Annotated in this window: 50 protein-coding genes (1 of these 50 running past the window's edge); 27 read left to right on the top strand and 23 right to left on the bottom strand. The window is 59.9% G+C overall.

The window, feature by feature from the left end:
- Together ACW9HW_RS06180 and ACW9HW_RS06175 are read right to left on the bottom strand one after the other, a co-directional pair.
- On the bottom strand, nt 1–958 hold the 5' portion of the coding sequence (locus ACW9HW_RS06180) for a hypothetical protein (protein ID WP_457398947.1). 356 nt of this gene lie to the left of the window's left edge; only the first 958 of its 1,314 coding nucleotides appear in the window; the start codon lies at nt 956–958; the stop codon falls past the left edge of the window.
- A 497-nt stretch (nt 959–1,455) separates the two neighbouring features.
- Nucleotides 1,456–2,379 carry a hypothetical protein gene (locus tag ACW9HW_RS06175; RefSeq protein WP_457398945.1) on the bottom strand — a complete coding sequence of 308 codons (924 nt, stop codon included), beginning with the start codon at nt 2,377–2,379 and terminating at the stop codon, nt 1,456–1,458.
- 1,231 nt (nt 2,380–3,610) lie between these two features.
- On the opposite strand from ACW9HW_RS06175, the gene ACW9HW_RS06170 reads away from it, so the two are divergent.
- Genes ACW9HW_RS06170 through ACW9HW_RS06130 form a run of 9 tightly spaced genes read left to right on the top strand, consistent with a single transcriptional unit; the run spans nt 3,611 to nt 12,541 of the window.
- The gene (locus ACW9HW_RS06170; RefSeq protein WP_457398944.1) at nt 3,611–4,369 is read left to right on the top strand and encodes an ABC transporter ATP-binding protein; all 759 of its coding nucleotides are present in this window, start codon (nt 3,611–3,613) and stop codon (nt 4,367–4,369) included.
- The gene (locus tag ACW9HW_RS06165) at nt 4,362–5,084 is read left to right on the top strand and encodes an ABC transporter ATP-binding protein (protein ID WP_095195335.1); all 723 of its coding nucleotides are present in this window, start codon (nt 4,362–4,364) and stop codon (nt 5,082–5,084) included. Before ACW9HW_RS06170 ends, ACW9HW_RS06165 begins: the two co-directional genes overlap by 8 nt.
- Before the next feature lie 57 nt (nt 5,085–5,141).
- The gene (locus ACW9HW_RS06160; protein WP_095195334.1) at nt 5,142–6,407 is read left to right on the top strand and encodes an ABC transporter substrate-binding protein; all 1,266 of its coding nucleotides are present in this window, start codon (nt 5,142–5,144) and stop codon (nt 6,405–6,407) included.
- Between the two features lie 21 nt (nt 6,408–6,428).
- Nucleotides 6,429–7,316 carry a branched-chain amino acid ABC transporter permease gene (locus tag ACW9HW_RS06155; RefSeq protein WP_457398942.1) on the top strand — a complete coding sequence of 296 codons (888 nt, stop codon included), beginning with the start codon at nt 6,429–6,431 and terminating at the stop codon, nt 7,314–7,316.
- Nucleotides 7,317–7,320: 4 nt separating this feature from the next.
- The gene (locus tag ACW9HW_RS06150; protein WP_095195332.1) at nt 7,321–8,304 is read left to right on the top strand and encodes a branched-chain amino acid ABC transporter permease; all 984 of its coding nucleotides are present in this window, start codon (nt 7,321–7,323) and stop codon (nt 8,302–8,304) included.
- A 29-nt stretch (nt 8,305–8,333) separates the two neighbouring features.
- A complete protein-coding gene (locus ACW9HW_RS06145; RefSeq protein ID WP_457398940.1) occupies nt 8,334–10,295 on the top strand; it encodes an AMP-binding protein in 1,962 nt (653 codons plus the stop codon).
- A gap of 2 nt (nt 10,296–10,297) precedes the next feature.
- Entirely contained in the window at nt 10,298–11,056 is a 759-nt protein-coding gene (locus tag ACW9HW_RS06140; protein WP_457398939.1) for a 3-hydroxybutyrate dehydrogenase, read from the top strand.
- Nucleotides 11,057–11,061: 5 nt separating this feature from the next.
- Nucleotides 11,062–11,826: an FAS1-like dehydratase domain-containing protein gene (locus tag ACW9HW_RS06135; protein ID WP_457398938.1), complete on the top strand. Its 765-nt coding sequence runs from the start codon at nt 11,062–11,064 to the stop codon at nt 11,824–11,826.
- A 25-nt stretch (nt 11,827–11,851) separates the two neighbouring features.
- Nucleotides 11,852–12,541, top strand: a complete 690-nt coding sequence (locus tag ACW9HW_RS06130) for a nitroreductase (RefSeq protein WP_095195329.1) — start codon at nt 11,852–11,854, stop codon at nt 12,539–12,541.
- Nucleotides 12,542–12,646: 105 nt separating this feature from the next.
- Here ACW9HW_RS06130 and ACW9HW_RS06125 read toward each other — a convergent pair whose 3' ends face one another.
- From ACW9HW_RS06125 to ACW9HW_RS06085, 9 genes are read right to left on the bottom strand one after another with little or no spacing between them, the layout of a single operon-like run.
- Entirely contained in the window at nt 12,647–13,828 is a 1,182-nt protein-coding gene (locus ACW9HW_RS06125; RefSeq protein ID WP_457398935.1) for an acyl-CoA dehydrogenase, read from the bottom strand.
- Between the two features lie 35 nt (nt 13,829–13,863).
- Nucleotides 13,864–15,066, bottom strand: a complete 1,203-nt coding sequence (locus ACW9HW_RS06120) for a 3-oxoadipyl-CoA thiolase (RefSeq protein ID WP_457398933.1) — start codon at nt 15,064–15,066, stop codon at nt 13,864–13,866.
- Complete coding sequence (locus tag ACW9HW_RS06115; RefSeq protein WP_457398932.1) at nt 15,063–16,583, bottom strand: 3-hydroxyacyl-CoA dehydrogenase; 1,521 nt, start codon at nt 16,581–16,583, stop codon at nt 15,063–15,065. Before ACW9HW_RS06115 ends, ACW9HW_RS06120 begins: the two co-directional genes overlap by 4 nt.
- Before the next feature lie 10 nt (nt 16,584–16,593).
- Entirely contained in the window at nt 16,594–17,538 is a 945-nt protein-coding gene (locus ACW9HW_RS06110; RefSeq protein WP_095195325.1) for an electron transfer flavoprotein subunit alpha/FixB family protein, read from the bottom strand.
- Nucleotides 17,538–18,287, bottom strand: a complete 750-nt coding sequence (locus ACW9HW_RS06105) for an electron transfer flavoprotein subunit beta/FixA family protein (RefSeq protein ID WP_457398931.1) — start codon at nt 18,285–18,287, stop codon at nt 17,538–17,540. Before ACW9HW_RS06105 ends, ACW9HW_RS06110 begins: the two co-directional genes overlap by 1 nt.
- Before the next feature lie 30 nt (nt 18,288–18,317).
- Complete coding sequence (locus ACW9HW_RS06100; RefSeq protein ID WP_457398929.1) at nt 18,318–19,460, bottom strand: acyl-CoA dehydrogenase family protein; 1,143 nt, start codon at nt 19,458–19,460, stop codon at nt 18,318–18,320.
- A gap of 11 nt (nt 19,461–19,471) precedes the next feature.
- Nucleotides 19,472–20,668 carry an acyl-CoA dehydrogenase family protein gene (locus tag ACW9HW_RS06095; protein ID WP_457398927.1) on the bottom strand — a complete coding sequence of 399 codons (1,197 nt, stop codon included), beginning with the start codon at nt 20,666–20,668 and terminating at the stop codon, nt 19,472–19,474.
- Nucleotides 20,669–20,716: 48 nt separating this feature from the next.
- Nucleotides 20,717–21,577 carry an enoyl-CoA hydratase-related protein gene (locus tag ACW9HW_RS06090; RefSeq protein WP_457398926.1) on the bottom strand — a complete coding sequence of 287 codons (861 nt, stop codon included), beginning with the start codon at nt 21,575–21,577 and terminating at the stop codon, nt 20,717–20,719.
- 51 nt (nt 21,578–21,628) lie between these two features.
- Nucleotides 21,629–22,405, bottom strand: a complete 777-nt coding sequence (locus ACW9HW_RS06085) for an enoyl-CoA hydratase (protein WP_095195320.1) — start codon at nt 22,403–22,405, stop codon at nt 21,629–21,631.
- A gap of 217 nt (nt 22,406–22,622) precedes the next feature.
- Here ACW9HW_RS06085 and ACW9HW_RS06080 point away from each other — a divergent pair, with 217 nt between their 5' ends.
- The 6 genes from ACW9HW_RS06080 (at nt 22,623) to ACW9HW_RS06055 (ending at nt 29,042) form a co-directional block, all read left to right on the top strand.
- A complete protein-coding gene (locus ACW9HW_RS06080; protein ID WP_457398924.1) occupies nt 22,623–24,239 on the top strand; it encodes an AMP-binding protein in 1,617 nt (538 codons plus the stop codon).
- Between the two features lie 48 nt (nt 24,240–24,287).
- Nucleotides 24,288–25,055, top strand: a complete 768-nt coding sequence (locus tag ACW9HW_RS06075; RefSeq protein WP_457398922.1) for an SDR family NAD(P)-dependent oxidoreductase — start codon at nt 24,288–24,290, stop codon at nt 25,053–25,055.
- 31 nt (nt 25,056–25,086) lie between these two features.
- Nucleotides 25,087–25,869, top strand: coding sequence for an enoyl-CoA hydratase-related protein (locus ACW9HW_RS06070; protein ID WP_457398921.1), 783 nt, complete (start codon nt 25,087–25,089; stop codon nt 25,867–25,869).
- 59 nt (nt 25,870–25,928) lie between these two features.
- On the top strand, nt 25,929–27,068 hold the full coding sequence (aliB, locus tag ACW9HW_RS06065) for a cyclohexanecarboxyl-CoA dehydrogenase (RefSeq protein WP_457398919.1): 1,140 nt from the start codon (nt 25,929–25,931) through the stop codon (nt 27,066–27,068).
- A gap of 73 nt (nt 27,069–27,141) precedes the next feature.
- Nucleotides 27,142–27,621 (top strand): MarR family winged helix-turn-helix transcriptional regulator, encoded by a 480-nt coding sequence (locus ACW9HW_RS06060; RefSeq protein WP_095195317.1) that lies wholly within the window; start codon nt 27,142–27,144, stop codon nt 27,619–27,621.
- Nucleotides 27,622–27,740: 119 nt separating this feature from the next.
- Nucleotides 27,741–29,042 carry an OprD family porin gene (locus ACW9HW_RS06055; RefSeq protein WP_095195316.1) on the top strand — a complete coding sequence of 434 codons (1,302 nt, stop codon included), beginning with the start codon at nt 27,741–27,743 and terminating at the stop codon, nt 29,040–29,042.
- A 103-nt stretch (nt 29,043–29,145) separates the two neighbouring features.
- Here ACW9HW_RS06055 and ACW9HW_RS06050 read toward each other — a convergent pair whose 3' ends face one another.
- Nucleotides 29,146–29,376 (bottom strand): hypothetical protein, encoded by a 231-nt coding sequence (locus tag ACW9HW_RS06050; RefSeq protein WP_095195315.1) that lies wholly within the window; start codon nt 29,374–29,376, stop codon nt 29,146–29,148.
- Between the two features lie 379 nt (nt 29,377–29,755).
- Between ACW9HW_RS06050 and ACW9HW_RS06045 the strand changes: the two genes are divergently transcribed.
- The 6 genes from ACW9HW_RS06045 (at nt 29,756) to ACW9HW_RS06020 (ending at nt 36,592) form a co-directional block, all read left to right on the top strand.
- Nucleotides 29,756–30,721 (top strand): amino acid ABC transporter permease, encoded by a 966-nt coding sequence (locus ACW9HW_RS06045; RefSeq protein ID WP_095195314.1) that lies wholly within the window; start codon nt 29,756–29,758, stop codon nt 30,719–30,721.
- Between the two features lie 15 nt (nt 30,722–30,736).
- The gene (locus ACW9HW_RS06040) at nt 30,737–31,507 is read left to right on the top strand and encodes an amino acid ABC transporter ATP-binding protein (RefSeq protein ID WP_095195313.1); all 771 of its coding nucleotides are present in this window, start codon (nt 30,737–30,739) and stop codon (nt 31,505–31,507) included.
- Between the two features lie 76 nt (nt 31,508–31,583).
- Complete coding sequence (locus ACW9HW_RS06035; RefSeq protein WP_457398916.1) at nt 31,584–32,423, top strand: transporter substrate-binding domain-containing protein; 840 nt, start codon at nt 31,584–31,586, stop codon at nt 32,421–32,423.
- An 89-nt stretch (nt 32,424–32,512) separates the two neighbouring features.
- Nucleotides 32,513–33,820, top strand: coding sequence for an NAD(P)/FAD-dependent oxidoreductase (locus ACW9HW_RS06030; protein WP_457398915.1), 1,308 nt, complete (start codon nt 32,513–32,515; stop codon nt 33,818–33,820).
- A gap of 27 nt (nt 33,821–33,847) precedes the next feature.
- Nucleotides 33,848–34,318 carry an Lrp/AsnC family transcriptional regulator gene (locus ACW9HW_RS06025; protein ID WP_095195310.1) on the top strand — a complete coding sequence of 157 codons (471 nt, stop codon included), beginning with the start codon at nt 33,848–33,850 and terminating at the stop codon, nt 34,316–34,318.
- Nucleotides 34,319–34,465: 147 nt separating this feature from the next.
- Nucleotides 34,466–36,592, top strand: a complete 2,127-nt coding sequence (locus tag ACW9HW_RS06020) for a TonB-dependent receptor family protein (RefSeq protein WP_457398913.1) — start codon at nt 34,466–34,468, stop codon at nt 36,590–36,592.
- Between the two features lie 22 nt (nt 36,593–36,614).
- Here the strand turns inward: ACW9HW_RS06020 and ACW9HW_RS06015 are convergent, their stop codons facing one another.
- Complete coding sequence (locus ACW9HW_RS06015) at nt 36,615–37,571, bottom strand: threonine dehydratase (RefSeq protein ID WP_457398911.1); 957 nt, start codon at nt 37,569–37,571, stop codon at nt 36,615–36,617.
- Between the two features lie 96 nt (nt 37,572–37,667).
- Between ACW9HW_RS06015 and ACW9HW_RS06010 the strand changes: the two genes are divergently transcribed.
- A complete protein-coding gene (locus ACW9HW_RS06010; RefSeq protein ID WP_457398960.1) occupies nt 37,668–38,489 on the top strand; it encodes a helix-turn-helix transcriptional regulator in 822 nt (273 codons plus the stop codon).
- Between the two features lie 210 nt (nt 38,490–38,699).
- On the opposite strand, the gene ACW9HW_RS06005 is transcribed toward ACW9HW_RS06010, so the two are convergent.
- Nucleotides 38,700–39,281, bottom strand: a complete 582-nt coding sequence (locus tag ACW9HW_RS06005) for a hypothetical protein (RefSeq protein ID WP_457398958.1) — start codon at nt 39,279–39,281, stop codon at nt 38,700–38,702.
- Between the two features lie 339 nt (nt 39,282–39,620).
- Here ACW9HW_RS06005 and ACW9HW_RS06000 point away from each other — a divergent pair, with 339 nt between their 5' ends.
- Complete coding sequence (locus ACW9HW_RS06000) at nt 39,621–40,898, top strand: tyrosine/phenylalanine carboxypeptidase domain-containing protein (RefSeq protein WP_457398909.1); 1,278 nt, start codon at nt 39,621–39,623, stop codon at nt 40,896–40,898.
- A 508-nt stretch (nt 40,899–41,406) separates the two neighbouring features.
- Here the strand turns inward: ACW9HW_RS06000 and ACW9HW_RS05995 are convergent.
- From ACW9HW_RS05995 to ACW9HW_RS05975, 5 genes are all read right to left on the bottom strand, one after another.
- Nucleotides 41,407–42,405: a 3-hydroxybutyryl-CoA dehydrogenase gene (locus ACW9HW_RS05995; protein WP_457398908.1), complete on the bottom strand. Its 999-nt coding sequence runs from the start codon at nt 42,403–42,405 to the stop codon at nt 41,407–41,409.
- Nucleotides 42,405–43,511: an NAD/NADP-dependent octopine/nopaline dehydrogenase family protein gene (locus ACW9HW_RS05990; RefSeq protein WP_095195304.1), complete on the bottom strand. Its 1,107-nt coding sequence runs from the start codon at nt 43,509–43,511 to the stop codon at nt 42,405–42,407. The genes ACW9HW_RS05995 and ACW9HW_RS05990 overlap by 1 nt, the downstream gene beginning before the upstream one ends.
- 95 nt (nt 43,512–43,606) lie before the next feature.
- The gene (locus tag ACW9HW_RS05985) at nt 43,607–44,581 is read right to left on the bottom strand and encodes an AraC family transcriptional regulator (RefSeq protein WP_095195303.1); all 975 of its coding nucleotides are present in this window, start codon (nt 44,579–44,581) and stop codon (nt 43,607–43,609) included.
- A gap of 85 nt (nt 44,582–44,666) precedes the next feature.
- A complete protein-coding gene (locus ACW9HW_RS05980) occupies nt 44,667–46,025 on the bottom strand; it encodes a spinster family MFS transporter (protein ID WP_095195302.1) in 1,359 nt (452 codons plus the stop codon).
- 143 nt (nt 46,026–46,168) lie between these two features.
- Complete coding sequence (locus ACW9HW_RS05975; RefSeq protein WP_457398905.1) at nt 46,169–47,419, bottom strand: OprD family outer membrane porin; 1,251 nt, start codon at nt 47,417–47,419, stop codon at nt 46,169–46,171.
- Nucleotides 47,420–48,030: 611 nt separating this feature from the next.
- On the opposite strand from ACW9HW_RS05975, the gene ACW9HW_RS05970 reads away from it, so the two are divergent.
- Entirely contained in the window at nt 48,031–49,824 is a 1,794-nt protein-coding gene (locus tag ACW9HW_RS05970) for an alpha/beta fold hydrolase (protein ID WP_457398904.1), read from the top strand.
- Between the two features lie 137 nt (nt 49,825–49,961).
- On the opposite strand, the gene ACW9HW_RS05965 is transcribed toward ACW9HW_RS05970, so the two are convergent.
- Complete coding sequence (locus ACW9HW_RS05965; protein WP_095195298.1) at nt 49,962–50,219, bottom strand: hypothetical protein; 258 nt, start codon at nt 50,217–50,219, stop codon at nt 49,962–49,964.
- A 117-nt stretch (nt 50,220–50,336) separates the two neighbouring features.
- Here ACW9HW_RS05965 and ACW9HW_RS05960 point away from each other — a divergent pair, with 117 nt between their 5' ends.
- The 3 genes from ACW9HW_RS05960 (at nt 50,337) to ACW9HW_RS05950 (ending at nt 54,020) form a co-directional block, all read left to right on the top strand.
- The gene (locus tag ACW9HW_RS05960; RefSeq protein ID WP_095195297.1) at nt 50,337–51,209 is read left to right on the top strand and encodes a helix-turn-helix transcriptional regulator; all 873 of its coding nucleotides are present in this window, start codon (nt 50,337–50,339) and stop codon (nt 51,207–51,209) included.
- A gap of 135 nt (nt 51,210–51,344) precedes the next feature.
- Nucleotides 51,345–52,409 carry a hypothetical protein gene (locus tag ACW9HW_RS05955; protein WP_457398901.1) on the top strand — a complete coding sequence of 355 codons (1,065 nt, stop codon included), beginning with the start codon at nt 51,345–51,347 and terminating at the stop codon, nt 52,407–52,409.
- Between the two features lie 12 nt (nt 52,410–52,421).
- The gene (locus ACW9HW_RS05950) at nt 52,422–54,020 is read left to right on the top strand and encodes a hypothetical protein (protein WP_095195295.1); all 1,599 of its coding nucleotides are present in this window, start codon (nt 52,422–52,424) and stop codon (nt 54,018–54,020) included.
- 207 nt (nt 54,021–54,227) lie between these two features.
- Here ACW9HW_RS05950 and ACW9HW_RS05945 read toward each other — a convergent pair whose 3' ends face one another.
- From ACW9HW_RS05945 to ACW9HW_RS05935, 3 genes are all read right to left on the bottom strand, one after another.
- Complete coding sequence (locus tag ACW9HW_RS05945) at nt 54,228–55,220, bottom strand: TerC family protein (RefSeq protein ID WP_095195294.1); 993 nt, start codon at nt 55,218–55,220, stop codon at nt 54,228–54,230.
- 30 nt (nt 55,221–55,250) lie between these two features.
- The gene (locus ACW9HW_RS05940) at nt 55,251–55,421 is read right to left on the bottom strand and encodes a Sua5/YciO/YrdC/YwlC family protein (protein WP_457398899.1); all 171 of its coding nucleotides are present in this window, start codon (nt 55,419–55,421) and stop codon (nt 55,251–55,253) included.
- Nucleotides 55,422–55,878: 457 nt separating this feature from the next.
- Nucleotides 55,879–57,324: a mechanosensitive ion channel domain-containing protein gene (locus ACW9HW_RS05935; protein ID WP_457398898.1), complete on the bottom strand. Its 1,446-nt coding sequence runs from the start codon at nt 57,322–57,324 to the stop codon at nt 55,879–55,881.
- Between the last annotated feature and the right edge of the window lie 347 nt (nt 57,325–57,671).

Below are 57,671 nucleotides of genomic sequence, written 5' to 3'. Positions count from 1 at the left end.
CTCTTTGTTTGGATACATATGCAAAGCTGCTATTGAAAAGTTCTCTAGCGGCAGCATCTGCACTAATTGCGGCATTAAAATTTTCAGCACTATCAGAAAAACTCATTGTTACGCCAAGGGCCACGACCCTTATTGCGTCATTTTCACGAAGCCCGATAAAGTGTTTTGGTTCTAAATTAAATCTTATAATTGCAACTCCAGGACTTTTTATTGCAGTCACGTCTGCAATCTGATCAGCCCCCAATGCAAAATGAACGTCGTACACCGATTCTTGACGTCGCCCTTCATCAAGGGTTGTAGTTGCCTGTCTCAGCCACAGAACCAACTTTGAAAGCGTTTCAGAGTCCTCCCACTCAGGAAGTTTACCAAGCTGAACCTTATAAGAACACTCCACACCAATACGTATCGCACTTAGCCTTTCATAAAGCATTTTAATATTGCTTGCTAGAAGCTGACGGAGATAATCAACTCTCTCTCCAAAGTTTAATGAGCTGCCTTTGGTTAAGTGATGATTGAGTCTTGTTCTTCTCGCATTAGAGATCAAATCATTGCGTTCTGCTAAAGTATTCGGATCTAAAGCTGAATCGCCAGATGCCTGCTTAGTGTTGGCAGCAACTTCCAACTGCAATAGCTCCAATTCATATTGCTGTATTTGCTCTGCGAACTGAATATCCAATGCCGTCCTAATAGCGTCGGATTCTAAAGCTTGAATCTCACCATTCCTTTCCAAGGAATTATTTAGCAGGTTTCCGGCTTCTACAATATTTTCATCAATTCGCCATGGCGCATATTTCGACAGGTCTACACTTTGCGGAAGATTGTTCTTAACAAATTGATCGGTTGATTCCTGGACAATAGATGTTACCCACGCGTAGGCTACATCATCCCCAACCGCCAGCAGTTGCTCTCTTATCTTCCTGCTGGAATCGACAACCTTGAAGTCAAAGACATTTGCCATTTGGCGCCTCTCCTATTCGGAATTGATTTCGCAGCCTTTATCATTTGTAGTCGTGAAATTACGTTTTTGTTAAATACGTTTTTTGAACTACAAATCACTTGACTATTTCCTTTTATTAGCTCACTGCAGGTAAGACGGTCACGCCATCTGAAGAAATCCACCCATATCTGGTGAAAAAAACCGATCGCTTTGAATGGTATCCCGATCGAACAATTGTCTGTTGCCTATGCGGAGTACGCCGGCACGCTGAAGTAGATCCGGCTGCACGCGCAACGTCAGACTTGGGCGACCTACAGATCTGGTCTATTCCAGTTAGGAGCAGGCCTGTGCTGCATACTTGCACTCAGAGGTATTGCGGGCTTTTCTCCGAGGAGTGTCGGCCCTGGCTTGGTAGATTTCGCAATGGGTCGCTTTAGACCGAACGCGGACCTGCTTCTCCTAGCCTAGTCTCTTCAACATTGGGAGGTCTCTCAACAAGCGAGCCTATTTCGCGCACATTATTCATCTTTGTAACGCGTAGTCACCTGAGCCTCGAGCGCGGGCCCAAGTGCTCCTTTCAGCGCTTCAATTTCAGAATTTGCGCGATCAAAGTTTCCGCCAACAGTACCGGTTTCAGTAACCGTTACCGACAGCTGGAGCTTTGATCCCGGGAGTTTTGCAGGCATGATTTCTGAATCTATTGGCGATACCTGCACCATTCCCATCGAGATCGGCTCATCTATAAGAACTCCAGGTCCATTAAGTGGGATCTCGGGAAACGAGACCACTGCGGATCCGTATCGCCGAACTTCATTTACAGATGTTGAGTCAAGCGCAACCCCATGGACAACTATTGCCATACTTATTCCAATTTGCCCCTGTCGACTTTGGTTTTTACCAAAGCATTTTTTTTCACACTTGGTTAGCGCAATACTGTTTTTTGCCCAGGCATAAACAGGACGTAGCACTACCGACTCTGAGTTCCCTAAACTCTGGAACAGCTTAGCCACCACCAAGGACTCATACTCAAGCGCCCCATCATCCTTTACTTTCACACGACCAGCGACCACACAACGGTCCGCCACGAAATCGCTCACGCTAGCTTCCAATCTTGCGCTGTAATCCGCGGAGGACCGTTTCTTTATACCTTCAATGTAGTGCGCAAATTGGTCAGCGCCAAGATCAAAGACCAACTTAGCAACAACAGGAACCCATAACACAACATTAAGCAATGGACTATACTTAACACCGCAAGCAACGGCTACCGATTGCTCGTACTCCGCAGATATCGGAAAAATTGATATTTTATCTGGGTTATTAAGGAACGCGGCAAATCCCTTATCACTTCCTTCGGGCTCAATTTTTGGTGTAGTTGCAATTTTTAAGGTCTGGCAACCACACAGAAAAATTGCAACTAATAGAATCGCTATAGATCGCATCATCGCACTCCCTCGTCTCTCGATACTTCTTTTTTCCGAGCTTAGTCCATTCGCTGCAGAAATGAGAAATAATCGAACGAGAATAGAAAACGAATTTTCCTGAGCTGACTCGGCTCTGGCTAAGAAGAACGTTAGTGAGCGGCGATAACGTCACCCGGTTGCAAGTCAAGATCAATGATCACATAGTATAAATCAAACAAATCAAGGCTCTTTCACAGGGGGCTATAGGCGGGGCCGTTTTATTTTTTTTAATGCTGCGTTTAGATTCACATCGGCCTCACGCCTGCAGAAACTTAGAGCTTCGTATGGGCGATTTCTGCCGCGGTGACCAGCTGCTATGGATCGAAGGCGACCTTTCATAGGCCGATCCATTAAGGGCAGAAGCTAGTCTGCTCTGGGCCTACCATGGGCGCCATAACTGAACGTATCTACTGTCGCCTCAGCTCCTTCGAATTAGCTGAAAAATGCGTTATAAAAGGCTGACGCCGCCCCTTGTAGAACGCGGCCTCCAGCGGAGCCAAAGAATGATAATTTTAGAACGAAAACAAGCTACGGGCCTTGGATTATGAGCATTTGTATGTCGGACTTGAAAACCGTCGACTGTAACAGGTCCATGAGTTCGAATCCCATCGCCTCCGCCATATTTGATACGACAAAGCCCTGATTATTCAGGGCTTTGTCGTTTCTGGTGTGCGCAATTTCTGTTGCACCACTTCTTCTGGATCGTTTCCGCATCTTTCGGTCATTCCACCCCTCCTCCGATACCACTTCTTCTGCCCAAATCGGGCTGATAGCCGAAACCCTCCAATAAGCCAGTAGAGACTCCGCCGAAAGCTTGATTTCAGTCACCGTCCGAGATGGCGTCTCGCAATCGAGTGACGTAGGCAGTGCTGGCTGCACTCATCGACATAAAGACAACATGTTGACATTTATAAATGTCGAAGCGTATCGTCGAGCCCATCAGAAAAGCATTCACATCGCCATAAAAACAATCAAACCCTGTGAATTAGGTGCTTAAAATGAAACAAAGCACAAAAAAGATGTCAATCGTCCGTTCCAGTCAGAGCCGAATCATCGGTTTTAATGACAATATGATTACCTATAACCCTTCTTGCTTTCGGGCTGCAGTGCCGAATGGCTCCTCACTTGGATGCGCGCCAGTCGGTCAAGGCTGACTGAGACGTGTGTGGGGCCATTCAGCCAAGCAAACCATCACCAGGCAGGAAGGATAGCGATGAGCAATGTCATTCTCGAAACCCGGGGCTTGACCAAGGAGTTCAGTGGCTTCACCGCCGTGGATTCGGTCGATCTTCAAGTGCAGGAGGGGCATATCCATGCCCTGATCGGCCCCAACGGTGCCGGCAAATCCACGGTCTTCAATCTGCTGACCCGCTTCCTGCCAGCCACCCGCGGTGCGGTGCTGTATCAAGGGCAAGCCATCGGCAAGCTGGCGCCTGACCGGATCGCCCGCCTGGGGCTGGTGCGCTCCTTTCAGATATCGGCCGTGTTCGGCCAGATGAGCGTGCTGGAAAACGTCCGCGTAGCTTTACAACGCGAACTCGGCACCAGCTTCCACTTCTGGAAACCCGCCAACTCCCTCGACCACCTCAACCAGCGTGCCATGCACCTGCTCGAACTAGTCGACCTGCAGGATTTCGCCCTGCACAAGACCGCTGAGCTGCCCTATGGGCGCAAGCGCGCACTGGAACTGGCCACGACCCTGGCCCTGGAACCCAAGGTGATGCTGCTCGACGAACCGACCCAGGGCATGGGCCACGAGGACGTCGAGCGAGTGGTTGAACTGATCCGCAAGGTCGCAGTGGATCGCACGGTGCTGATGGTCGAGCACAACCTGCGCGTCGTCAGCAGCCTGTGCCATCGCATCACGGTACTGGCGCGCGGCAGCGTGCTGGCCGAAGGCGACTACGCCAGCGTATCGGCCAACCCGTTGGTACGCGAAGCCTACATGGGCAAGGAGGCTGAACATGTCTGAGGCACACAATCAACCACGCGAACAACTGCGCCTGACCAACGTGCATGCCTTCTACGGCGAATCGCACATCCTTCACGGCGTCGACATGACGGTCAATCGCGGTGAATTGGTCACACTGCTAGGACGCAACGGCGCCGGCCGCAGCACCATCTTGAAATCGATCATGGGCATGGTCGGCCGATGCAGCGGCTCGATCTGCATCAACGGCCAGGAAACCGTGAAAATCGCTGCGCACCAGATCGCCCGCCTCGGCGTGGGGTTCTGCCCGGAAGAGCGCGGCATCTTCGCCAGCCTGAACGTCGAAGAAAATCTCATGCTGCCGCCGACCGTGGCCAGTGGCGGCATGTCGCTGGACGAAATCTTCGACATGTTCCCCAACCTCTACGAGCGTCGTAAAAGCCAGGGCACGCGCCTGTCCGGCGGCGAACAACAGATGCTGGCCATGGCTCGAATCCTGCGCACCGGGGCGAACCTGCTGCTGCTCGACGAGATCACTGAAGGCCTGGCCCCGGTGATCGTCGAGCGCCTGGGCGAAGTGCTGGTGGAGCTCAAGCGCCGGGGCATCACCATCGTGCTGGTGGAGCAGAACTTCCGCTTTGCCGCGCCCCTGGCCGATCGTCATTACCTGATCGAGCACGGCCAGGTCGTCGAACACTTCACCGCCGCAGAACTGGACGGCAAACGCGACCAACTCAACGCCATGCTCGGCGTTTGACCCTGCTGTACCGACCCATAACAACAATTAGCGCGCTCTCAAGCCGTGGAGATTCGCATGTCAGCAGCATTCAATTTCAGTACCGCCCCCATGACCCGGACGATCATCGCCAGCCTGTTCGCCGGTCTGCTCGCCAGCCCTGCCCAAGCCAGCATCAGCGACGATGAAATTCGCATCGGCTACCTCGATGACCTGAGCGGCCCCTACAGCGATCTCGCCGGCCCAGGCGGCCTGGAAGCCATTCGCATGGCCATCGAGGACATGGGTGGCAAGATCGGCCAGAACAAAGTCGAGCTGTTTTCCGCCGACCACAAGAACAACGCCGACCTGGGCGCGAACATCAGCCGCGAGTGGATCGACCGGCGCAATGTCGACCTGATCGCCGGTTTGAACGCCTCGCCGGTGGCCATCGCGGTCACCCGGCTGGTGGAGGAAAAGCACCGTTTCGCCATCGTCTCCACTGCCGCCGCTGCCAGCCTGACCAACGAATACTGCACGCCCAACCATCTGCACTACGTGTACGACACCTACTCGGTCTCCAACGGAGCGGCCAAAGCCATCGTCGCCAGTGGCGGTGACACCTGGTACATGCTCAGCGCCGACTACGCCTTTGGCCACGCCATGGAAGCGCAGGTGTCGAAGGCCGTGATCGAAAACGGCGGAAAAGTCATCGGCAAGGCCAACCACCCGTTCCAGACCAGCGATTTTTCCTCGTACATCCTGCAAGCCCAGGCCTCCGGCGCCAAGATCATCGGCCTTGCCAGTGCCGGCTCCGATTTGGTCAATGCCATTTCCACCGCCAAGCAATTCGGCCTGATGGAGTCCGGCCAGACCCTGGCCAGCCTCATGGTCTTCATCACCGACATCAAAGCCATCGGCCTGCCCACGGCCCAGGGGACAAAGTTCGTGTCCGGCTGGTACTGGGACATGAATGATGAATCCCGCGCCTGGGCCAAGCGTTATTTCGAGCGGACCAAGCGCATGCCGACCATGGTTCAGGCCGGCATGTACTCCAGCACGTATCAGTACCTCAAAGCGGTCGAAGCCACCGGCTCCGACGACCCGCAGACCGTGCGCGAGTACATGATGAAGACCCCGATCAACGATATGTTCACCAGGAACGGCCGGGTTCGGGTCGATGGCCGCATGGTGCATGACATGTATCTGGCCCAGGTGAAGACACCCGAGGAATCCATGGGTGAGTGGGACCTGTTCAAGATCCTCGGCACCATCCCTGCGGACGAGGCTTTCCTGCCGCTTTCGCAAAGCAAGTGCAAGTTGGTGAACGCTGATCAGAAGGTCGCCAGCGCCTTGCGCCCGTGACAAAACCCGAGGACGACTGACATGACCATGCTTTTCGGGGTACCCCTGGCAGCGCTGTTCGGCCAGTTATTGCTGGGCCTGATCAACGGTGCGTTCTATGCGTTGTTGAGCCTGGGCCTGGCGGTGATCTTTGGCCTGTTGCGGATCATCAACTTCGCCCACGGCGCTCAATACATGCTGGGCGCCTTCACCGCACTGCTATTGCTCAAGTATCTGAACGTGAACTATTGGGCCGCACTGTTTCTGGTGCCGCTGTTGATCGGCGCCCTGGGGATATTGATCGAACGCTTGCTGCTGCGGCGCATCGCGCACCTGGATCATCTCTACGGCCTGTTGTTGACGTTCGGCCTGACCATGGTCATCGAGGGCAGCTTCATCAACTTGTTCGGCGTGTCTGGCAGCAATTATCCGATTCCGCCGTCGCTGCAAGGCGGCTTCAAGCTGGACTTCATGTTCCTGCCGGCCTACCGCGCCTGGGTGTTGGCGGCCGGTTTGGGGATGTGCCTGTTCACCTGGTATGTGATCGAGAAGACGCGCCTGGGCGCCTACCTTCGCGCGGGCACCGAAAAGCCCGCGCTGATGCAGGCCTTCGGGGTCAACGTGCCGCTGCTGACCACCCTCACCTACGGCTTCAGCGTGGCATTGGCGGCCTTCGCCGGCGTGTTGGCGGCACCGATCTACTCGGTGTCGCCGACCATGGGCTCCAACTTGCTGATCGTGGTGTTCGCAGTGGTGGTCATCGGCGGGATGGGTTCGATCATGGGCGCGATCCTCACCGGGGTCGCCATGGGCCTGATCGAAGGCCTGACCAAAGTGTTCTGGCCCGAATCATCCGGTACCGTGATTTTCCTCGTGATGATCCTGGTGCTGCTGGTACGCCCCAACGGTCTGTTCGGAAAGGAGGCGTAAGCCCATGAATACTCAATCTCTACTGACCTTCGCGCAACAGCGCGGGATCCGTGAGCAACGCCAGCTCAACACCCTGTACATCACGCTGATCGCGATCGGCTTGATCGCCCCCTGGGTCGCCTACCCGGTGTTCCTGATGAAGCTGTTGTGCTTCGGCCTGTTTGCCTGCTCGTTCAACCTGTTGCTGGGCTATACCGGCCTGCTGTCTTTCGGGCATGCCGCGTTTCTTGCCGCGGGCGGCTACAGCACCGGCTATCTGTTGAGCCAACACCCGGGCATCGGCCCGGAATTGGCGATCATCGTCGGTACTGCCGCTGCCGCGCTGGTTGGTGCGCTGTTCGGTGCACTGGCGATTCGCAGGCAGGGCATTTACTTCGCGATGATCACCCTGGCCCTCGCGCAATTGCTTTACTTCCTGTTCCTCAAGGTGCCCGCCACCGGCGGCGAAGATGGCCTGCACGGCATCAGTCGCGGCAAGCTGCTGGGTTTCATCGACCTGGCGGACAACCACGCCATGTACTACTTCGTGCTGGCCATCACCGTGCTTGGCTTCGCCCTGGTCAAGCGCGTGGTGCACTCGCCTTTCGGGCAGATTCTGCAGGCGATTCGCGAGAACGAAGACCGCGCCACGTCACTGGGTTACAACGTCACTCGGTATAAGTGGCTGGCCTTCGTCATTTCATCAGGCATCGCCGGCCTGGCTGGTTCCACCAAGGCCGTGGTGTTTCAGCTGGCAACCTTGTCGGATGCACACTGGCACATGTCCGGCGAGGTGGTGCTGATGACCTTGCTCGGCGGCGTCGGCACCCTGCTCGGCCCTTTCGTCGGTGCCGGCATTGTGATCTCGCTGCAACACCTGCTGGCGCAATCGCCGCTGGGCACCTGGGGCACCCCGATCCTCGGCTGCATTTTTGTGCTCTGCGTACTCTGCTTCCGCTGCGGTGTAGTCGGATCGATCAAGCTGCTTGTGAAGAAGAATTTCAAGTGACCCCATTGATCAGCGATAAGGACATGACCATGAACACCTCCGCCGTCTGGACGCCGTCAACCGATTTCATTCGACGTACGCGCCTGCATCAGTGGATGAAGAAAGTGGGCGAGACTGACCATGACGCCTTCATCGAGCGTTCCACTAACGATCCGCAATGGTTCGCCAGCGCCCTGGAACAGGCCCTCGGCATTGTCTGGGATGCGCCCTATCAAACGCCACTCAATACCGCTGGTGGCATCAAGCATCCGCGCTGGTACGAGGGCGGCCGGCTCAACATCCTGCGCACGGCGCTGGAGCGCTGGGCTGTCGACCCGGAGCACGCGCAGAAAGCCGCGTTGATCTGGGAAGGTGAAGACGGCCAGTGTCTTGAAGTGAGCTATGGCGAGCTGGCGCGACGGGTCAACAACGTCGCACAGGGCCTGAGCGAACTGGGCATGGTCAGCGGTGACCGCGTGGCCATCTTCATGCCGATGCTGATCGAGACCGTGGTCGCGTTGTTGGCGGTGGTCAAGCTCGGTGCGATTTTCACGCCCGCCTTCTCCGGCTATGGCGCCGAAGCACTGGCCACGCGCATTGAAGCCTGCGGGGCCAAATTGCTGATCACTGCCGACGGCTTCATGCGGCGTGGCAGAGTGATTGCCATGAAGGAAGAGGCCGACAAGGCTGCCGCACTGAGCCCGTCGCTGGAAAAAGTGGTGGTGCGGCGCCTGGGGCGGGACATCCCCTGGCATTCAAACCGCGATCTGGACTTTGCCACACTGCAAGCCTGTGACGGCAGCCAGTGCCCGACAGCGGTCATGGACAGCCAGTCACCGATGATGATCATTTATACCTCCGGCACCACCGGCAAGCCCAAGGGCGCGGTGCATACCCACAGCGGATTTCCGCTCAAGGCGGCACTGGATGTGGGTTTGTGCATGGATGTCGGACAAAACGACCGCCTGTTCTGGATCACCGACATGGGCTGGCTGACCGGCCCGGTGGTGGTCTTCGGCAGCCTGATCAACGGTGCCTGCGCCATCATCTATGAAGGCTCGCCGGACTACCCGCAAGCGGATCGGGTGTGGACGCTGGGCGCACGCCATCAGGCCACCCACATCGGCGTATCACCCACGCTGGTCCGTTCGCTGATGCAGCATGGTGATGCCGTTGCCCAAGGTCATGACCTGAGCGCCTTGCGCACCTTCACCTCGACCGGCGAGCCCTGGAACCCGGAGCCCTGGCTGTGGCTATTCAACACCGTAGGCCAGGGCCGTTATCCGATCATCAACTATGCCGGTGGCACCGAAATCGGCGGCGGCATCCTGACCAATGTACTGATCAAGCCGATATCCCCGGTGACCTTCAACAGTCGCATGCCGGGCATGGCGGCTGATGTCTGCGATAGCCAGGGCCAGCCGGTGCGCCAGACGCTGGGCGAGCTGGTGCTGCGCCAGCCATGGATCGGCATGACCCAAAGCTTCTGGCAGGAACCGCAGCGCTATGAAGACTCGTACTTCAACCGTTTCCCTGAAACCTGGGTGCACGGCGACTGGGCGATCATCGATGACGAAGGTTTCTGGACCATCACCGGTCGCTCCGATGACACCTTGAACGTGGCCGGCAAGCGGATCGGCCCAGCCGAAATGGAGTCGATCCTGGTCAGCCACGCCCAGGTGCTGGAAGCCGGGGCCATCGGCATTCCCGACGAGATCAAGGGTGAAGCCCCGGTGTGCTTCGTGGTGCTCCTTCCAGGCAGCGAACCGACCCCCGAACTGGAAACGGAACTGCTTGGCCTGATTGGTGCCCGGCTGGGCAAGGCGATGCGCCCCAAGCATTTGCACTACGTCAGCGAGCTGCCCAAGACCCGCAATGGCAAGGTCATGCGCCGGGTGATTCGCGCCGCTTATCTGGGCCAGGACGCCGGCGACCTGACGTCGATGGAAAATCCCGCCGCCCTTGGCGTCATCAGTCGCTGCCACCAGCAACCGGCATCAACGGGAGCCTGAACATGAACCGGACGCAACGTACCGTAGTGGTTACCGGCGCCGCCCAGGGCATCGGCCTGGCGATTGCCCGGGCCTTCGCCGCCCAGGGTGATTTCGTGGCCTTGTGCGACGTCAATCTGACGGCCGCCGAGCAGGCGGCGAACAGCCTGCCCAACGCCCGCGCCTATGCGCTGGACGTCACCAGCGAAGCGCAGATCGTCTCCTTTTATGAGCAACTGTTGGCGGAGCACGGCGCAGTGGATGTGCTGGTGAACAACGCCGGGCTGCAGCACATCGCGCCCGTGCAGGACTTCCCGCTGTCGCAATGGAACACCCTGTTGGCCGTGATGCTGACCGGGCCTTTCCTGATGAGCAAACACGCCCTGCCGGGCATGCTCGAACAGCGGAGCGGGCGCATCATCAATATCGCCTCGGTGCACGGCAAACTGGCCTCGCCCTACAAGAGCGCCTACGTGGCCGCCAAACACGGCCTGATCGGCCTGACCCGGACCCTGGCCCTTGAAACCGTGAATCAAGGGATCACCGCCAACGCTATTTTACCTGGCGCCGTGCGCACTTCTCTGGTGGAAAACCAGCTGCCGCAGCTGGCGGCCCAGGACCACATCAGCGAAGAGCAAGCCCTGCAACGCCATATCCTGGCGCGCCAACCCCTCAAGCGCCTGCTGGAGCCCAGCGAGATCGGCGACAGCGCTGTTTACCTCGCCTCCCACGCTGCACGCGCCATCACCGGTGAGTCGCTCAGCGTGTCTGGCGGCTGGTGACCGGCATGGGTCTCACTGCGCTTGCTGGCTACCGGTTCCCTGAATACCAATGGTCGTTCGATGCCGAGCGCGTTTTAGCCCTCAATCAGGCCATTGGCATGCCCCCGAACTGCAATCAGCCGCCGACCCTGGCCTACAGTGCCGACATGGACCGGGACGTGGTCAGGCAGCTGTTCACTTTGACCGGGCTTGAGGCCCATCAACTGCTGCATGGCGAACAACATTTCCGCTACCACCAGCCATTGCAACCAGGCTTTGTCTACCGCAGCAGCGCACACCTGAGCGAGGTCATCACCAAGCCGCGTTTCAGCCTGCTGCACAAGCAAACCCGGTTGTTCGCCGCAGACGGTTCACTGGCGTGCGAGATGCTCAGTCTCTACGTTGCCCTGCTGAAACCGGGCGCACCCAGCGTCGGGCCGGTGCTCGAGACCCAAGACACGCAACCTGTACTTGCCGCAACCGAGATCAATCGGGAACAGATCCGGGCCTTTGCCAGCGCCTCGGGGGATCACAACCGCGTCCATCTGGAACCGGCCATTGCGCAGATGGCCGGGCACCCGGACGTGTTTGCCCAGGGCATGCTCGGAATGGGGTTACTCGGCAGTCTACTGCCTGGTTCGCGCCTGCGCCGTTTTGGCGTGCGATTCCTGTCGCCCATTGCCCTGGGAGATCACCCGAGGCTGTACCAGGCAGGCGGCACCCGTCGAAACCTGATACTGGCCAACGAGCACAATCGTATTCGAATCAGAGGCTACGCCGAACTCGATTGAACCGCGCAAAATCCGGAGAAAATCCATGCACGTAGACAACGCTATACGCTCACGCAAATCGGTCCGCCGCTTCCTGCCCATGGGCATTTCGAAGCCGGTGATTGAACATATCCTCAAGGTCGCCGCGCGCGCGCCCAGCGGCAACAACGTGCAGCCATGGCATGTCCATGCGCTGACCGGCGATGCCAAGCAGGCACTGTGTGCCGATATCCTGGCGTCTACCACAACCCAACCCGGTCAGCATGACCCTGAATATCAGTACTACCCGGACAACTGGTTCGAACCCTATCAGAGCCGTCGCCGCGCATCCGGTTATGGCCTGTATGAAGCACTCGGCATCGACCGCAACGATCGCGAGGCCCGCGAGCATCAGAACCTGCGCAACTTTCACTTCTTCGACGCGCCGGTCGGCCTGTTGATCAGCCTCGATCGCCGACTCAATACCGGCAGCTACATCGACCTGGGCATGTTCATTCAAAACATCATGCTTGCCGCACGCGGGCAGGGCCTGCACACCTGCCCCCAGGCCGCGTTCGCCTGGTATCACCAGATCGTCCGCCGTCATGTACCCCTGGCGGATGAGGACATCCTGGTCTGCGGCATCGCACTCGGGCATGAGGACCGCGATGCACCGGAAAACAGCCTGCAGACACAGCGCGAGCCGGTCGCCGCGTTCACGTCCTTTCATGGTTTCCCTGAGCGCGTGCCGGGGTAGGCAGCCAGGCACAATGAAAAAGGCGATGGTGTCATGACCATCGCCTTTTTCTGGCTTGTCGCCGGCTTCAGATTTGCCGGTCGAACACTTGTTGTCAGACGAACATCAGAAAAACGCCTGGAGACCGGTCTGCGCCCGACCGAGGATCAACGCATGCACGTCGTGGGTGCCTTCGTAGGTGTTGACCACTTCCAGATTGACCAGATGACGGGCCACGCCGAACTCGTCGCTGATGCCATTGCCACCCAACATGTCCCGCGCCAGGCGCGCGATGTCCAGCGACTTGCCGCAACTGTTGCGCTTCATGATCGAGGTGATTTCGACCGCGGCGGTACCTTCGTCCTTCATCCGCCCCAGACGCAGGCAACCTTGCAGGGCCAGGGTAATTTCGGTCTGCATGTCCGCCAGCTTTTTCTGGATCAACTGGTTGGCAGCCAGCGGGCGACCGAACTGCTGGCGATCCAGCACGTATTGGCGCGCGGTGTGCCAGCAATCTTCGGCCGCACCCAGCGCGCCCCAGGCGATGCCGTAACGCGCCGAGTTCAGGCAGGTGAACGGACCGCGCAGACCGCGCACATCCGGGAAGGCGTTCTCTTCAGGACAGAACACATTGTCCATGACGATTTCACCGGTGATCGACGCACGCAGCCCGACCTTGCCGTGAATAACCGGCGCACTCAGGCCCTGCCAGCCCTTCTCCAGGACAAAACCGCGAATCTGCCCTTCATCGTCCTTGGCCCAGACCACGAAGACATCGGCGATCGGGCTATTGGTGATCCACATCTTGCTCCCGGTCAGGCGGTAGCCGCCGTCGACTTTTCGCGCCCGGGTAATCATCGAGCCCGGATCGGAGCCATGGTTCGGTTCGGTCAGACCAAAACAGCCAATGTAATGACCGGTGGCCAGCTTTGGCAGGTACTTCTGCTTGGTGGCTTCGTTGCCGAACTCATTGATCGGCACCATCACCAGGGAGGATTGCACGCTCATCATTGAGCGATAGCCCGAGTCCACGCGCTCGACTTCCCGGGCGATCAGGCCATAGCACACATAGTTCAGGCCACTGCCACCGTAGGCTTCAGGAATGGTGGCGCCCAGCAGGCCGGTCTCGCCCATCTCGCGAAAAATTGCCGGGTCAGTCTGTTCATGACGAAACGCCTCCAGCACCCGTGGCGCCAGCTTGTCAGCGGCGAACTGCTGGGCGCTGTCGCGCACCATGCGCTCTTCTTCGGTCAGTTGCTGATCCAGCAGCAGCGGGTCGATCCAGTTGAAGCTTGCCTTGTTGGCCATGGGTTATTCTCCGGTTTGGTTCTTGTCAGGGGTTGTCAGTCGAGGCGTTCGATCACGCAGGCAATGCCCTGGCCCAGGCCAATGCACAGGCTGACCAGGGCGTAGCGCCCGTTGCTGCGTTCCAGTTGACGCACCGCGCTGTAGGCCAGGCGAGCGCCGGAAGCACCGAGTGGATGGCCGATGGCAATGGCACCACCGTTGGGATTCAAGCGCGGATCATCGAAGGCCACGCCGAGTTGCCGGACACAGCCGAGCACTTGTGCGGCAAATGCTTCGTTGATTTCGATCAGGTCCATGTCAGCCAGGCTCAAACCTGCGCGCTGCAACGCCTTGGTGCAGGCCGGCACCGGGCCAAGGCCCATCAGGCGCGGTTCGACACCGACCACGGCGCCCGCCAGAATGCGCGCCCGGGGCTTGAGCCCGACCTTCTCACCCATGGCCCGCGAGCCAATCAGCAGCGCCGCCGCGCCATCGTTGATGCCCGAAGCGTTGCCCGCCGTGACAACGCCGCCGTCAAACAGCGGTTGCAGGTCCGACAGCGCCTCGAAGTTACTTTGCGGGCGCGGATGCTCGTCACGGTCGACGATCTTCGGTGGCTGCTTGCGCCCTTGCGGCACTTCGATCGGCAGGATTTCACCGGCCTGAAAACCATCGCGCACCGCCGCGTCGAACAACGCCTGACTGCGCGCGGCATAGATGTCGGCTTCCTCGCGAGTGATGCTCAGTTCACGGGCGACGTTGTCCGCCGTCTGCGGCATCGAATCGGCGCCGAACCCGGACTCTACCTTCGGATTGGGAAAGCGTGCGCCGAGGGTGCTGTCGCACACCTGAAAATCTCGGGACCAGGCGCTTTGCGCCTTGGCCACCACGAACGGCGCACGACTCATGCTCTCGACGCCACTGGCAACAAACAGCTCGCCTTCGCCGCAGCGCACGGCGCGGGCAGCATCCAGCACGGCCGCCAGGCCGGAGCCGCACAGGCGATTGACGGTCAAACCGCCCACCGCCGTTGGCAGGCCGGACAGCAGCGCCACATGACGTGCCAGGTTACGCCCGTCCTCCCCCGCCTGACTGCTGCAGCCGGCGATCAGGTCCTCGTAGTCACACATGTCGAACGGGTTACGCGCCACCAGGGCACGCACCACACTGGCCAGCAGATCATCGGGGCGCACACCGGCCAGAGCCCCGGCATGGCGACCGAACGGCGAACGCAGGCCATCGTAGATATAGGCCGTCATGCGTGATCCTCGGCAGTGGTCAGTGGCAGGTTGAGCTGGACCCGGCGCCGCAGCCAGGGGCTGACCCGATAGCGCGGTTCCTGATACAGCTCATGCAATTGGTGCAGGATCTGCTGGATCTGCGCCGCGCCGTAATGGTCGCCAAAACCCAGCGGACCATGGGGGTAACCGAGGGCCAACTGCACTGCACGGTCGAGGATTGCGGGTTCGGCGATACGACGCTGGGCAATCTCGCAACCCAGGTTGACGATCCCGGCGAGTACACGCTGGGCGATGAAGCCCGGCGAGTCATTGATGACCTCCACCGGCACGCCATCGGCGCCCAGGGCCTGGCGTGCTTGCGCCAGCACCTGCGCGTCGAGCGCCGGTTGACGCATCAGCACACGACGCGAATCGAAACCGACGAAGGTCTCCAGCGCCAGACTGCGTCGCGGTGGCAGTCGCTTGCGGGCGATCACACTGCTGGCATCCTCGCCCAAGGGCGTGACCAGGCAGATGGCATTCGCACTCGGTTGATCGCCCTGCTCCAGCACCACGCCGGCAACCGACAGCACCGCAGCGATCCGCTCGCGCATCGCCGAGTCGTCGCAGTCCAGCCAGAACGGCTGGGTGATCGCCACCTGCGGCGGCGCCTGCTCCGCTTGCTCGACCACGCGACCGTCCTGGTAGCGATAGAAGCCCTGCCCGGTCTTGCGCCCCAACAAGCCACCGGCCAGACGCGGTGGCACCAGCGCCGATGGGGTGTAGCGCGGGTCCTGGTAAAACTGGGTATGAATCGACTCCATCACCGCATGGGCGATGTCGAGGCCGACCAGGTCGAACAGTTCGAACGGCCCCATGCGAAAGCCGAGGCTGTCCTTGAGGATGCGATCGATTTGCGCCGGGGTCGCGATTCCTTCGCCCAGGATACGCAACGCCTCCGGACCGAAGGCCCGCCCGGCATGATTGACCAGGAAGCCCGGCGAGTCTGGCGTCGTCGCGGCAAAATGTCCTGCGTGGCCGGCCAGTGTCACCAGGCGCTTGACCACCTGCGGGTCGGTCCGCTCACCACGCACCACCTCGACGATTTTCATCAGTGGTACCGGGTTGAAAAAGTGAAACCCGGCCACCCGCTCAGGATGCCGGCAGGCACTGGCGATCAGGCTCACCGACAAGGAGGAAGTGTTGGTCGCCAGTACCGCGTCGGCCCTGACCACGTGCTCCAGCGCACGAAACAACGCCTGCTTGGCCTCCAGGTTTTCAACGATCGCCTCGATCAATAAATCGCAATCGGCCAAGGCTTGAAGGCTGATGGCCGGTCGCATGCACGCCAGTGCGGTCGCCAGCGCTTCATCGCTTAACTTGCCCTTGGCGGCGGAGCGCTCAAGCAAAGCCCGATTGGCTTGTAACGCCACCTCCGTCGCTTCGCTACGGCTGTCGTACAGCAACACTGGAACGCCTGCGGTGGCGAACAACTGAGCGATCCCCCGGCCCATCGCACCGCTGCCGATCACACCGATTTGTTTGAACGTATTCACAAGCACCTCCTCAGATCGCCCGTTCCAGTTCCGGCACAGCGTCGAATAGATCCGCCACCAGGCCGTAATCGGCCACCTGGAAGATCGGCGCCTCTTCGTCCTTGTTGATCGCCACGATCACTTTGGAATCCTTCATGCCGGCCAGATGCTGGATGGCACCGGAGATGCCCACCGCGATGTACAACTGCGGCGCAACGATCTTGCCGGTCTGGCCGACCTGCATGTCGTTCGGTACAAAGCCTGCATCGACCGCCGCACGCGACGCCCCCACGCCCGCGCCGAGCTTGTCGGCCAATGCATAGAGGTGTTTGAAGTTGTCGCCGTTCTGCATGCCCCGGCCACCCGACACGACGATCTTCGCGGCCGTCAGCTCCGGGCGATCGGACCTGGCCAGTTCTTCACTGACAAAAACCGACTGACCGCTGTCGGTGACCAGGGTCAGCGTTTCGATGGCAGCGCTGTTCCCTGCGGCCGCAGCGGCATCGAACCCGGTGCCCCGTACAGTGATCACCTTCACGCCGGCGCACGACTGCACCGTCGCGACGGCGTTGCCCGCATAGATCGGGCGCTTGAAGGTATCGGCGCTTTCGACCGCGATGATCTCCGAGATCTGATCGACATCCAGTTGTGCGGCAACCCGCGGCAGGGTGTTCTTACCGTTACTGGTCGCGGCAGCGAGGATATGGCTGTAGCGGTCAGCCCCTGCTTCCCGGACAAGCGCGACGATCAGAGGCGCGAGGTTTTCCGGCAGTTGGTGAGCATAAGCGGCGTTGTCGGCCAGCAGCACTTTCGTCACCCCGGCGACCTTCGCTGCCGCTTCAGCCACGGCGCTCGCGCCCTGCCCTGCAACCAGCACATGAATGTCGCCACCGATCTGCTGCGCAGCGGTCACGGTATTGAGGGTGGCAGCCGCCAGTGCGGTATTGGTGTGTTCAGCGATAACCAGGATAGCCATTAGATTACCTTCGCCTCGTTCTTCAGTTTCTCGACCAGTTCGGCCACCGACTTGACCTTGATCCCGGCGCTGCGTGCGGCCGGTGCTTCGACTTTCAGGGTCTGCACGGTGCCCGCGCAACTGACACCCAGGGCGCTCGGTGTGAGCACCTCCAGCGGCTTCTTCTTGGCCTTCATGATGTTGGGTAGCGACGCGTAGCGCGGCTCGTTCAGTCGCAGGTCGGTGGTGACGATGGCCGGCAGTTTCAGCGCGACGGTCTGTGCGCCGCCGTCGATTTCGCGGGTCACGGTCACGCAGTCGCCGCTGATGGCGACTTTTGAAGCGAAGGTTCCCTGACCGTAGCCGCTCAATGCCGCGAGCATTTGGCCGGTCTGGTTGTTGTCGCTGTCGATGGACTGCTTGCCGAGGATCACCAACTGAGGCTGTTCCTTGTCGACAACCGCTTTCAACAGTTTGGCCACCGCCAGGGACCCCAGGTCTTCATCGGCCTCGACCAGAATGGCACGGTCGGCACCCAGCGCCAGCGCGGTGCGCAGTTGTTCCTGCGCCGCACTGCTGCCGATGCTGACGACCACCACCTCGGCGGCAATCCCCTGTTCTTTCAAACGCACCGCTTCTTCCACGGCAATTTCGCAGAAGGGATTCATCGCCATCTTGACGTTGGCCAGGTCGACGCCTGAGTGGTCCGCCTTGACACGAACCTTGACGTTGAAATCAACCACACGCTTTACCGCAACCAGTACTTTCATAATGTGTTCCCGTGTTAATGCAGTGATCGATCAGGCGCTGTGCAGCAATTGGGCGTAGGCCTGCAAATGGTGGTCGTCATCGCCCAATTGATGACCCAACATCACCAGGCGCTTGGCGTGATGAGCCAGGCTGTATTCCCAAGTCATGCCAATACCGCCGTGTAACTGGATCGCTTGCTCGGCGATCAGGCGTGCGGCGCGGACCACCACGAATTTGGCGGCGGCCAGTTGCCGGCTACGTTCGTCGCTGTCGGACTGATCGGCCACACAGGCGGCAAGGATGGCCATCGAGGTAGCCAACTCCAGTTCGCCGCGCATGTCGGCCATGCGGTGCTGCAGCACCTGGAACTTGCCGATGGGTGCACCGAACTGCTTGCGTGTCTTGAGGTAGTCGAGGGTCAGGCGAAAGGCTTCCTGCATGCCGGCGACGGCCTCGGCACACTGTCCGGCAATGGCACGACCCTGCTGATATCGCAAGGCCGGCAAAGCCTCGCCGACACTGCCGAGCAAAGCCCCGCGGGTCACAAAAACATTGTCGAGGATCAGGTCGCTGGCACGCGGGCCATCGATGCAGGGGTAATCGCGACGCTGCAAACCGTCCGTTTGCGATTCGACCAGGAACAGGCTGATGCCTTGTTCGCTCCGAGCCTCACCGCCAGTGCGCGCCGACACCAGGATCACCCCTGCGCTGGCAGCACCGACCACGGCGATCTTGCGCCCGGACAGGCACCAGCCGCCCTCGACCGGGCGCGCCTGAGTCTGCACATCGTGCAACTGGTAGTGGCTTTGCAGCTCTTCCAGCGCCACGGCCAGTTGCAGCGAGCCCTCGGCCACTTGCGGCAACAGGTCTGCCCGCTGGCCGGCATCACCCAGTTGCTGCAGCAGGCCCGCCGCGTGAATCTGCGACTGCAAGAACGGCTCCAGACACAGGTTGCGACCGAGCTCGGTCATGATCAGCATGTTGTCCACGCCGCTGCCACCGAAACCGCCATGTTCCTCGGCAATCGGCACCGAACACAGGCCCAGTTCAGCCATCTGTTTCCAGAACGCCGGGCTCATGCCGGTTTCGCTGCGGTAGTAGCCTTCGCGTGCTTCGAAGCTGTAGTTATCGCGGGCCAGTCGGGCCACGGTGTCTTGCAGCATCTGCTGCTCGGAGCTGAGTGTGAAGTCCATTGCGTACCTCCTTAAAGCTCAAGAATCATCTTGGCGATGATGTTCTTTTGAATTTCATTGGAGCCGCCGTAGATAGACAGCTTGCGCAGGTTGAAATACTGGCTGGCGGGGGCAGCGCTGTAGTCACTGTGCAGCGCCGTGCCGGTGAAGTCGTCGTGCAGTTGCGCTTCAACGAAAGGTAACGCCTTGGCGCCCAGCGCCTTGCGCAGCAAGTGGCTGATGGCCTGGCGAATTTCCGAGCCCTTGATCTTCAGGATCGAGCTTTCGGCACCGGGAACACCGCCGGCCTGGGCGGCGGCGAGGATGCGCAAGGTGCTCATTTCGATGGCCAGCAACTGAATCTCCACCTCGGCAACCTGCAAGCGGAACTGCGGGTCCTCCAGCAATGGCTGACCGTTGCGCAGTTCCTGCCGGGCAACCTCTTTGAGGTACGCCAGCGCAGCCTTGGACTGACCGATGCCGGCCTGCCCGGTACGTTCGTGGGTCAGCAGGTATTTGGCACAGGTCCAGCCCTGATTCTCCTCGCCCACCAGGTTCTCCACCGGCACGCGGACGTTGTCGAAGAACACTTCGTTGACCTCATGCTCGCCTTCGAGCGTGATGATCGGGCGCACGCTGATGCCGGGGGTGGTCATGTCGATCAGCAGGAAGGAAATACCCCGCTGCTGCTGGGCTTCGCTGTCCGTGCGCACCAGGCAGAAAATCATGTTGGCGTGCTGGCCCAGAGTGGTCCAGGTCTTCTGGCCGTTGACCACATAGTGGTCGCCTTCGCGCACGGCGCGGGTCTTGAGGCTGGCCAGATCCGAGCCTGCACCCGGTTCGGAATAGCCTTGGCACCACCAGTCTTCGCCCGAGAGAATTCGCGGCAAGTAATGCGCCTGCTGTGCCGGGCTGCCGAATTTCATGATCACCGGGGCAACCATGTTGACGCCGAAGGAAATCAGGCGCGGCGCTCCGAAGGCGGCGCACTCCTCTTCGAATAGGTGTTTTTGCACCACGCTCCAACCGGTGCCACCAAAGGCCACCGGCCAATTGGCCGCGTACCAGCCGCGCCGGGCGAGGATGCGCTGCCAGCACTGGTGGTCGTCCTTGCCCAGACGCTTGCCCAGGCGAACCTTGCTGGCGATGTCCGCAGGCAGCGCGTCGCGAAGAAAGGCTCGCACCTCAGCGCGGAACTCAACCTCGGCAGGTGTGTAGTGGATGTCCATGCAAAGTCCTCTATCGATGGTCAGGCCAACCCCAGGCTGGCCGCGGGTTCAGCCTTGGCGGTTCTTGGCCGCCTGGCGCCGGGCAAGGAAGTCTTCGATCAGCACCGCACGCTGGGGCGATGCCATGCATTCGAGAAACAGTGCGCGCTCGCGCTGCAAGCCTTCAATCAATGGCATTTGGGTCGCTGCTTCGACGGCGGCAAGGCAGCGCGGCGCCGAGAATGAATCCGGATGGGTTCGGGTGATTGCGCTGCGCCGGGCCGCGATCGACGCGCTGGCCTCGGCAGGTGTCGTGGGCATCTCAATCTGGCCGACGCGCCGTACAGAGGCCTGCTCGGCCAACAGTTGCCGCGCATGCCGCAAGCCCGCGACCAGAGGCTCATCGTCGAACAGTGCGTCTACAAGGCCGAGCCCCAGCGCCTGGCTTGCCTCGATCGGCTCCCCAGTGATGATCATTTCCAACGCGGTTGCCACGCCCACCAACCGCGGCAAGCGCTGGGTGCCGCCGCCACCGGGCAACAGGCCCAGACGGGTTTCCGGCAAGCCGAGCCGGCTGGCTCTGTGGGCAATGCGGTAGTGACAACCCAGCGCGACTTCCAGCCCGCCACCCAGCACCGAACCGTGCAACACGGCCAGCGAAGGCTTGTTGCCGTTTTCGATGGCCAGGGTCAGTGCTTGCAGGATCGGCGCCTGGGCAGGCTGGCCGAACTCGCGAATATCGGCGCCGGCGATAAAGGTCTTGCCCGTGCAATAGAGCATGATCATTTCGACCTGCCCGTCCTGTTCGGCCGCTCTAAAGGCTTCCAGCAACCCGGCGCGTACGGCGTGGCCAAGGGCATTGACCGGAGGGTTGTCGACCCGGATCAAGGCTACACGGGCCTCGCGGGTCATTTGTACGGCTGAAGTCATCGGGCAGTTCCTCTTCTTGTTGTCAGGCGGCTTGCCAAAGGATCGTGCTGCTCAGCGGTGGGTCCACACCGGCTGACGCTTCTGGGCAAAGGCCTGCATGCCCTCCTTCTGGTCCTGACTGGCGAAACTGGCGTGCATCAAGCGCCGCTCGAACTGCACACCCTCGGCCAGCGTGGTTTCAAAGGCACGGTTGACCGCTTCTTTATTGAGCTTTACCGCGATGGCCGGGTGAGCGGCGATTTGCGCGGCCACGGCCAGAGCTTCATCCAGCAGGCTGGCCAGGGGCACCACGCGACTGATCAACCCCAGACGCTCGGCTTCATCGACGTCCATGAAGCGTCCGGTCAGGCACAGATCCATGGCCTTGGCCTTGCCAATGGCGCGGGTCAGGCGCTGGGTACCGCCGGCGCCGGGCAAGGTACCGACCTTGACTTCGGGCTGACCGAACCGGGCGTTGTCGGCGGCTATGACCATGTCGCACATCATCGCCAGCTCGCAGCCACCGCCCAGCGCCAGGCCGGCGACTGCGGCGATCACAGGTTTGCGGCAGCGGGTGACGGTTTCCCAGTTGGCTGTGACGAAATCCTCCAGGTACACATCGGCGAAGCCCTTGAACTGCAATTCGCTGAGGTCGGCACCCGCCGCGAAGGCCTTGTCGTTGCCGGTAATGACGACGGCGCGAATCTGCTCATCAGCCTCGAACGCCAGCAGCGCCTGGCCCAGCTCAGTCATCAAGGCGTCGTTGAGGGCGTTATAGACAGCCGGGCGATTCAGGCGGATCAGGCCGACGGCTGCACGCTGCTCGACAAGGATGTTCAGGAAAGCCATGTCATCTACCTCTTGTTCTGCGGGAATGGCTTCGAATATATCCACAGAAAAATATAAAGACAACATGTTGACATATTAATTTTGAAAGCCTTATCTTCAACTCATCGAAAGGGCAATACCAGATCGTAAGAGAACAACAACTCCAACCCTTAAGAGTCGATAACCAACAATGAACACCTGGACAGCCACACCGGCAGATCATCATCCAGAAACGCCCATGACCAGCAACAGTAGTGACATGATCATTACAGATTACTGGGATGCGCAGCTCGCCCGGGGCGCAGACTGTCGCGCCCTGACGAGCTACCAGGGCGGCGAGGACAACCCTGTCTCGTTTACCTACGGCGAACTGGATGCCGTGGTGACCCGTATGGGTGCCGGCCTGGCCGCTCTGGGCGTGGAAAAAGGCAGTGTGGTGTCCTGCCAGTTGCCCAACGGCTGGCAGATGACTGCCCTGTTCCTGGCCTGCGCCCGTATTGGTGCCGTGTTCAACCCGCTGATGCCGATCTTCCGCGAACGCGAGCTGCGCTTCATGCTCGGCCACGCTCGCAGTCATCTGCTGGTGGTGCCACAACACTTCCGCGGTTTCGATTACGCCAGCATGGCCGAGGCCCTGCGCGCCGATCTACCTGACCTGCGTCAGGTTCTGGTCATCGGCGGCGACGGCGACAACAGCTTTGAACGGCAACTGCTGGAGCGGGCATGGGAAAACAATGGCGATACCCGGGCGCTGTTCGCCGAGCGTCGCGCCCAGGCCGACGACGTTGTCCAACTGCTATTCACCTCCGGCACCACCGGTGAACCCAAGGGCGTGCTGCACACGAGCAAAACCCTGCTGAGCAATGTCATCCCCTATGCCGAGCGCCTGGGGCTCGGCCACCAGGACATTGTCTTCATGGCCTCGCCCATGGCCCATCAGACCGGGTTCCTCTACGGCATGCTGATGCCCATCTACCTGGGTGCAGCCGCGGTGCTGCAAGACGTGTGGGATGCGCGCACCGCCATCAGGATCGCCACCGCCGAGCGCCCCACTTTCACGATGGCCTCGACACCGTTTCTCGCCGATTTGATCGAGCTCGCCCCGCTGCACGGCGATGCGCTGTCGAGCCTGCGTATTTTTGTCTCGGCCGGCGCGCCCATCCCGGAAAGCCTGGTGGAAAAGGCCGGCAAGAGCATAAACGCGAAAATCATCTCGGCCTGGGGCATGACCGAAACCGGCGCCTCGACGATGACCCGTCCGCAGGACGATCCCGAGCGGTCCATCTACAGCGACGGCCTGGCCCTGCCCCTGATGGAAGTGCAGGTGGTCGACGATGCCGGCATTGAAGTCCGGGCCGGCAGCGAAGGCCATCTTCAGGTCCGTGGCGCCAGCCTGTTCGTGGGTTACCTCAAGCGTCCCGATCTCTACAGCGTCGATGCCCAGGGCTGGTTCGCCACCGGCGATCTGGCCCGCATGGATGCCCAGGGCTATATCCGCATCACCGGGCGAACCAAGGATGTGGTGATTCGCGGTGGGGAAAACATCCCGGTGGTCGAGGTGGAAAACCTGCTCTACAAGCACCCGGCCATTTCGGCGGTGGCCCTGGTTGGTTGCCCGGATGAGCGTCTGGGCGAGCGGGTCTGCGCCTACGTCACGTTGCATGACGGCTTTACAGAATTGCGGCTCGAAGACGCGGTGGCCTTCCTGCTCGAACACAACCTGTCGCGCAACTACTTGCCCGAATACCTGGAAGTGCTGCCCGCCCTGCCCCGCACGCCCTCCGGAAAGATCCAGAAATTCAAGCTGCACGAGCGGGCCGCGAGCATTCGCATTGACCCGGCCAAGCGCCGCTGATTCACACACTCGATACACGCCATTCAAATTGACTTGGAGATTGCCCCTATGAAAGGCCTTAGTGGAAAAACCGTGATCATTACCGGTGGCGGCGGCGGCATCGGTCGTGCCGTGTGCCAGCGCTTCGCTGCCGAGGGAAGCCTGGTTGCCGTGCTCGATCGCGACAGCAGCGCTGCACAAACCACCGTCGACCTGATCCGCGAAGCCGGTGGCAAGGCAGTCGCCTACGCCGCCGACATCGCCGACTACGCCGCGATTACCGAAACCGTGGCCGCCATCGAAAAAGACCTGGGGGTGCCAACGGTACTGGTCAACAACGCCGGTTTCGACCGTTTCATGCCGTTCCTCAAGACCGAGCCCAAGCTGTGGGAACAGTTGATTTCGATCAACCTGACCGGCGCCCTGAACATGCACCACGTGGTGCTGCCGAAAATGCTCGAGGCCGGTGGCGGCAAAGTCATCAACGTGGCGTCCGATGCCGCCCGCGTGGGCTCGTCGGGCGAGGCCGTCTACGCAGCCTGCAAGGCCGGCCTGGTGGGCTTGAGCAAAACCCTGGCGCGAGAGCTGGCAACCAAGAACATCAACGTCAATGTGGTCTGCCCAGGTCCGACCGACACCGCGCTGCTCAAGAGCGTGGCCGAAACCTCCAGCAACCCGGAAAAGCTCCTGGAAGCCTTCAAGAATGCCGTGCCGATGCGTCGCCTCGGTCAGCCGCAAGACTACCCGGGAATCATCGCCCTGCTCGCCAGCGACGATGCCAACTTCATTACCGGTCAAGTGATCAGCGTGTCCGGCGGCCTGACGATGGCTGGCTAAGCCAGGCGACATTCACATGGGAGAGCATGCAATGAACTACGAAGACATCCTGTACCAGGAACTCAACGGCGTCGCGACCATCACTATCAACCGCCCCGAACGCTACAACGCGTTCCGCGGCCAGACCTGCATGGAACTGCTCGACGCTTTCAACCGCGCCGGCTGGAACAAGGAAATCGGCGTCATCGTCTTCACCGGCGCTGGCGACAAGGCGTTCTGCACCGGTGGCGACCAGGGCGCTCATGAAGGCCAATACGACGGTCGCGGCCTGATCGGCCTGCCGGTCGAAGAACTGCAGAACCTGATCCGCGAAGTGCCAAAGCCCGTGATCGCCCGGGTCAACGGTTTCGCCATCGGTGGCGGGCATGTGCTGCACGTGGTCTGCGATCTGAGCATCGCCTCCGACAAAGCGGTGTTCGGCCAGGTCGGCCCAAAGGTCGGCTCGGTCGATCCGGGCTACGGCACCGCTTACCTGTCGCGCTTGATCGGCGAAAAACGCGCCCGCGAGATCTGGTACCTGTGCCGCAAATACAGCGCGCAGCAGGCACTGGACTGGGGCCTGGTCAACGCCGTGGTGCCTCACGAGCAGCTCGATGAAGAAGTACAGAAGTGGTGCGAGGAAATTCTCGAGAAGAGTCCGACCGCGCTGTCCATCGCCAAGCGTTCGTTCAATGCCGACAGCGCCAACATCGGCGGTATCGGCGGCCTCGGCATGCAGGCCCTGAGCCTGTACTACGACACCGACGAATCAAAGGAGGGCGTCGCCGCGTTCAAGGAAAAGCGCAAGCCCCAGTTCCGCAAATTCTACAAATGATCCCTGCGCCGGCAGCCATCCTGCTGCCGGCACAGCACCCCAATGGCCTGGAGAGCATCATGAATTTCGCCTTCACAGAACAACAAAATGCCATCCGCGAAAGCGTTGCACGATTCAGCGCCGACGTCCTCGCCCCCGGTTACCGCCAACGGGATCGCGACGGCCGCATCGAGCGCGACGTGATTGCCCAGATGGGCGAAATGGGTCTGCTGGGCGGTGAGCTGCCGGAAGCGTTCGGCGGCAGCGGCCTGGACTGTGTCACCGCCGGCCTGATCATCGAAGAGCTGGCTCGTGGCGACTTCAACGTGGCGTACATCCCGCTGCTGACTTCGCTCAATGGCCAGATCATCGCGCAATACGCCGAATCCTCCCTGGCCCGGGAATGGCTGGGCGAAATGACCGCCGGGCGCAAGGTCGCCTGCATCGCCCTGACCGAACCCAGCGGCGGATCGGATGCCGCGAGCCTGCGCCTGAAGGCCGAGCTCAAGGGCGACGTGTATGTGCTCAACGGCGAGAAAACGTCCATTTCCATGGCCGACCAGGCCGACGTCGCCGTGGTCTTCGCCCGCACCGGCACGCTGGAGCAACGCGCCAGCGGCATCAGCGCCTTCCTGGTGCCCATGAACCTGCCGGGCATCAGCACCACCCGCTTCGACGATGCCGGCGAGCGCGCCATTGGCCGCGGTTCGATTTTCTTCGACAACGTCCAGGTGCCGGTCAGCCATCGCCTGGGGGATGAAAACAAGGGCTTCAAACAGGTCATGCAAGGCTTCGACTACAGCCGTGCCCTGATCGGCCTGCAGTGCCTGGCCCTGGCCCAGCAGTCGCTGGATGAAACCTGGCAATGGCTGACCGAGCGCAAAGCCTTCGGCCAGGCCTTGTCTTCCTTCCAGGGTTTGACCCACCCACTGGCAGAATTGCAGACCTACGTGCATGCTGCGCGCCTGCAGTGCTATTACGCCTTGTGGCTCAAGGATAATAAGCTGCCGCACAATGCCGAGGCGGCCATGAACAAATGGTGGGGCCCGAAACTGGCGTTCGATGTGGTCAAGCAGTGTCTGCTGGCCCATGGACACACCGGTTACGGCGAGGACCTGCCGTTCGCCCAGCGCCTGCGCGATGTACTTGGCCTGCAAATCGGTGACGGCACCGCGCAGATCATGAAAAATATCATCGCGCGCGAGTTTGTCCCGAACTGATGCCCTGCCTGCTCCGCCAGGCCGGGCGCTCATACCGCCGCGCTCGCCCTTACGGAGCCGACAAGGAACATTAATGAACAATAGCGATACCCGATCCGTACCCAACACGCTGTTTTTCCGGTTGTTCCAGACCGGCAACGTGCTGCAAAGGCAAGTCCAGAAAGAGATGGGCATCAGCACGGTGCAATGGGCCGTGCTTGGCGCACTGTCACGTGAACGTTATCAAGGTGGTATCTCGTTCTTTGAACTGACCGAGTACCTGTTCGTCAGTCGCCAGAGCCTGGACGGCGTGCTCAAACGCATGGAACGCGACAACCATGTGCTGCGCGTGCCGCACCCGGATGACGGACGTGCCCGCCTGGTGCAATTGACCGATACCGGCAGGGCTTTCTGGGACTCGTTGCAGGAGCGGATCCAGACGTTTTACCAGCAGGCGTTGAAAGGCTTCAGTTTCGACGACAGCGTCAGCCTGCTGCATTACCTCAACAAGCTGCAAGGCGACATGGCAGCCATATCGCTCGGCGACGAGCAGCAAGACGACGAGGCGCAATAGGCTGATCCCGACCTTCCTGCCCTCGCCGACGTTTCATTGTTCATAAAACCCTAAACAGCCCCCTTCCCGGGGCTGGCTGAACAACAAAAACAACTCACAGCAGGCAGGAACATCTCATTATGCGTACAGCCAATCCCGTCACCGGGCATCTGGCCGGGCCGACTCGTGCCCGGTATTCCCTCAAAGCCCCTTGTCTGTCTGCGTTATTGCTCACGACACAGGCCCATGCAGACCTGGTCAGCGACAGTCACCTGAGCCTGGAAACACGAAATTTCTACATGAATCGCGACTACCGCGACGCCGGCCTGGTCGACGGCCCGCGCCACGATGGCAAACCCCAGAGCAAAGCCGAAGACTGGGCACAAGGCTTCATTTTGCGCGGTAACTCGGGATTCACCGAAGGTACGATGGGCGTTGGCCTGGATGTGCTAGGGCTGGTTGGCGTCAAGCTCGATTCTGGCGGCGGCACCAGCGGTACAGGCGTCCTGCAGCGCAACCAGCGGACCGGTGAGCCAGTGGACGAGTACAGCTTCCTGGCGCCGACCGCCAAGCTCAAAGTCGCCAAGACCGTCGTCACCCTCGGCAACCACGAACCGGTGATGCCGGTGCTGTTTCGCAACGACACGCGCCTGCTGCCGCAGACCTATCAAGGGGGTCAGGTGGTCTCCACCGACATCCAGAGCCTGAGCCTTACCGCAGGCCAGTTTCGCCAGGCCCACCAGCGCGACTCGTCCGACTACGAAGACATGCGCATGGCAGCCGACGGCTCCACTGGCGGCGTACCCACGGACCGTTTCAACTACGCTGGCGCGACCTACGCCCTGCAGCCCAACCTCAGCGCCACGTTCTACCGCGCCGAGCTGAAGGACAACTACAGCCAGAATGCCGCCAGTCTTTTGTACAAATCGGCCCTGACCGAAAGCATCAACCTGAAGGCTGACGTGCGCTATTTCGGCAGCGATGACGAGGGCCGGACCAACGTCGACAACCGCTACCTGGGTGGCATGCTGACGTTGAGCAGCCGTGGTCACTCACTGGGCCTTGGTTATCAAAACCAGAATGGCGACACCGGGCTTCCCTATCTGTTGGTCGCCGATCCCTGGGCCTTGAACAACGGCACCTACCAACCCTTCGTCCGGGCCAGGGAAGATTCCTGGCAACTGCGTTACGACTATGACTTTGCCCCCTTGGGCATGCCCGGACTGACACTCATGACGCGCTACATGCGAGGCGATGATTTCACGATTCGTGGCGTTGCCGCCAAAGAGTGGGAGCGCAACACCGACATTGCCTACGTGATCCAGAGCGGGCCTTTGCGAAACCTGAGCCTGCGCTGGCGCAACGTCACCTATCGCGGCAGCGAAACGACGGATGTCGATGAAAATCGCCTGATCGTCGCCTACACATTCAAGTTCTGGTAACCCTAAGTTTCCGTCAATCATCCCTGAAGTGGATTCAGACGCAGTGGCATCACCACAACCCAGGTCGGTATTTACCCGGGTTGTGTCACGGCTACGTCCAGGGTCAGTCGTCCCTGTCGTCACGATCACGATAACGACGGTGATCGCGATCATAGTCGCGACGATCGTATCGACGGTCATAACCCCGATCATCGTCATCTCTCTGGTCATATCCGCGGCGATGATCATGATCGTGGTATCGGCCGTGCCTTTCTCCGTCATCCCAGTGATGGCCACAGCCTCCCAGCAAGAGAGTGCTTGAAATGGCCAGGATCATCATGACTGCGCGATTCATTTGAGTGTCCTAAAGGTCGGGGGTATGAAACGGTGTGGCTGCTCGAAAATGTCATTCGGACAGCGTTTAACCGTGGGTATGACCATTTAGTAACTCAATGATTCCTTTGGGAAATAAAGAGAAGCGGGCAATCAAGCCGACAAGAACTGCGCCCTTGAGTGTTCGATAAAGTCCATGGCCCTACTCTCAAGCGTTTGGGCTACATCTGAAAAGTCCTCATGGCCAGAGTGCTCAGAGCACGAGCAGATGTATGGGTCTTACCCACCGATATGCGCGTACAAACTGACATATCCAACATTTTGCAGGGTCCCGCCCGGCATTTCGCAGACACATAATGGACTTACAACAACAAAGGGGCACACCCTGAGGAACGTAAGCCATGTACAAAGACCATATCGTCAAGGCGCGCATGACTGACAGCGTCCTGTTCATGGGGGTGGTCGCTACTGTCATTTTCGTCATCACACTTGCCTGCGGTGTGGGTGAAAGCCGTCTTTCCAATCTGATGGGGCCAATCGTTCTTGACCTGAAAGCGCCACTGGCGCGTGACATCGCGGTCGGGGGCACATTCACCATCACCGTTGTTCTGAATCTGTTCATCCTTGGCCGGTTTCCCTTGCGGGCGCAGATCATTACGGTGTGGTGCGAATTGCTGGTGCTGTTCCTTCTATTCTTCGACACCTTCAATCTTTCCTACAGTTTCATCGCGACCAAAGTCGGCTTCATGATTACCCAAGGGGTTTTCACCACCGTCTACGTGTCCGCGATTTCCATTGCCATCGCCTTTGTCCTGGCACTGTTGGGAGCGACCGCCCGTTTATCTTCCAACGGTTTCGCCATTGCCATCGCCAGCTTCTACACCTCATTTTTCCGCGGCGTTCCGCTGCTCATCCAGATCTATCTCATTTACCTGGGCATCCCTCAACTCGGCTACGTGGTCGGTGCAGTTCCGGCAGGAATACTGGCGCTCTCGCTCTGCTATGGCGCCTACATGACGGAGATCTTCCGCGCGGGGATCAGCAGTATCTCGCGGGGGCAATGGGAAGCATCCCGGGCGATCGGTCTTAATCCCTTTCAAACGATGACTCGGGTCATTCTCCCGCAGTCCATGCGCCTGATCATTCCGCCGACGGGCAACCAATTCATCTCGATGCTCAAGGACAGCTCGCTGGTTTCGGTAATCGGAGTCTGGGAGCTGATGTTCCTGGCACGAACCCAAGGACGCGCCGAATTCCGGCACCTGGAAATGCTCATCACCGCAGCCGTGCTGTATTGGCTGTTGTCGATCGTGCTGGAAACCGTTCAGTCCCGTCTGGAAAAGCACTTCAATCGTGCCCACCGCTGAATCAGGAGCATTACGATGAACCCGTCGTCAACTTCAGCAGCCCCTGCCCCGTACCCCGCCATTTCGATTCATGAGATGCACAAATGGTATGGCGAATTTCATGTGCTCAAAGGCATCGACCTGCACATTACCAGCGGTGAGATCGTAGTCGTCTGCGGTCCGTCGGGTTCCGGCAAGTCGACGTTGATTCGTTGCCTGAACCTGCTGGAAGACTTCCAGAAAGGCCAAGTGTTCATCGACGGCATCGAGTTGACTCGCAATGCCGCCTGCGTGGCCAGCATCCGCCGTCAGGTTGGCATGGTCTTCCAGCAGTTCAACCTGTTCCCGCACATGACAGTGCTGGAGAACCTCATGCTGGGGCCGCGCCTGGTGAGCAAGCTCGGGGAGTCAGAGGCTCGCGCTCTGGCCTGTGAATACCTCGACCGCGTACGGATCGGCAACCAGGCGGATAAATACCCCGGCCAACTCTCCGGCGGCCAGCAGCAGCGCGTGGCGATCGCCCGCGCCCTGTGCATGCGACCACGCATCATGCTGTTCGACGAACCCACCTCGGCGCTTGACCCCGAAATGGTCAAGGAGGTGCTGGACGTGATGGGTGAGCTGGCCCAGGACGGTATCACGATGGTGTGCGTCACCCACGAGATGGGGTTCGCCCGACGGGTCGCCGACCGAATCATCTTCATGGATCAGGGATGCATCATCGAGCAGGCCAAACCCAATGAATTTTTCGAGAACCCGCAGCACGAACGCGCCCGGGAATTTCTGTCACAGATTCTCAGCCACTGAGAAGCATCGCCGTACCTTCTGAAGTCATCGACAAAAACAACAAAAAACTGCACACAAGATACCTGGAGGCTTACTCATGATCTCGATCACTCGCTTGTTCACCGCAGCCGCTGTCACCACCGCCGTCACGCTCGGCACAGGCGCCGCCTGGGCGGGTTCGACCCTCGACCGCATCCATGAAACCAAGGTGATCAAAGTGGCCACCGCCGCTAACTGGCCACCGCAATCGTTCCTGGGTCCGGACAACAAGCTGCAAGGTTTCGATATCGATGTGGCGACCGAAATCGGCCGACGCCTGGGTAGCAAGGTCGACTTCGTGACCCCCGAATACGGGATCATCACTGCAGGACGCTGGTCCAATCGCTGGGACCTGTCGGTCGGTTCGATGACGCCAACCACCGAGCGCGCCCGCGTCCTCGACTTCCCCGCCATCTACTACTACACGCCCTATGTATTCGCCGTGCACAAGGATGCAGCGGGGACCAAGGCAGCGGATCTGAACGAAAAGATCATCGGCGTCGAAGCAGGCACGACGTCGGAGGACTACATCAATCGTCGCCTCAAGATCGACGCGGCCGATGTGCCAGCGTTCACCTACGACGTCACGCCGGGCGAGGTGAAGACGTACGGCGACAGCATGGGTCCTCTGGATGATCTGCGCATGGGTAACGGGGTCCGACTGAACGCCACCTTGTCCGCACTGCCAACCGTCGTCGCGGCCGTCAAGAATGGTTATCCCATCGTCCGGGTGGAGGGCAAACCCGCTTACTACGAACCGCTGGCTATCGCCGTGGATAAAGGCGACGAAGCGTTCAATAGCGCGCTGACCAAAACCGTTGCAGAGATGAAAGCCGACGGCACGCTCAAGCAACTGTCCGAGAAGTGGTACGGCGCTGATCTGACCGCCATTCAATAATCCCGGCGCACTACATCCATTGCAGGGCAGGCGCCCGTTCCCGACGCGGCGCGCTGCCTGTCTGCGCCCGAAAAAGGACCACGGACTTCATGTACACCTATAACAACAATTACTACACCGCCACGATGCACGACACGACTGAGCGCGCGCCGCTGTCAGGCAACGCTCAGGCCGATGTCTGCATCATCGGTGCAGGCCTGGCGGGGCTGAGCACAGCCTGGGAACTGTTATCGCGAGGTCGGTCCGTGGTGCTGCTCGACGCCGGCCGTGTTGCGTGGGGAGCATCCGGCCGTAACGGCGGCTTTGTCCTCCAGGGCTGGTCCGAAGGCTTGTCTTCCATCGAGCGACGCTGCGGAAAACCGACAGCCGCCGCGCTATTCAAACTGTCGCTCGAAGGCGTCGACACCGTTCGCGACATGATCGCCCGTCATCAGTTGCCAGGTTGCGCACCAACGCCTGGAAAATTGAGCGTGGTCCGCTACGAGGATGGCGATAATCTCAAGCGCCTGCGCGACAGGATGGCGACGGATTTCGACTTCCACCTCGACTACCTGGATCGCAACGCCGTGCGTGAAAAGCTCAAGACCGACAGGTACTTCCAGGCGCTGCGCGATAATCATGGATTTCACTTCCACCCGCTGAACTATTGCCTGGGCCTGGCCCGGCTCATCGAGTGCAGCGGCGGAAAGATCCATGAACAGTCACCCATGGTCCGGGTTGAGAGCCGCAATGGACGACATCGCGTCATTACCGACCGGGGCACTGTCGATTGCGCGAATGTGGTGTATTGCTGCGGCGGTTATGGCGGCCCTGAGTTCGGAAAATTACGGCGCGCCTTCCTGCCGATCGCAACCTACGCGGTATTGACCGAACATTTGGGCAAGCGTCTGGCCGATGCGGTAGGCACCACCGATGCCGTGGGCGACAATCGCCGTGCCTCGGACTATTACCGAATCGTCGACGGTGATCGCCTGCTCTGGGGCGGCCGTATCACCACCAGGAACCTGCAGGATGAAAAACGCCTGGGGCAGTTGCTGACCGGCGACATCCTCGACGTATACCCGCAATTGCGGGGCATCAAGATCGATAAAGCCTGGTCCGGGCTGATGGGCTATGCGCGGCACAAAATGCCTCACATCGGTCCGCTCGGAAAGGGGCTATGGGCGTGTACATCATTTGGTGGCCATGGTATGAACACCGCCCCGATCGGCGCACGCGTCATTGCAGAAGCCATTTGCGGCGAGACTGATCGCTACCGTCTGTTCGATGCCTACGGTCTGGAATGGAATGGCGGCCCCCTCGGCCCGGCTGCGGCGCAAACGGTATACGCCGGTCTGAAGATGATGGATATGTTTCAAGAAACGCGTTCACAACGCAGGGCGACTCAAAAAAACTGAAATCCCAGCGAGGTCAAGGAAGTGTTCATGCAAGCGCAGAATCCCGGTCCGTTGTTTAACCTGACTGACAAGGACAGGCAATTGCTTGGCCTGCTGCAGGACAACGCACGCGAACCCACAGCTTCATTGGCACGCAAGCTCGAAGTCTCACGGTCTTCGGTGCAAGAGCGGATCGCCCGACTGGAAAAGGCTGGCGTCATCACCGGGTATAGCGTGCGTATCGACCAGAACAGACTCCAGCAGACCATCAATTGTTTCACCATGACCTCCTGCACTAACAAGAGTTATACCGATGTCATGACCTCTCTTCGCAAGATGGATGCTGTGCAGGCTGTGTATGCAGTCTCGGGTGAATCGGATTTCATCATTCATCTCGCCACGCCGACCCTGAGCGAACTCAACGCTGAACTCACCCGGATCAACATGATCAAGGGGGTGGCGCACACCGCTTCCCATATTGTGATGGAAACCAAATTCAGCCGGAAACTGACGGTGTAAACCCGCCCCTGACACCGTCAAACCACATCACCGGCCAGGCGATACTCCTTTACCTGGCCAAAAAAACAAAATCCCCATGTGTTTCCTTCGTTCCTCCTTACGTCGCAGTTCTTCACTGCCCGTTCCTGTACGTCTGGAGTTCTCTCAATGCCTTCGCCCAATTCCTTGCCCGCTGCTTTGCTGGGCCTGGCCCTTGTCTGTCCGGCCATGGCCGAGGCCCAGGGCCTGGAGCTTGGACAAGTACTGATCGGGGCTGAAGACGGCAGTGGCGAAGACGCGTCGGTCGAGGACGCCAAGGCCCGGCTGGCCCAGGTGCCCGGCGGCACCAATGTGGTGGACATGCGCCGTACCCTGCAGGGTCGGGTGGCCGGTAACCAGGATGTGCTGGCTTATCAGCCCGGGGTTTATGCCCAGTCTGCAGGCAACGAAGGGGTGAAGATTTCGATCCGTGGATCGGGGATCAACCGTGCACCGGGCGCCCACGCTTCGGGGCTGTATACGATGCTTGATGGCTTGCCACTCACCGGCCCTGGCGGCACACCCTATGAATTGCTGGAACCATTGTGGCTCGACCATGTGGAAGTGCTGCGCGGCGCCAACGGTTTCGACCGTGGCGCGCTGGCCTTGGGCGGGGCCATCGATTACGTCAGTCACACCGGCTACGACGCACCCAAGTTGCAAGTGCGCTACACGATGGGCAGCCATGGTTATCAGCAGCGCCAGGTCAGCTCCGGGCAGGTGCTGGGCGACTTCGACTACTACGTGGCCATGACCGATGCGCGTTCCGATGGCTACCAGGACCACACGGCCAGCGAGAGTCAGGGTGTCATTGCCAATTTCGGTTATCGCTTCAACCCGAACCTGGAAACACGCTTCTACCTGCGCCACCGCCAGACCGACAACGACCTCGCCGGCCGGGTGACCAAGCACTCCATCGAGCATGACCCTCGGGCAGCCAACCCCGCCTATGTGGCGCGCGATGACAGCCGTGACCAACCGGGCAGTACCTTTATCGGCAACAAGACAACGTTCTATCTCGATGACGATTCGAGCATCCAGACCGGCCTTGTCTACCACGATTATCCGATGGACTTGCGCGAGGGTCCCAACCGACTGAAAGTGGCATACACCGATGTCAGCGGCACCTTCGACTACAAGCGCCGCGACACCCTCTGGGGCCTGGAAAGCCAAAGCACCCTGGGTTTGCGCGTGACCAGGCACCTGCCCAATGCCGGCGCCAGCGAACGGGTACGAATCCCCAGCGGCAACACAGCCGGCTACGCGCCGGGCACGCCCATGCGCAATTTCACCTACCAGGGTTCAGACACGGTCCTGCATGCGGGCAATGACCTGGAGATCGCCGAGGACCTGTGGCTGACCACCGGCCTGGCCGCCATTTACACCCGCCGTGAAAGCGCTGTGACTTACCCCGAGGGCGGTGGCAAGACCAGCCTCAACGACTGGGACTACGTGCCACGCCTTGGCCTGCGTTATCAGGTGACGCCGGGTCTGCAGCTGTTCGGCAATCTCAGTCGTTCGGTCGAAGGGCCGCACCCGTGGTCGCTGATCTACAGCGCCAACCAGCGGTTCCCGGCCGGCAGCGGCCCTGCCACCGGTACGCAGCGTGATCCGATCGAACTGCAAAACCAGACAGCAACCACACTGGAACTGGGTGGACGCGGCGATAGCGTGGTGGGCCAGTGGAGCCTTTCCTGGTACTACGCCCAAGTGCGCCACGAACTGCTTTCGGTACTGCCGGATGCCAACGCCACCACCCCCTACGAACTCAACGCCAGCCCCACCGTGCACCAGGGCGTGGAAGCCGGCCTGCAGAGCAACCTGTGGTCGCGGGACGATGGCGGCCAATTGAGCCTGCGCCAGAGCTATACCTTCAGTGACTTCCACTACCGCGACGACGACCGCTTCGGCGACAACCGCCTGCCGGGCCTGCCGATGCACTACTACCAGGGCGAACTGCGCTACGACTGGCCCCAGGGCTTTTTCGCCGCGCTCAACACGCAGTTAGTGTCCAAGGTGGCGGTGGATTACGCCAACAGCTATTACGCCGATCCTTACGCGCTGTTCGGTGCAACCCTGGGCTACAACGCGCCCAAGGGCGACTGGCAGACGTGGCTGGACATGCGCAACCTGACGAACAAGCACTACGCCGCCACCGTCACGCCGGGCTACGACGACAAAGGGCTGGATGCGGCACGCTCCACGCCGGGCGAGGGTCTTGGGGTGTATGTCGGGGTGTCGTGGAGCCTGCTCTGAGGGCTTGTACAGCCTCAAACATTCACGCAATCACTGTCGCATACACCGATCGGTCGATATTCCCGCCGGACAGGATCACTCCCACCGTTCGACCGGCCATGGTTTCACGCTCCTGAATCAGCGCTGCCAGGGCCGCCGCGCCGGCGCCTTCAGCGAGGTTGTGGGTATCGGTGTAATAGACGCGCATGGCCTCGGCAATTTGCTCTTCGCTGACCGATACAATCCGCGCCGCAGCCGCCCCGTAGATGGCAAACGCTTCGGCAACCGGCTTGCGCACGGCCAGGCCGTCGGCAAACGTATTCGCCGAGGCGGTTTCGCATAGGGCTCCAGCCTCAAACGACAGCTTCGCCGCCTCGGCCTCAGTGGAAACCACCCCCACTACCTCGGTATTCAGACCCAAGGCATCGCGGGCGGCGATCACCGCGCAAATTCCCGACCCACAACCAATGGGCACGTAGACGGTGTGCAGATCCGGTGCCGCCGTGAACAACTCGAGCGCATAGGTGGCCACGCCCTTGACCAGCTCGGTGTGGAACGGCGGCACCAGATAGAGCCCATGTACTTGCGCCAGCCGCGCAGCCTCTTCACGGGCCTCATCGAAATCGCGGCCATACTCCACCACCTCGCCGCCAAAGCCGCGCATGGCATTGTTCTTTTCTACCGAATTTCCCTGCGGCACCACGATCAACGCCCGCAACTCCAGCGCGCTGGCGGCCAGCGCCAGGCTCTGGCCATGATTGCCACGGGTAGCGGTGACGATGCCCTTCGCCTCTGGATGCGTGCGTTTGAGCCAGTGCATGAAGGTAATGCCGCCGCGCACCTTGAAAGCACCGGTAGGCGTGTGATTTTCGTGCTTGACCCACACCGTGCAACCCAGTCGCTCGGCCAACAAGGGCCAAGGGTATTGGGCGGTGGCAGGCATCACCTGGTAAACGTGGCGGGCAGCTTGTTCGATATCGTCGCGGGTCAGTGTGTGCATCGGTCATCCCCCTGAGGTTTTGCCCAGTCTAGACAGGAGCGCATCACCCCGGCTTTCAAAAAACTGACCTGACTTTTGTGTGCCCGCTTCACTACTATGGTGTGCATGAGCCATCGAAGCCGCCTGCGGCCCCCACTCCCCTCCGAACCGGTCCGTCGCATCGAGGCAGGCCCCTGGGCGATCGAACTGCTGCCCGGCGCCGCCTACGCGACCCGCTATGTCGCGACCCAGGCGGCGATCGGCTTTGCCTTCGACAGCCAGCGAGGCCTGCACGCCATCGGTTGCGATCGAGTGCAGCCTTTCGACGCCCTGCCCAACGGCCTGGCATTCGTTCCCGCCGGCTGCGACGTACTCTCCGAGTCAGCCAAGGGCGGTGAATACCTGCGGGTCGTGCGCACCGACGGTGCTCCGTTGACAGGGGATCGCGCCTTCAACAATCGTATTGATCCGCAGGCCGTTACCCTCGCGTTGCGCATGCGCGCCGCGCTGTTGCAGGCCTCGGTGGAGGACGATTGGGAGGCCTGGGCACTGGCATTGGCTGAACGGGCGACGGACAAGGAAACCTGGTCGGCTGCGCCCCAAGGCTCGATCACCGGCAGCCGGATGCGCCTGCTCGACGAGTTCATCGACGCGGGCCTCGACGGCCCGCTCGGTATACCGGCAATGGCAGGGTTACTGGGATTGTCCGAAGGCTACTTCATGCGCGCGTTCAAACACGCAACGGGCAAAAGCCCGCACAGCTACCTGATCGACCGCCGCCTCGCCAAGGCCCGAGCCCTGATGCGCGACTCGACAGCGACCCTGGCACAAATCGCCCACGCCTGCGGCTTCAACTCCCAGGCGCACATGGCAACCACCTTCAGGCAACGGCTGGGAGTCAGTCCGGTGCAGCTGCGTGCCGGCTCGAAACTCGGTTAAAGCCCACGGAAGAAACGCTGATTACTGGCCTGTTGGTCGCCGCTTGCGTAAAAATCACCGTCGCCCAGGTTCGATCGCCATTTGTTGTCTGAACACATCCCCCTGTGGGAGCGAGCCTGCTCGCGAAGGACGTCAACGATAACGCGGTCCGTCTGGATGTCCGGGTTGACCCGATTTTTTTCGCGAGCAGGCTCGCTCCCACAGGTGCCCTTACGTCAGCTCAAATCGCTCCAACGCATAATCCTTACCTGCCAAGGTAAGTTCAAAAGTGGTGGCACCGAACGTACCCCTTGTGACTTTTTGCCTCACAAGACGTTTGGCTTGCAGTTGCTTCAGACCGGCTTCAACTTCCAATGTGCTGAGGGAGACAAGCTTGCAAACCGAGTTTAAATTCGCAATTTTTCTGAAGTTCGCATGATAGGCCAAAGCTTCCATCAGTAGCGTCTGGTCATCGGTCAACTGAGGAAACTGAGGGTTGTTCTTTTTGTAAACTTTTCGCTCTATCTCGTGCAACTCGCTGTAGGTTCCATCGGTGATGCGGGCGTAGCAAATCGCTACAGACAGCGTGCTGATTAACATCGCGATTATCATCAGCAGCGACCAGTTCGGCATTGGCGTTTCCAGCAAAAGCCAATCCCACAAACGTTGCAGCCTGCCCGTGGTATCTGCCAGCAACGTCAGGTCAAGGCGAGTGTCCAGCAGCGTCATGGCAGCCCCGGCGACAAGGAAAATGCCGGCCGAGCAGGTCATAGCCTTGAAGATGAACCTGGAATGCTCGCCCTGTGCTGCCATGCTACTTGTCTCTAGTGTAGAAACAGATCTCATCAGCATAGCAGTGGAAAAGTGGTCCTCTGGCAGCTGATCTGCAAGGTCAGCCTTTTGGCCGAAGCAGACCACACCGAACGTCCGCTTGCGGTTCATTCTTCGTCGATCACAACCACCAAACGCCCCACTTAACGCAAAACTGCGCTCTCCTGACTAAACAATGCGCAGTGGGATCCATATAAAAAATCTCTCAACGATTGAACGCATAACACTCAGCTTTCTTACTTCAAATCGCCTGACGCCCCCTCCCCCCACTGCCAACGTCTAAGCTTCCACAATCACCCCTTGTCCACCAAGGCCCCTCCCATGCCCCCCTCCCTCGCCGACCTCGACGCCACCCTACCCACCCTGACCCGCAAGATCCGCGTACTGGACGCCTTGAGCTGGCCCGAGGGCATCGAAGAAGCCTTCCTGAAAAACTGGCGCGCCGGGCGTGCACAGCTGCCCAAAGTCGAACTCCAGCCCCGCGATCACACCGCCGATATTGCCGCCCTGGAAGATTTCATCTCCCATTGCGACCCAGGCCATCCGGCCGGCAATTTTCTCGCCATGACCGCTCGCAGCTATGCCACCGCCGGTCGCATGCTTGGTGCAATGGGTACACCGGCCTTTACTCATTATTCGTCAGCGCTGTACCGCCGGCCGGACTTCTACTACACGAATCAGAAGCTGAGCATGCTGGATGCGGCGCGTTTCTTTCTCAAGACCACCGACGCCCTGCTAGGCGGTGTACGGATTCCACCGACTCGGGCGGATATTCCGGCGCAGGCCTTCGCCGCGTGGATGCAACCGGAGTTGGACCGGTTCTTCGGTGAGGGGCAGATCGAGGTGGTACTCGATGCAACCCTCGCCGCCAAGGCCATCGCCGGGGCGAGCCGTATACGCCTGCGGGCCAGCGCGCTGTTTTCGGAACTGGATAAGCATCAGTTGTTGCAGCACGAGGCTTTCGTGCATGTGGCCACGGCGCAAAACGGTGCGCTGCAACCCAACCTCAAAAGCCTGGGCCTGGGGGCGCCGCGCACGACCCAGACGCAGGAGGGTATTGCCACTCTGGCCGAGCTGTTTACGGGGAGCATGGACATCAACCGTCTGCGGCGCCTGGCGCTGCGCGTACTTGCGGTGCAGCAGGCACTGGATGGCGCCGATTTCATCCAGGTGTTTGAAGGCTTTTTGGCGGGTGGGCAGTTCCAGGAGGAGTCGTTCCGCTCGACGCAACGGGTTTTCCGAGGCGCTGACCTGCGGGGTGGCTCGGCGTTTACCAAGGATGCTGCTTATCTGACGGGGATGCTTGGCGTGCATACGCTGCTGCGCATTGCGATCCGTGATAACCGGCCGGATCCGGTGGGGCATTTGTTTGCCGGGCGCCTCAGTCTGGGGGACACGGTACGCCTTGCCCCATTGTTCGAATGCGGCTGGCTCAAGGGTCCTACTTACGTACCCGCCTGGGCCTCTGACCTGCGGTTGCTCGCCGCCAACCTGGCCTTCTCCGCCTTTATCGCCCGCATCAATCTGGATGTGCTCGATCTGGACGTGTTCATGGCCTTTGCAGACCAGCATGAAAGCGATGCCAGTGCGCTGGGGTGATGTGGGCGGTCTGAATGACCGCGTTGTCTGGGCGTCTTTCGCGAGCAGGCTCGCTCCCACAGGAATGCTGTTCACTTCAGATAATTTTCAGGCAAACAAGAAATCTGTGGCGAGGGAGTTCACTCCCGCTTGAGTGCGTAGCACTCACAAAAATCGCGATGGTTGTCAGGTTTTTGGGGCCGCTGCGCAGCCCTGCGCGAGCAAGCTCGCTCGCCACAAGGATTGGCAAGACTCAAGATTCTCTTAAGTGAACAGCACTCCGCTCCCACAGGAATGCTGTTCACTTCAGATAATTTTCAGGCAAACAAGAAATCTGTGGCGAGGGAGTTCACTCCCGCTTGAGTGCGTAGCACTCACAAAAATCGCGATGGTTGTCAGGTTTTTGGGGCCGCTGCGCAGCCCTGCGCGAGCAAGCTCGCTCGCCACAAGGATTGGTAAGACTCAAGATTCTCTTAAGTGAACAGCACTCCGCTCCCACAGGTTTTGCGCAGGTTCTGCAGGCATCCGCTTACGGCTGCCTCAAGGCGCCATCGAATGCCGGCGTCAATCCCGACAACTCCAGTTTGCGGACAAAGTCGCCGAGACGCTGCTGCTTGTAGGCTTCCACGTCGAGGTCGCGGTAGTCGTAGAAGCCCTGGCCATCGCGCAGGCCATTGCGACCGTTTTGCATGTTGTCGGCGATCACCTGTGGCGATTCGAAGCGCGGTGACAGCGCGCCACTGAGGTAGCGCGAGGCGTAGTACAAAATGTCGCCGCCGCCCCAATCGATGAATTCAAGCAGGCCCAGCACCGAGAAGCGCAACCCGAAGCCGACCCGCACCGCGGTATCGATATCTTCAGCGCTGGCCACGCCCTCTTCCACCATCCGCGCGGCTTCGTTCATGACCAACGCCTGGATGCGCGGCACGATGTAGCCCGCCACCGGACTGCACACCACCGGTACCTTACCGATCTGTTTAAGCAGTTGCAGCAGTCGTTCGACCACCTGCGGGCAGGTGGCATCGCTGCGGCTGACTTCCACCAACGGCATCAGGTACGCGGGATTGAGCCAGTGTGCATTGACGAAGCGCGCAGGCGTGCTGACCATTTCGCTCAACTCGGTGACCAGGAACGTCGAGGTGGTCGACGCGATGATGGTCGATGCCGGGACATGCGCGCTGACCCAGGCGAAGGTCTGCTGCTTGACCGCGATGATCTCCGGCACCGCTTCGAACACCAGGTCGCACAGGCGCAATGCCTCTGCGGCCTGGGATCTGCTTAGCAGCGTCAGCCGGGTGATCGCGATGTCCGCCTGTTCCGGCTCAAGCACGCCAAGGGCTGCCAGCGTCTGAAGTTCGCTGCGGATGTTGTTTCGCACACGCTCGAAGTAGCCGTGCCGCTCATCCTCGGCGCGATCCTTGATGTCGATGAGGGTGACCGGCAGGCCCGCATGGATGAACGCCAGGGCAATGCCCTCGCCCATCCGGCCGGCGCCGACCACGCTGACGTTGGGCAGCGCGGCGTTCATCAGTTGAAGCCTCTGGAGAGAAGCTCGGTCATTTGCACCCGGTCGAGCTCGGCCAGCCCCAGGTTCTCCAGCGTGCGGCCTTCGGCGTAGAGATCACGACCGGCGACAACCGAGGCGATGCTCAGCAGGCCCTGCGCCACTGGGGTCGGCACACCGGCCCAGCGGCCGACGGACACCAGGAATGACAGGCCCAGGCGGGTGTCTTCGAGCATGTAGCGATGTTTCTGCAGGTCGATATCTTCGCGCCAGTCACCGCTGTCGGTCAGCTTGCCATGGGCACCGCGACCGTACATCCACTCATCGCCTTCGGTGGTGTTGTAGTGGTCGGCCAGGGGAAAGTGCGGCGCACCGTAGGTCAGTGCTTCGCGCACAGCCATGCGTTCGGCATCAAGCTGGTTGGTCACACGACGAATCGACGGTTGGGTGCCTTCGTTGTGAATGTCCCAGGCCTCGAAATGCTCCAGGGGACCTGCGTTCATCATGATCAGCGGCGGGTGAATGATAGGGCCTGCGTTCATCAACGCACCGCTCAGGGCGTCTTCAATCGGCTCGACGCTCGGGTAGGCTTCACGCAGTACCGCGAAAGCGTGTTCGGACAGGTTGCCGGGAAACACACCGGTCGGCAGGCGGGTGGCGTAGCCGCTGATCACCAGGTCGCTGGCGCCGTGTTTGCGTACCAGGTAGGGCAGCGTACCGGTTTCAGCGAAAGCGACCTTGCTCTGGTTGCCCGCATCGGCCATGGCCTTGGCGAACACGAAACTGCCGAAGGTGCCCGGCGGCAGGAACACCACCTGCCCGTCGCGAAGGTGCGGCGCCACGTGCCTGGCCAGGTCTTCGTGGGAGGTCGACGGGAGCGGGATGATCACCAGTTGCGCGTCGCCCAGGGCTTCGGCCAGATCGTCGGTGAACGACAGGTTGTCGCCCTCCTGCCCCACGGACAACGTGCGGGTGCCTTGATAGTCCTTGATGGTCAGGCTGCCGATGGCCAGCAGCGCTTTGAGCGCGGCGCTGTCTCGACGCCACAGGCGGGTCGGGTGCCCCTTTTCAGCCATTTCGACAGCAGCGGCGTAACAGCCGTGTCCACCACCCAGCACGGTAATCTTCATGGAGATGCTCCTCTTGTAAGAGACTCGATGCTATCGAGCCGCACCGCCACAGACTCCTCCGATTGCGCAGCCGACTGACGGATTGCGCAGCCGTCTCAATGCTTGCGTCGGCGCAGGGTGTCCGACGGCAGACAGCCATAGCGTTGCCGATAGGCGCTGGAGAAATGCCCGAAGCTGTTGATGCCGTGACGCAACAGGATATCGGTGACGGTTTCACCGGCCCTGCCGTGCTTGAGCGACTCGTGGATCACCGCCAGACGACGGTCGCGGATGTATTCGACCGGCGCCTGCTGGAGGAACTGGTTGAAGCCATTCTGCAAGGTGCGCACCGAGACACCACACAATCCGCTCAAGGTCGTCAGGCTGATGGGTTCGTCGAGGTGTTCCTCGATGTAGTCACGGGCCTTTTTCACGTGATGCGGCAGCGGCGCACGCGTATCGATCAAAAGATCCGCCGAGTAGTTGTGCGGCAATTGAGTGAGCAGCAGTTGCATCAGGTATTCGGACAGGCCGCCGGCCAGGCGCGAACCGTCCACCCCGCTGCCGTAAAGCCGACAGATATAGTCCAGGGTGTGATAGAGGCTGACGACGCCGGCGCCCAGGTGGTCGACGCTGACATCAAAGATCACCGACTGCCGCAGGCTGCGGCCGAGCAGGTGTTGCAGTTGCGTCTCCAGAGCATCACGGTCGACGCGCAGGATCAGGTTGCGGCACTGCCCATCGGTGACGATGCGGCTTTGCGCGAACGGCGAGGAAACGCTCAAGTAGCCTGACTGCATGGCCGCGCTGCGCCGCCCGTGGGCCACCTCGCACTGCCCCTGCAAGGTAATGCGAAACAGGTACTGATCGGCAATGTCATCGATGGTGATCTCCACCGGCGCGCCATAGCGCAGGTCGAGCAGCGCCGAATCACCGAAGAATACGCCGTTGAGCCGGGTATGGATCGGCTCGTCACGCAGCACATTGAAACTGTGCGGGCACAGGTAGTGGCTGACCTTGTCCTTGATCTCGCGGTAATCGGCCGAGCTGAGCAGGCTGTGCCGTTCGAGCAGGTGTACGTCATTCAACATCAGGGCTTCTCCTGATCTGGAGCACACAGGCCCCGCTCCCTTCAACAGGAGCGAGGCCCGCGCGCCGATCGTGGACTATGACCAATCAAGCCAGGCCCGGGTACTCCCGGGCATAGCTTTCGCGGAAACGGTGGCAACCACGCCAGAGCAGCAGCACGGTCAATGCCGACGCGCCGGCGATCACCAGCGACATCGACGACCCCACCGCCGCGGGCGACCCGAAGTAGCGGTCGGTCAACAGCGCCACCAGCGTGGTCCCCAGACCCAGGCCCAGCAGATTGCTGATCAGCAGGAACACCGCCGAGACCTGGGCGCGCACCTGGTTCGGCGCGAGGATTTGCATCGCCGCCGTGGACGCCGGCATCGGGAACGAGGCGAAGAACATCGCCGGCACCAACAGCGTCACTGACAGCCACAGTTGATCCACCTGCGGGAACAGCACGGCGGGCACCACCATGCCCAGGGCACCGATGACGCCAGTGCGCATGGCGGCGTCCTGATGGCCTTGCTTGGCCAGGTAGTCGGTGAGCCATCCACCGAACAGCACCCCGGCGGTGTTGGCCAGCAACAGCACGGTGCCCAGCATGTAGCCCGCCTCTACCGGCGTCAGGCCGAACTTGCGGATATACAACGCCGGGCTCCAGCTCATCATGCAGAACAGGACCATGGCATAGAACGAAAAGCCCAGGTAATGGCAGGTGAAGGTGGCACGGTGACGACCCAGGAAACGGAAGCCGTCGCCCAACGCGACCTTCCTGGCCCTTCCCTGGGCATCGACCTGCAGGCCTTTGCGCGCCGGGTCACGCACGGTGAGCCAGATCAACAGGCCGACCACGATACCGGGCAGACCGACAATGAAGAACGCCAGCTGCCAGGCCTTCATCGCGCCGAGGAAGGCGACCTCGATGGTGTTCATGTCCTTGAGCATCGCGATCACATAGCCGCCGACCAGGAAAGCCAGACCACCACCGACGAACGAGCCGATCGAGTAGATGCCCACTGCGCGGCCGAGTTTTTCCTTGGGGAACATATCGCTGAACATCGAGTAGGCCGAGGGTGACAGGGCCGCTTCACCGACGCCGACGCCAATGCGGGCGAGGAACATGTGCAGGAAGTTCTTGCTCAGGCCGCAGGCAGCCGTCGCCAGGCTCCAGAACACGACGCCGACGGCGATGATCTTCGGCCTTGAGAAGCGGTCGGCCAGATAGGCGATGGGCATGCCCATGAAGGCGTAGAACAACGAAAAGGCCAATCCGTGCAGCAGACTGAACTGGGTGTCGCTGATCTGCAGGTCGGCTTTGATCGGCTCGATCATCAACGCCAGGATCTGCCGATCCACAAAGGAAAAGATGTAGGCGATCATGCACAGGCCGACCACATACCACTCGTAGATGTAGGTTTTCTTCTGCTGCTGCAGGACCGCGTTATCGACCTGGATATTCACTAGTGTTTGCTCCTCTTGGAATCCGCTCATGCGCGTAGCGGTGCGCAGAACAACGACTGGAAAGTTGCGGGGCAGATGCAAAGGACAAAGGGTTCACGCATGGTCAGGCCTCTTATTGTTATGGGGTCAAACGTCGGGTGGGTTTACCAGAACTTCCAGGTGTAAGTCGTGGCAAAACGGAATTCGTTGTAGTCGTAGCCGTACTTCTGTTTCACGTCGATGTTGCGCAGGTCCAGCCCCAGGCCTTGCAGCGCCCCGCTCTGCACCACGTAGCTGAGCCCCAGAAAGCGTTCGCTTTCCTGGTTGTCGCTCAGGTTGGCACCACGGTCCCAATGGGTACCCTTGATGTAGCGGGTGTAGAGCTTGAGCCCCGGCACGCCCATCCCGGCAAAGTCATAGCTGTAGCGCGCGCCCCAGGACCTTTCATCCGGACGGACAAACCCGAGGGACGACCAGTGCACCAGGTAAGGTTGCGGTATGTAACCGTTCATCGTGGGGAATACGCTGTCACCGAGCATGCGCTGGTAACTGAGGCCAAACATGTGGGCGCCTTTGAGCAAGCTGAACAAGGCACCGTAGGAACGGTTGTCGATCTCACCGTTTAAAGCATTGCCATCTTCATTGTTATTGAAGTAGCGCAAGTCGGTTTTCAGTTTGTAGCCATTACCCAGGTCGGCCATATGCATCAGGCCAAAATAATGCTGCTGATAAATATCGTGCAGCACTCCATAGAAATAACTGGCTTGCAGGTTTTTGGTAATGTCGTAAGTTGCGCCGCCAAAGTCCAGGCCATCACTGTCGAGATTATCGGTGGAGCCAAACTTGTACAGTTTCTCGTGATTGGAAGACTCCCGTGTCACGGCCGACCAGAATCGGCCACCGGTCAGTGTCAACCCATCGACCTCCCTGGACTCGACCACGGCCCCTTGATAGATCGTATCCAGTTGCCGACTGGTGTCATCGAACGCCACCGGCAGTTGCGGGCGAAGGTCACCCACTTTCAACTCGGTCTTGCTGTAGCGCATCTTGAGGGTTGCACCGGCGCGACTGTAGTCATCGGCCGTCTGCCGGTCGCTGACGCTATACGGCAGCGAGCCGTCATTGCCCGACGAATCCAGGCGCACGGCATACTGTGCATCCACATCAAGGCCGATGGCCAGGGCCGTGTCGGTGTAGCCGGACGTAAACTGCGCATCGAACCCCTGAGACCAACTGTGCACTTCAGTGTCCGGCGCATTGGTATTGGTGTAGTTACGGTGCAAGTAGAAGTTACGCGTATCCACTTTGAAGTGACTGTCATCAATGACATCGGCCTGTGCCGTCAATGGCGAACAGATCATTCCCAATACACCGGCCATACCGAGCCCGCGGCAAGATTGTTTTACCTCATACATCTAACTTCTCCACATCTGTATGTGCCTGGGGCACTGTATTTATAGGAGCAGGTTCAAACTAAAAACTAAAAATGCCGCCAGCCGAATACCGTGCCCTCTCGCGCAGGAAGGCGGATTGCATGAGGGACATGAAGGACGGTGGATTCGAGCATGGTCAGGCCTATTGTTGTTATGGGGTAAAACGTCGGGCGGGCTCAAGGGAACAGACGACACGCCTCTTGCCAGCCCAAGGTAAGTCAGTAGACGCCGCACCGGTATCGAGAAGAACCGCATCCGTTGGGGGGAAAACTTCAACCCGGCTAAAGGTTTCCCTTAGTCGACCCGAAAGCGCAGAGGGTAAGCCTGTGTTGCCCGGGCCTTCCGGTCGCAAGGTCTTGTTGCTGGATGGACCCTAAACTAGCGACTGCACCGCCTGCCAACCTCCCCGATTGCGCAGGCGACTCTCCAATTGCGCAGCCTTGGCAGGCAGCCTGGGCACTGTCAGTTGTCCGCCCACGATTGCCCTTGTCATGAAATGAAAACTCGCTGTCGTGCGATGCGAGGTGGCCGTAGCCGTTGCTGCCCTAGAGTCAGTGCCAAACAACACAGCGCCCGGAATCACGAGAGCCGCCATGAGCAGATCCACCCGAACGACCGAGACCGCAACCCCCACCCAGCGCCCCCCGGCGACCGGCCGAAAGCGTCGCGCTCGCAAGGATGTAGACCTCCCGGACAACCCCCGGCAGCAAGAGCTGATCGGTACGGCTGCCAACCAGACCCTGGCAGGCAACCCGCTGGTCAGCGTGCGCGCGGCGGACCTGGCCAGCTCGGCCGGCTACCTGTTCAAGGCCGTGGGCAAGTCGCCGCTCAAGGCGGGTGCGCATCTGGGTGGTTACCTGAAGGCGCTGCGCGGCATCGTCGGCGGCAACTCCAGCATTGCCCCGGACCCGAAGGACAAGCGCTTCGCCGATCCGGCCTGGCAATCCAATGCCTTCCTGCGCGCCTTGCTGCAGAGCTACCTGGCCGGCCAAAGTGAGCTGACCCGCTTCATCGAGTCCACCGACCTTGCCCCGCTGGAAAAGAGCCGGGCACGGTTCGTGGCCGCGCTCCTGGCCGATGCAATGGCACCGAGCAACTCGCCGCTGACCAATCCGGCGGCGCTGCGCAAGCTGGTGGACACCGGTGGCATGAGCCTGGCCAGGGGCATGCGCCAATTCGGCGAGGACATGCTGACCAACCGTGGGCTCCCGAGACAGGTCGACAGCACGCCATTCAAGGTGGGGGAAAACATCGCCACGGCCAAGGGCGAAGTGGTGTTTCGCAACGAGATGTTCGAACTGCTGCAGTTCGCGCCCACCACCGAAAAGGTCTATGCCCGGCCCTTAGTGATGTCGCCGCCGCAAATCAACAAGTACTACGCCATCGACCTGTCGCCGGAGAAAAGCCTGATCAAGTGGATCCAGGACAGCGGCGTGAACCTCTTCGTCATCAGCTGGCGCAATCCCACCCGCGAGCACCGCGACTGGGGCTTGTCCGATTACGCGCTGTGCCTCGACCAGGCGGTGGACGTGGCACGCAGGATCACCGGCAGCCCGGATGTGAACATGTGGGGCTCCTGCTCGGGCGGCATCACCCTGGCGGCCTACCTGGGCTGGCTGGCGGCCCGTGGCGAAGGCCACAAGGTGGCCAACACCAGCTGGGCCGTGTGCGTGCTCGACATGCCCTCGGCGCTGGACGACACCACCCTGGGGCTGTTCACCACCCCGTCCGCCCTGCGCGCGGCCAAGGCCAGCTCCCGGCGCAAGGGTGTGTTGAGCGGCCAGGGCATGGCCCGCATGTTCGCCTGGATGCGGCCCAACGACCTGATCTGGAATTACTGGGTCAACAACTACCTGCTGGGCAATAAGCCGCCGGCCTTCGACATCCTGGCCTGGAACAACGACACCACGCGGTTACCCGCCCAACTGCACGCCGATTACCTCGACCTCATCCAGCACAACCCCTACAGCAATCCGGGCACCCTGGAAATTGCCGGCGAATCGATCGACATGACCCATGTAAAGGTGGGTGCCTATGTGGTGGGCGGCACCACCGACCACATCACCCCTTGGCAGGGTTGCTACGGCACCGCCCGGCTGTTTGGCGAGGACACAACTTACGTGCTGTCCAACGCCGGCCACCTGCAGAGCCTGGTGAACCCGCCGGGCAACCCCAAGTCGTTCTACTACACGGCACCTGCCGCCGCCGAGACCCCAGAGGCCTGGCTGCACAACGCCGGGGAGCGCCAGCAAGGCAGCTGGTGGCCGCATTGGCGCGAATGGATCGGGCAGCGCTCGGGTGACAGCCTGCCGGCGCCGAAGAAACTCGGCTCGCGCAAGTACCCGCCCCTCTGCCCTGCACCTGGCACCTATGTCATGGAGCGTTGAGGCTGCCCTGTGGGAGCAATGCCTGCTCGCGAAGGACGTCAACGATTACGCAGTCCGTCTGGATGTCCGCGTTGACTCGACATTCTTCGCGAGCAGGCTCCAACTGTCTCGACCGTGCGATAAACGACGGGCAGTATTCATTTGCCTTCGGGCAACAACTCCTCCAGCAACGTTACCTTCCTCTGCAACTGATCCACATGCGCCCTCTCAGCACGTAGAGCGGAACGAAGCTCCTTGTTCTCCGACTCATGAATGCGCGCCCAGCGCAAAGTCGTACGGCAATTGACAATCGTGCCCCACACTTTTTGCAACTTCAGATAATGGGCCAGCAGCAGCACAGTAATCACCACCATCATCACCAGGGCCGCTGCCGAAATCACATCCGTCGTAGTCATGTTCAATCCTTTTGCTAAGTCATTTATTCCGAAGACAGCAAAAGAATATGTAGTGATTTATTACACGTATAGATTGTAGACTTGTACAGGTAAACAAACCACGCACATGGACGGGCCATGAAACGCGCACAAGAGATCAACCAGGTCCGCTGGGATCTAGCACTTCGCTATCGTTTGATCGAAACCGTGGCCTGGTGGGAAGGCCGCCTTACCACGGGCCACCTGATGCAGAGCTTCGGCATCAGCCGCCAACAGGCGTCCAAAGACATCAACACCTACATCACCGAGCATGCGCCCAAAAACCTTACATATGACAAGCAGCTAAAGGGTTATGTACCGAGCAAGCAATTCAAGCCGCTGTTCATCGATGACAGTGCCAATGCCTATCTGCAACTGCTGAACCAGACCCACTCGCGGGCGCCGCATGTAGAGGGACTGGCACTGGCTTATGCGCATACCAAGGTACTGGAGGTGCCGGACCGCACGATTCGTCCGCAAGTACTGCGGCCACTGCTCAAGGCTTGCCGCAATGGCGAGGTGATCGCCATCGAATATGTGTCGCTGTCCAATCCCGTGCCGGAGACGAGGCTGATATCGCCGCATACCCTGGTCTACACGGGCATGCGCTGGCATGTACGGGCTTATTGCGAGAAGAATCGAAAGTATCGGGATTTTGTGTTGAGCAGGTTCCGGGGGGAGCCGGAGTTCGAGCGAATGAGCGAGAACCTGATCGGCGAGGATGAGGAATGGAACACCCTTGTCGATGTGGTCATCGAGCCGGACTCGCGTTTGAAGCTCGAGCAAAAGGCAATCATTGAGGTCGACTTTGGGATGGAGCACGGTGAGCTGGTGATACCGACGCGGTGTGCGCTGGTGGGATATGTGTTGCAGCGGTACCAGATCGATCCAAAGAAGCTTGAGCCCAAGGCGTCGGCACAGCAGATTGTGGTGAAAAACCTGGAGGCGCTGAAGCCTTGGCTTTATGAGTAGAGACCATGCAAATGACGGGGGGTCTTCGTATCGCATGAACAGAGGTCATTGGAAAATGTGGCTAAAGGCATATTGACATCATGCACACCCTATGGAGAATCGCAGGCACTTTTGTCCACCAAGGATGGCCTGCTCATGTATCGACGTATCTTCCTGCAATCGGCTCAAGGCTTCGGTGCCAACCTGGTTAGCCACGAGAGCGAACCGATGGTTCGCGACGCATTGGGTTGTACTTATATCTTCTCGTCCATCGGCGACGCCCTATCCCGAGCTTACGACTCGGCCAAGGAAACCGTCAGCGACGTGGCTGACAAAGTGGCTGATACCGTCTCCGATGCGTATGACGCCACCCGCGAAACGGTCGGCAATGTGGCCGATGCAGTGTCCGAAACCGCCTCCAATGCCTATAGCTCCACTGTCGAAACTCTGTCCGACGCGGCAGAAACCGTGGGTGACGTCGTGTCTGATGCCTACGACGCGACTCGCGAAACCGTATCCAACGGCTACGACGCCACTCGCGATTACGTGGGCGACGTGGTCTCCGGTGATAAGGAAATAGACTACCTGAAAGTTCTCGGCGGTGCCGCGATCGGGGTGGGGGCCATCGCGGCAGCACCTTTTACCGGCGGCGGATCGCTGGTCGGTGGCGCCAGCCTGCTTGGCTCACTCGCCGGGGCCGGCACCATCGCTGCTGCCGTGGGCGCTGGCGTTGCCGGTGCTGTGGTGGCAGCGAACCTGGACGGAGATGCGCAAGTACGCAAGGCCGGGTTCGATGCGGGTGTCAAGCAAGCCAAAGCCGAACAACTGGCTGAGATCTCGGTGCTCAAAGACCGCCTCGAAAAAGCCATGGAAAGCCTCAAGGCGGCCGGCACACACTTCAATGCAATCCTCGCCCTGAACGCCGTGGCAGTCGCGACCGCCCAATGCGACGGCGATATCACCCCATCCGAACGGTCAAACATCGAGCTTTTCATCCATGGCCTCGCCGCCGGCGCCATCCCTGAGGCGATCAAAGCCAAAATCGAGTCGATCTACCAGCAACCGCCAACGGTGAAGGAAGCCTACGAGCTAGCGAAAAAATCGGGCATGAGCCTGTCCATCTTCGACGAAATCATCAACCTGGTAGTGCTCTCGGACGATACCGTACACCCGCAGGAAGCGGCCTTCTTGCAAGCCTGGAACAGCCTAAAAACCGCGTAAGGAAAGCGCCCCATGAGCAAGCTCGAACAGTTCAGAAAACAACAGGCCCTGCGCGAGCAACTGGCCAATCGACCGCTGCTTCACGCCGCTGCCGCACCTGAAGATGTAGCGGCACTGCTGGCCAAGCAGGCCGACAGCGCACGTCTCGCCAGCCTGGACTACCACGCCTCGTTGAGCCTTACGCTACAGGCCGCCCCCAACGATGCCCGCGAGCTGCTGAAGGAGATCGAGCAGGAGTTCGACCAGGCTCGAGTGAACGACCTGTTGGCCAAGGCACAGCGCGACATTATCGGCGCCATTGCCGGTCCACTCGGACTGGGTAAGTTCCTTGCGGTGTTCGACAAGGACGGTGGCAACGTTACGACCGTCAACAACGCCCAGCAGGACATCTACGCCAATCCTGACGAAGAAAAATACAACCGCGATCATTACGACAAAGGTTGGAACAGCAACGGCAAAAAGTTCTCCGGAGATAGCAAATCTTCGGTAGGCGCCAGCTTCACCAGAGATCAACTGGACAACAAGGGGCAACTCACCGACGGCTACACGGGCGAAACGGTGATGGGTAAACACACCAGTCCCGACCACATCGTGCCGCTGAAGACTTACCACCAGAACGGCGGGTTCATGCAGTCAAAGACCCAGCGCGCCGATTTTGCGACCGACTCCGAGAATCTCATCTCCACGCAGCGCAGCATCAATAGCTCAATGAGCGATGAAGAAAAACTGGTGTGGCTGGATAAGAACTCGAACGGTCGCAACGTTACAAACGAAGAATATTACGGTATTGATCGCAAGCGCGTAGAGGCGGCACTGGAACGAGGCCAAGCGACTGCCGAACGCCACGGCCCCAGCACCTCTGAAAAAGCCGCCTACTACACCGTCCACGCCGCCCAGACTGGTATGACCGAAGGCTTGAAAATGGGCAGCCAGCAGGCCTTTGGCATGCTGATGGTCGAACTGTTCAGCAGCGCCTTGGACGAGATCAAGGACCTGTACCGCAACGGCCGTCAGAGCGACACCATCCTTGCCGAACTGGGCGAGCGCCTGAATCGCGTAGGCGTCAAAGTGGCGGGCCGATGGGAACAGATGCTGCACAGTTTCAGTGGCGGCTTCATTTCGGGCTTCGTGTCCAATGCCGTGACCATGATGATCAACCTGTTCGTTACCACCGGCAAACGTGCCGTACGGATGATCCGCGAAGGGATCTTCTCGCTGCTCAAAGCACTGAAGACTTTCTTGTTCCCGCCCAAGGACATGACCTTCGCCCAGGCTTCACATGAAGCCTTGAAGTTGCTTGCGGCAGGCGGTGTCGTGGTGGGTGGCGTGGCCCTGGAAGAAGTTGCCGAGAAACTCATTCTCGGGATCCCCCTGTTTGCACCGTTTGCTGGGGTGCTGACGGCTGTGTTAGTGGGGGCGGCGACCGCGCTGAGCATGACGTTTGTCTGCTACCTGCTCGACAAGATCGATCTGTTTGGTGCGGTGCGTGCTGAGCGGGACAAGCAGATGATCGGGGCACTCGACACGCGTATCGATGCGCAGATGACGCTTTCGATGAGCGTGATCGAAGAGTTGGACGGGTACCTGCTGACTGCGCCCTCCCCGGCTTGAGAGCCTGATACTACTGCGCAGGAGCGTGTTTATCGCTGCTCCAGCGCGGTTTGTTTCCTAAACTGTCGAGTGACTCGGCCCATCCCCTGATTGCCCGAACTACTGAAGTTTCGGGCAAACCTTTCGCTGCTCCAAATCACCCACGTTTGAGTTTGGCGGGGGCAAGCACCGACGCCATCAGCGTATCCGGCTCCGCGTTTGTACCTGTTACAGACGCCATCGATATCTGTGCACTTCCCTGACCGGTGTTTTGCTCTTCGTCCAAGCCAGACTCAACAGCACCGAAACCAGGATGATGCCGCCGACGATGACCAGCGACCATTGGATCGGCAGGTGCCACCACGGCGCGACCAACATCTTGCCACCAATGAACATCAGTACGATGGCCAGACCATACTTGAGCAAGTGAAAGCGGTCGGCCATGTTGGCAAGCAGAAAATACAACGAGCGCAGGCCCATGATGGCGAAGGTGTTGGAGGTGAACACGATGAAGGGGTCGGTGGTGACGGCGAAGATAGCCGGGATGCTGTCGACCGCAAATACCAGATCAGTGGCCTCGATCAATACCAGCACCAGGAACATCGGCGTTGCCCAGCGCAGGCCGTTCTGGCGCACGAAGAAGCGCTCACCGTGAAAACCGTCGGTGATGCGGAGATGGCTACGCAGCCAGCGCAGCAAGGGGTTTTTATCGAGATCTGGCCGCTGGTCAGCGAAGATCAGCATTTTGATGCCGGTGATGACGAGGAAGGCGCCGAAGACATAGAGTAGCCAGGCGAACTCCTGCACCAGCCAGACACCGGCGAAAATCATACCGGCGCGCATGACGATGGCGCCGAGCACGCCATAGAGCAGGACGCGGCGCTGCATCTCTGGCGGCACGGCGAAGTAGCCGAAGATCATCACGAAAACGAACATGTTGTCGATCGACAGCGACTGCTCAATCAGGTAACCCATCAGGAATTCGAGCGTTGTACGCTGGGCCACTTCGGCACCAAACATGATGTGCAGATACCACCAGAGCAGGACGGCGAAGACCAACGCCAGGCTGGTCCAGGCGATCACCCAGGCCAGCGCTTCGCGGGCCGAAACACGATGCGCCTTACGCCCGCCGAAGACGAATAGATCAAGCGCCAGCATGGCGAGGACGAAGCCGATAAAGGCGGCCCACATCCAAGGTTGGGCAACGCTTATGACGGTCATGCCGTGCCCCCTGACAGATAGGCGGTGTTTTCAGTAACGGGCTCGAAGCCGTTGCACGCGCCTTCCGGCCGCGTAAATGCCGGACACCGCCTGGGCGTTCAGCGCATCTGTTCCCAGGCCATGGACGGACTCAGTGGGGACAGTCACCCGCTTGCCGGCGTGCAGGTATTCGGCCGCGTGTTCGATCTCATTCATCGTCATCAGCAGGCATCATCGCCCACCCCGAATTCGAGCCCATGACGCTCCCGACCCCAGGCCAGCGTCCACCCGGCGCGATCGATGGCCAGGTCCAGGTAAAGATCAGCATTGCCGGCAGCCCTTTCGGGCGCAGTTCAAGGGGGCTGGAAGAGGTCATGCTAACGGGCACGTTGCATCAATAAAAATCGTTTATTCTTTGCGAATTGTTCGTTACTAACGAAGTATTGATTGCGATGTGTTGGCGCTGATTGAAAGTTTGACCCACCCTGTCGATTGCAATATGACCCAGGGTGGATTAGTCATGAAGGGAGCAAGTGAATCTACAACTACAAATTGAGCGGATCTTTGGGGGCAAAGCATTTGCCAGGCCACTTTTCAATTCCCCTCCCCTGTTAACAGCTGTGAAGGCATCAGCCGATTTACTGTTTTTCACTGCCCTTATCTCAAACCTGTTGACCGATCACACCCGGCTGCGCAGCCACTGCAGGAAACCTTTTTTCTCGATGGCCTTCGGCTCTTCCTGAGTCATCGTATGGGCTATCTGCAAGCGGAAATCCAGCAACGCCTTCATCGCTTGACACATCTCGTGACGAGCCTCCACGCACGGCTGGAGATAATCCCGTTCGATCCGATACAGATTGCAAAAAGTCAGCGCGGCGAACTCCGCCGGCAGCGCTGTTCCCGAGACGATCCCGCCTTCACCGATCACCTCCCCCGGCCCCATGCGCCCGGCTTCGAATTTGACGCCTCCACGAAACAAGGCCACCGTCACCACGCCGGACTCAATGATGTACAACTGCGAGCTGACCTGCCCACCCGCCAGAATGACTTCGCCAGGGGGAAAGGACTGCAGGGTCATGTTCTGGCTGACGTGGTCCTTGTCTTCTTCGCTCAAGTTGGTCGAGAAAATGCTGGTGTTGTCCAGTAAGGCTCTGGCTCGCGACAGCCGCGCAGGCTCACTCTGTTCAATTGAAGATATCCAGCTGATACCGGCCGCCAGCAAATGCCGGTACGCCAGATCGTACATCTGATTGCGCACCGTACGTTTCTGATCCATCGACAGCACAAAGCCGCTGACTTCGTATTCCACGCCATTGCCCCCGGTACTTTTGATCGTTACCTTGGGAGCGGGTTTGGTCAGCAGAATGCGGCAGCCTTGGGCGGCCCGCTCAAGGGCATCGAAGACCTTGTTTGGACGCACATGCGGGCTGATCAACAAACTGATCGAAACACCAAACATGTCGCTGGGCCGACTGAAGTTGGTGATCTTGGCCTTGGCCGCCATCGAATTCGGAATCACGATCATGCTGCCTTGGGAGGTTTGCAGGAACGTGGCACGCCAATCGATGTCGGTCACCCGGCCTTCGGTGCCGTCGATAGCGATCCAGTCATCGATTTTATAGGGCTTGGTGGTGTTCAGGACGATTCCAGAAAAGACGTCACTGAGGGTGCTTTGCAGGGCCAGACCGACAATGATCGCCAAGGCACCGGACGTCGCCAGAACCCCCTTGACCGGCAGGTTGAGCACATAAGCCAGCGCGGCGATCACTGCGACCAGGAAAATCACCGCGCCGAGCAAGTCCTGGAGTAACCGCCCGGCGTGCCCTACCCGATACATCATCACGGCGCCGATCATCACCGTGAGAGTACGCGCGCCGAACAGCCACCAGATGATCTGCAGCACCGTGTGCGCAAATTGCAGCGGCGCATCATCGATCGAGGGTGCGGGCTCCCATGGGCTCAAGCCTTCATGGAACAACAGCACGCTGTACAACGAAAAAATGACCAAGCGCGCGAGCACTTTCCAGTTGTACCGGTGGGGACCGACCACACGCCACATCACCATATCGATCAGGATCAAGGCCAGGCCCCAGATCAATGGACGTTCAGAGAGCAAGGACAGCATCAAGCACCTCCAGCGCAGTTCAGTGACCGGAAGGTCGCATTCATTCGGCGTACCACCGTGGCAATCCCGGGAGCGGTGCCGTTGATGCAAAAGTATGGCTGCCAATCGGCAAACCGATAGGTCCCGGCGATCGGGATGTTTCGTACCCCTCTCTCGTATAGCCAGGTTCGCCTGGGTTGACTGCTTGAAGGAAAAGGGGGGCAGGAAAAGGGGATTTATTTTCCATGTGGGCGCGTCACGTCCAAAAATAGATCTGTCCCCTTTTCCAGCCGTCTGAATGAACGCGTTGCCCAGACATTCTTCGCGAGCAGGCTCGCTCCCACAGGTTCAACACGGGCCTTTGCAGG

This window comes from Pseudomonas sp. SDO5532_S415 (assembly GCF_054071155.1).
The sequence above is the reverse complement of the archived record's forward strand: the minus strand, read 5'-3'. Positions and strand labels throughout refer to the sequence as shown.

Excerpts from the sequence above, each read along its gene's own strand:
- ACW9HW_RS06165 (WP_095195335.1), top strand. The coding sequence starts at position 4,362 with ATGTCTGAGGCACACAATCAACCACGCGAACAACTGCGCCTGACCAAC.
- ACW9HW_RS06005 (WP_457398958.1), bottom strand. The coding sequence starts at position 39,281 with ATGGCAGCACAGGGCGAGCATTCCAGGTTCATCTTCAAGGCTATGACC.
- ACW9HW_RS05950 (WP_095195295.1), top strand. The coding sequence starts at position 52,422 with ATGAGCAAGCTCGAACAGTTCAGAAAACAACAGGCCCTGCGCGAGCAA.
- ACW9HW_RS05965 (WP_095195298.1), bottom strand. The coding sequence starts at position 50,219 with ATGACTACGACGGATGTGATTTCGGCAGCGGCCCTGGTGATGATGGTG.
- ACW9HW_RS06110 (WP_095195325.1), bottom strand. The coding sequence starts at position 17,538 with ATGGCTATCCTGGTTATCGCTGAACACACCAATACCGCACTGGCGGCT.
- ACW9HW_RS05985 (WP_095195303.1), bottom strand. The coding sequence starts at position 44,581 with ATGTTGAATGACGTACACCTGCTCGAACGGCACAGCCTGCTCAGCTCG.
- ACW9HW_RS06170 (WP_457398944.1), top strand. The coding sequence starts at position 3,611 with ATGAGCAATGTCATTCTCGAAACCCGGGGCTTGACCAAGGAGTTCAGT.
- ACW9HW_RS06155 (WP_457398942.1), top strand. The coding sequence starts at position 6,429 with ATGACCATGCTTTTCGGGGTACCCCTGGCAGCGCTGTTCGGCCAGTTA.
- ACW9HW_RS06120 (WP_457398933.1), bottom strand. The coding sequence starts at position 15,066 with ATGACGGCCTATATCTACGATGGCCTGCGTTCGCCGTTCGGTCGCCAT.
- ACW9HW_RS05995 (WP_457398908.1), bottom strand. The coding sequence starts at position 42,405 with ATGAACGCCGCGCTGCCCAACGTCAGCGTGGTCGGCGCCGGCCGGATG.
- ACW9HW_RS06000 (WP_457398909.1), top strand. The coding sequence starts at position 39,621 with ATGCCCCCCTCCCTCGCCGACCTCGACGCCACCCTACCCACCCTGACC.
- ACW9HW_RS05960 (WP_095195297.1), top strand. The coding sequence starts at position 50,337 with ATGAAACGCGCACAAGAGATCAACCAGGTCCGCTGGGATCTAGCACTT.
- ACW9HW_RS06030 (WP_457398915.1), top strand. The coding sequence starts at position 32,513 with ATGTACACCTATAACAACAATTACTACACCGCCACGATGCACGACACG.
- ACW9HW_RS05970 (WP_457398904.1), top strand. The coding sequence starts at position 48,031 with ATGAGCAGATCCACCCGAACGACCGAGACCGCAACCCCCACCCAGCGC.
- ACW9HW_RS06075 (WP_457398922.1), top strand. The coding sequence starts at position 24,288 with ATGAAAGGCCTTAGTGGAAAAACCGTGATCATTACCGGTGGCGGCGGC.
- ACW9HW_RS06145 (WP_457398940.1), top strand. The coding sequence starts at position 8,334 with ATGAACACCTCCGCCGTCTGGACGCCGTCAACCGATTTCATTCGACGT.
- ACW9HW_RS06090 (WP_457398926.1), bottom strand. The coding sequence starts at position 21,577 with ATGACTTCAGCCGTACAAATGACCCGCGAGGCCCGTGTAGCCTTGATC.
- ACW9HW_RS06035 (WP_457398916.1), top strand. The coding sequence starts at position 31,584 with ATGATCTCGATCACTCGCTTGTTCACCGCAGCCGCTGTCACCACCGCC.
- ACW9HW_RS06080 (WP_457398924.1), top strand. The coding sequence starts at position 22,623 with ATGACCAGCAACAGTAGTGACATGATCATTACAGATTACTGGGATGCG.
- ACW9HW_RS05955 (WP_457398901.1), top strand. The coding sequence starts at position 51,345 with ATGTATCGACGTATCTTCCTGCAATCGGCTCAAGGCTTCGGTGCCAAC.
- ACW9HW_RS06100 (WP_457398929.1), bottom strand. The coding sequence starts at position 19,460 with ATGGACTTCACACTCAGCTCCGAGCAGCAGATGCTGCAAGACACCGTG.
- ACW9HW_RS06135 (WP_457398938.1), top strand. The coding sequence starts at position 11,062 with ATGGGTCTCACTGCGCTTGCTGGCTACCGGTTCCCTGAATACCAATGG.
- ACW9HW_RS06130 (WP_095195329.1), top strand. The coding sequence starts at position 11,852 with ATGCACGTAGACAACGCTATACGCTCACGCAAATCGGTCCGCCGCTTC.
- ACW9HW_RS06040 (WP_095195313.1), top strand. The coding sequence starts at position 30,737 with ATGAACCCGTCGTCAACTTCAGCAGCCCCTGCCCCGTACCCCGCCATT.
- ACW9HW_RS05940 (WP_457398899.1), bottom strand. The coding sequence starts at position 55,421 with ATGACGATGAATGAGATCGAACACGCGGCCGAATACCTGCACGCCGGC.
- ACW9HW_RS06010 (WP_457398960.1), top strand. The coding sequence starts at position 37,668 with ATGGTGTGCATGAGCCATCGAAGCCGCCTGCGGCCCCCACTCCCCTCC.
- ACW9HW_RS06020 (WP_457398913.1), top strand. The coding sequence starts at position 34,466 with ATGCCTTCGCCCAATTCCTTGCCCGCTGCTTTGCTGGGCCTGGCCCTT.
- ACW9HW_RS05975 (WP_457398905.1), bottom strand. The coding sequence starts at position 47,419 with ATGTATGAGGTAAAACAATCTTGCCGCGGGCTCGGTATGGCCGGTGTA.
- aliB (WP_457398919.1), top strand. The coding sequence starts at position 25,929 with ATGAATTTCGCCTTCACAGAACAACAAAATGCCATCCGCGAAAGCGTT.
- ACW9HW_RS06070 (WP_457398921.1), top strand. The coding sequence starts at position 25,087 with ATGAACTACGAAGACATCCTGTACCAGGAACTCAACGGCGTCGCGACC.
- ACW9HW_RS06095 (WP_457398927.1), bottom strand. The coding sequence starts at position 20,668 with ATGGACATCCACTACACACCTGCCGAGGTTGAGTTCCGCGCTGAGGTG.
- ACW9HW_RS06050 (WP_095195315.1), bottom strand. The coding sequence starts at position 29,376 with ATGAATCGCGCAGTCATGATGATCCTGGCCATTTCAAGCACTCTCTTG.
- ACW9HW_RS06015 (WP_457398911.1), bottom strand. The coding sequence starts at position 37,571 with ATGCACACACTGACCCGCGACGATATCGAACAAGCTGCCCGCCACGTT.
- ACW9HW_RS06025 (WP_095195310.1), top strand. The coding sequence starts at position 33,848 with ATGCAAGCGCAGAATCCCGGTCCGTTGTTTAACCTGACTGACAAGGAC.
- ACW9HW_RS06175 (WP_457398945.1), bottom strand. The coding sequence starts at position 2,379 with ATGATGCGATCTATAGCGATTCTATTAGTTGCAATTTTTCTGTGTGGT.
- ACW9HW_RS06105 (WP_457398931.1), bottom strand. The coding sequence starts at position 18,287 with ATGAAAGTACTGGTTGCGGTAAAGCGTGTGGTTGATTTCAACGTCAAG.
- ACW9HW_RS06085 (WP_095195320.1), bottom strand. The coding sequence starts at position 22,405 with ATGGCTTTCCTGAACATCCTTGTCGAGCAGCGTGCAGCCGTCGGCCTG.
- ACW9HW_RS06125 (WP_457398935.1), bottom strand. The coding sequence starts at position 13,828 with ATGGCCAACAAGGCAAGCTTCAACTGGATCGACCCGCTGCTGCTGGAT.
- ACW9HW_RS06055 (WP_095195316.1), top strand. The coding sequence starts at position 27,741 with ATGCGTACAGCCAATCCCGTCACCGGGCATCTGGCCGGGCCGACTCGT.
- ACW9HW_RS06160 (WP_095195334.1), top strand. The coding sequence starts at position 5,142 with ATGTCAGCAGCATTCAATTTCAGTACCGCCCCCATGACCCGGACGATC.
- ACW9HW_RS05935 (WP_457398898.1), bottom strand. The coding sequence starts at position 57,324 with ATGCTGTCCTTGCTCTCTGAACGTCCATTGATCTGGGGCCTGGCCTTG.
- ACW9HW_RS05945 (WP_095195294.1), bottom strand. The coding sequence starts at position 55,220 with ATGACCGTCATAAGCGTTGCCCAACCTTGGATGTGGGCCGCCTTTATC.
- ACW9HW_RS06140 (WP_457398939.1), top strand. The coding sequence starts at position 10,298 with ATGAACCGGACGCAACGTACCGTAGTGGTTACCGGCGCCGCCCAGGGC.
- ACW9HW_RS06045 (WP_095195314.1), top strand. The coding sequence starts at position 29,756 with ATGTACAAAGACCATATCGTCAAGGCGCGCATGACTGACAGCGTCCTG.
- ACW9HW_RS06060 (WP_095195317.1), top strand. The coding sequence starts at position 27,142 with ATGAACAATAGCGATACCCGATCCGTACCCAACACGCTGTTTTTCCGG.
- ACW9HW_RS06150 (WP_095195332.1), top strand. The coding sequence starts at position 7,321 with ATGAATACTCAATCTCTACTGACCTTCGCGCAACAGCGCGGGATCCGT.
- ACW9HW_RS05990 (WP_095195304.1), bottom strand. The coding sequence starts at position 43,511 with ATGAAGATTACCGTGCTGGGTGGTGGACACGGCTGTTACGCCGCTGCT.